At 61.4% G+C, this 57,210-nt stretch carries 48 protein-coding genes, 1 tRNA gene and 1 pseudogene (2 of these 50 cut by a window edge); 12 read left to right on the top strand and 38 right to left on the bottom strand.

Annotated features, from left to right (window positions below; genetic code table 11):
• Positions 1 to 126, bottom strand: the 5' portion of a protein-coding gene (gene tnpA / locus HMPREF0326_RS06545) for an IS200/IS605 family transposase (RefSeq protein ID WP_008686514.1). 330 nt of this gene lie to the left of the window's left edge; only the first 126 of its 456 coding nucleotides appear in the window; the start codon lies at positions 124 to 126; the stop codon falls past the left edge of the window.
• 1,738 nt (positions 127 to 1,864) lie between these two features.
• Between tnpA and HMPREF0326_RS06540 the strand changes: the two are divergent.
• Positions 1,865 to 2,995: pseudogene (locus HMPREF0326_RS06540) on the top strand (methyl-accepting chemotaxis protein); the annotation flags it as partial.
• Between the two features lie 84 nt (positions 2,996 to 3,079).
• On the opposite strand, the gene HMPREF0326_RS06535 reads toward HMPREF0326_RS06540, so the two are convergent.
• From HMPREF0326_RS06535 to HMPREF0326_RS06515, 5 genes are all read right to left on the bottom strand, one after another.
• Positions 3,080 to 3,790 (bottom strand): ABC transporter ATP-binding protein, encoded by a 711-nt coding sequence (locus HMPREF0326_RS06535; protein WP_008685241.1) that lies wholly within the window; start codon positions 3,788 to 3,790, stop codon positions 3,080 to 3,082.
• A 2-nt stretch (positions 3,791 to 3,792) separates the two neighbouring features.
• Positions 3,793 to 4,563: an ABC transporter ATP-binding protein gene (locus HMPREF0326_RS06530; protein ID WP_008685239.1), complete on the bottom strand. Its 771-nt coding sequence runs from the start codon at positions 4,561 to 4,563 to the stop codon at positions 3,793 to 3,795.
• Positions 4,560 to 5,591 carry a branched-chain amino acid ABC transporter permease gene (locus HMPREF0326_RS06525; protein ID WP_008685237.1) on the bottom strand — a complete coding sequence of 344 codons (1,032 nt, stop codon included), beginning with the start codon at positions 5,589 to 5,591 and terminating at the stop codon, positions 4,560 to 4,562. The genes HMPREF0326_RS06530 and HMPREF0326_RS06525 overlap by 4 nt, the downstream gene beginning before the upstream one ends.
• Entirely contained in the window at positions 5,588 to 6,493 is a 906-nt protein-coding gene (locus HMPREF0326_RS06520) for a branched-chain amino acid ABC transporter permease (RefSeq protein ID WP_008685235.1), read from the bottom strand. The genes HMPREF0326_RS06525 and HMPREF0326_RS06520 overlap by 4 nt, the downstream gene beginning before the upstream one ends.
• 205 nt (positions 6,494 to 6,698) lie before the next feature.
• Positions 6,699 to 7,820, bottom strand: a complete 1,122-nt coding sequence (locus HMPREF0326_RS06515; protein WP_008685232.1) for a branched-chain amino acid ABC transporter substrate-binding protein — start codon at positions 7,818 to 7,820, stop codon at positions 6,699 to 6,701.
• Between the two features lie 424 nt (positions 7,821 to 8,244).
• On the opposite strand from HMPREF0326_RS06515, the gene HMPREF0326_RS06510 reads away from it, so the two are divergent.
• From HMPREF0326_RS06510 to glgP, 4 genes are all read left to right on the top strand, one after another.
• Positions 8,245 to 10,365, top strand: a complete 2,121-nt coding sequence (locus HMPREF0326_RS06510; RefSeq protein WP_008685231.1) for an amylo-alpha-1,6-glucosidase — start codon at positions 8,245 to 8,247, stop codon at positions 10,363 to 10,365.
• Positions 10,366 to 10,550: 185 nt separating this feature from the next.
• Entirely contained in the window at positions 10,551 to 11,870 is a 1,320-nt protein-coding gene (locus HMPREF0326_RS06505) for a glycosyltransferase family 4 protein (protein ID WP_009303517.1), read from the top strand.
• On the top strand, positions 11,870 to 13,180 hold the full coding sequence (locus tag HMPREF0326_RS06500) for a glycoside hydrolase family 57 protein (RefSeq protein WP_008685227.1): 1,311 nt from the start codon (positions 11,870 to 11,872) through the stop codon (positions 13,178 to 13,180). Before HMPREF0326_RS06505 ends, HMPREF0326_RS06500 begins: the two co-directional genes overlap by 1 nt.
• Positions 13,181 to 13,290: 110 nt before the next feature.
• Positions 13,291 to 17,550: an alpha-glucan family phosphorylase gene (glgP, locus tag HMPREF0326_RS06495; protein WP_008685226.1), complete on the top strand. Its 4,260-nt coding sequence runs from the start codon at positions 13,291 to 13,293 to the stop codon at positions 17,548 to 17,550.
• A gap of 82 nt (positions 17,551 to 17,632) precedes the next feature.
• Here the strand turns inward: glgP and HMPREF0326_RS06490 are convergent, their stop codons facing one another.
• Positions 17,633 to 18,283 (bottom strand): hypothetical protein, encoded by a 651-nt coding sequence (locus HMPREF0326_RS06490; RefSeq protein WP_020990336.1) that lies wholly within the window; start codon positions 18,281 to 18,283, stop codon positions 17,633 to 17,635.
• Between the two features lie 216 nt (positions 18,284 to 18,499).
• Positions 18,500 to 19,297, bottom strand: coding sequence for an MBL fold metallo-hydrolase (locus HMPREF0326_RS06485; protein ID WP_008685223.1), 798 nt, complete (start codon positions 19,295 to 19,297; stop codon positions 18,500 to 18,502).
• 134 nt (positions 19,298 to 19,431) lie between these two features.
• Between HMPREF0326_RS06485 and HMPREF0326_RS06480 the strand changes: the two genes are divergently transcribed.
• The gene (locus HMPREF0326_RS06480; protein ID WP_020990335.1) at positions 19,432 to 19,836 is read left to right on the top strand and encodes a winged helix-turn-helix transcriptional regulator; all 405 of its coding nucleotides are present in this window, start codon (positions 19,432 to 19,434) and stop codon (positions 19,834 to 19,836) included.
• A 104-nt stretch (positions 19,837 to 19,940) separates the two neighbouring features.
• Here the strand turns inward: HMPREF0326_RS06480 and HMPREF0326_RS06475 are convergent, their stop codons facing one another.
• Genes HMPREF0326_RS06475 through rfaD form a run of 3 tightly spaced genes read right to left on the bottom strand, consistent with a single transcriptional unit; the run spans position 19,941 to position 23,418 of the window.
• Entirely contained in the window at positions 19,941 to 22,031 is a 2,091-nt protein-coding gene (locus HMPREF0326_RS06475) for a methyl-accepting chemotaxis protein (RefSeq protein WP_008685220.1), read from the bottom strand.
• Between the two features lie 50 nt (positions 22,032 to 22,081).
• Positions 22,082 to 22,420: a hypothetical protein gene (locus tag HMPREF0326_RS16695; protein WP_147568379.1), complete on the bottom strand. Its 339-nt coding sequence runs from the start codon at positions 22,418 to 22,420 to the stop codon at positions 22,082 to 22,084.
• Positions 22,421 to 22,446: 26 nt separating this feature from the next.
• A complete protein-coding gene (gene rfaD / locus HMPREF0326_RS06470; protein ID WP_008685216.1) occupies positions 22,447 to 23,418 on the bottom strand; it encodes an ADP-glyceromanno-heptose 6-epimerase in 972 nt (323 codons plus the stop codon).
• Positions 23,419 to 24,026: 608 nt separating this feature from the next.
• Between rfaD and HMPREF0326_RS06465 the strand changes: the two genes are divergently transcribed.
• The 5 genes from HMPREF0326_RS06465 (at position 24,027) to HMPREF0326_RS06445 (ending at position 27,808) form a co-directional block, all read left to right on the top strand.
• Entirely contained in the window at positions 24,027 to 24,353 is a 327-nt protein-coding gene (locus tag HMPREF0326_RS06465; RefSeq protein ID WP_008685213.1) for a hypothetical protein, read from the top strand.
• Positions 24,346 to 25,140, top strand: a complete 795-nt coding sequence (locus HMPREF0326_RS06460; protein ID WP_008685211.1) for an ABC transporter ATP-binding protein — start codon at positions 24,346 to 24,348, stop codon at positions 25,138 to 25,140. Before HMPREF0326_RS06465 ends, HMPREF0326_RS06460 begins: the two co-directional genes overlap by 8 nt.
• On the top strand, positions 25,137 to 26,300 hold the full coding sequence (locus HMPREF0326_RS06455) for a SufB/SufD family protein (RefSeq protein ID WP_008685208.1): 1,164 nt from the start codon (positions 25,137 to 25,139) through the stop codon (positions 26,298 to 26,300). The genes HMPREF0326_RS06460 and HMPREF0326_RS06455 overlap by 4 nt, the downstream gene beginning before the upstream one ends.
• A 79-nt stretch (positions 26,301 to 26,379) precedes the next feature.
• A tRNA-Ile gene (locus tag HMPREF0326_RS06450) sits at positions 26,380 to 26,455 on the top strand.
• A 162-nt stretch (positions 26,456 to 26,617) separates the two neighbouring features.
• On the top strand, positions 26,618 to 27,808 hold the full coding sequence (locus tag HMPREF0326_RS06445) for a tyrosine-type recombinase/integrase (protein ID WP_008685207.1): 1,191 nt from the start codon (positions 26,618 to 26,620) through the stop codon (positions 27,806 to 27,808).
• Positions 27,809 to 27,900: 92 nt separating this feature from the next.
• On the opposite strand, the gene HMPREF0326_RS16690 is transcribed toward HMPREF0326_RS06445, so the two are convergent.
• Positions 27,901 to 28,134 (bottom strand): hypothetical protein, encoded by a 234-nt coding sequence (locus HMPREF0326_RS16690; protein WP_020990334.1) that lies wholly within the window; start codon positions 28,132 to 28,134, stop codon positions 27,901 to 27,903.
• Between the two features lie 360 nt (positions 28,135 to 28,494).
• Between HMPREF0326_RS16690 and HMPREF0326_RS15520 the strand changes: the two genes are divergently transcribed.
• Positions 28,495 to 29,421: a Rha family transcriptional regulator gene (locus HMPREF0326_RS15520; protein WP_008685206.1), complete on the top strand. Its 927-nt coding sequence runs from the start codon at positions 28,495 to 28,497 to the stop codon at positions 29,419 to 29,421.
• A 525-nt stretch (positions 29,422 to 29,946) separates the two neighbouring features.
• Here the strand turns inward: HMPREF0326_RS15520 and HMPREF0326_RS06435 are convergent.
• From HMPREF0326_RS06435 to HMPREF0326_RS17580, 26 genes are all read right to left on the bottom strand, one after another.
• Complete coding sequence (locus HMPREF0326_RS06435) at positions 29,947 to 36,963, bottom strand: hypothetical protein (protein WP_020990333.1); 7,017 nt, start codon at positions 36,961 to 36,963, stop codon at positions 29,947 to 29,949.
• Positions 36,963 to 38,642 carry a hypothetical protein gene (locus HMPREF0326_RS06430; RefSeq protein ID WP_008685201.1) on the bottom strand — a complete coding sequence of 560 codons (1,680 nt, stop codon included), beginning with the start codon at positions 38,640 to 38,642 and terminating at the stop codon, positions 36,963 to 36,965. The genes HMPREF0326_RS06435 and HMPREF0326_RS06430 overlap by 1 nt, the downstream gene beginning before the upstream one ends.
• Before the next feature lie 9 nt (positions 38,643 to 38,651).
• Positions 38,652 to 39,233, bottom strand: a complete 582-nt coding sequence (locus tag HMPREF0326_RS06425; RefSeq protein WP_008685199.1) for a virion core protein, T7 gp14 family — start codon at positions 39,231 to 39,233, stop codon at positions 38,652 to 38,654.
• A gap of 1 nt (position 39,234) precedes the next feature.
• Positions 39,235 to 39,687 (bottom strand): GNAT family N-acetyltransferase, encoded by a 453-nt coding sequence (locus HMPREF0326_RS06420; RefSeq protein ID WP_008685196.1) that lies wholly within the window; start codon positions 39,685 to 39,687, stop codon positions 39,235 to 39,237.
• 11 nt (positions 39,688 to 39,698) lie between these two features.
• Positions 39,699 to 41,744: a hypothetical protein gene (locus HMPREF0326_RS06415; RefSeq protein ID WP_008685195.1), complete on the bottom strand. Its 2,046-nt coding sequence runs from the start codon at positions 41,742 to 41,744 to the stop codon at positions 39,699 to 39,701.
• A gap of 2 nt (positions 41,745 to 41,746) precedes the next feature.
• The gene (locus HMPREF0326_RS06410) at positions 41,747 to 42,010 is read right to left on the bottom strand and encodes a hypothetical protein (protein WP_009302155.1); all 264 of its coding nucleotides are present in this window, start codon (positions 42,008 to 42,010) and stop codon (positions 41,747 to 41,749) included.
• Positions 42,010 to 45,477, bottom strand: a complete 3,468-nt coding sequence (locus HMPREF0326_RS06405; protein WP_020990332.1) for a hypothetical protein — start codon at positions 45,475 to 45,477, stop codon at positions 42,010 to 42,012. Before HMPREF0326_RS06405 ends, HMPREF0326_RS06410 begins: the two co-directional genes overlap by 1 nt.
• Before the next feature lie 12 nt (positions 45,478 to 45,489).
• Positions 45,490 to 46,116 carry a hypothetical protein gene (locus HMPREF0326_RS06400; protein ID WP_020990331.1) on the bottom strand — a complete coding sequence of 209 codons (627 nt, stop codon included), beginning with the start codon at positions 46,114 to 46,116 and terminating at the stop codon, positions 45,490 to 45,492.
• Positions 46,117 to 46,165: 49 nt separating this feature from the next.
• Positions 46,166 to 46,369, bottom strand: a complete 204-nt coding sequence (locus HMPREF0326_RS06395) for a hypothetical protein (protein ID WP_008686230.1) — start codon at positions 46,367 to 46,369, stop codon at positions 46,166 to 46,168.
• Positions 46,370 to 46,372: 3 nt separating this feature from the next.
• A complete protein-coding gene (locus tag HMPREF0326_RS06390; RefSeq protein WP_008686231.1) occupies positions 46,373 to 46,801 on the bottom strand; it encodes a Bbp16 family capsid cement protein in 429 nt (142 codons plus the stop codon).
• 13 nt (positions 46,802 to 46,814) lie between these two features.
• Positions 46,815 to 47,801 carry a major capsid protein gene (locus HMPREF0326_RS06385; RefSeq protein WP_008686232.1) on the bottom strand — a complete coding sequence of 329 codons (987 nt, stop codon included), beginning with the start codon at positions 47,799 to 47,801 and terminating at the stop codon, positions 46,815 to 46,817.
• A gap of 18 nt (positions 47,802 to 47,819) precedes the next feature.
• Positions 47,820 to 48,476 (bottom strand): hypothetical protein, encoded by a 657-nt coding sequence (locus tag HMPREF0326_RS06380; RefSeq protein WP_008686233.1) that lies wholly within the window; start codon positions 48,474 to 48,476, stop codon positions 47,820 to 47,822.
• Complete coding sequence (locus tag HMPREF0326_RS06375) at positions 48,476 to 48,739, bottom strand: Bbp19 family protein (protein WP_008686234.1); 264 nt, start codon at positions 48,737 to 48,739, stop codon at positions 48,476 to 48,478. The genes HMPREF0326_RS06380 and HMPREF0326_RS06375 overlap by 1 nt, the downstream gene beginning before the upstream one ends.
• Before the next feature lies 1 nt (position 48,740).
• Positions 48,741 to 50,444: a portal protein gene (locus tag HMPREF0326_RS06370; protein ID WP_008686235.1), complete on the bottom strand. Its 1,704-nt coding sequence runs from the start codon at positions 50,442 to 50,444 to the stop codon at positions 48,741 to 48,743.
• Between the two features lie 9 nt (positions 50,445 to 50,453).
• Positions 50,454 to 51,194, bottom strand: coding sequence for a GNAT family N-acetyltransferase (locus tag HMPREF0326_RS06365; protein ID WP_008686236.1), 741 nt, complete (start codon positions 51,192 to 51,194; stop codon positions 50,454 to 50,456).
• Positions 51,194 to 52,678 (bottom strand): hypothetical protein, encoded by a 1,485-nt coding sequence (locus HMPREF0326_RS06360; RefSeq protein WP_020990330.1) that lies wholly within the window; start codon positions 52,676 to 52,678, stop codon positions 51,194 to 51,196. Before HMPREF0326_RS06360 ends, HMPREF0326_RS06365 begins: the two co-directional genes overlap by 1 nt.
• Complete coding sequence (locus HMPREF0326_RS06355; RefSeq protein ID WP_008686238.1) at positions 52,659 to 53,000, bottom strand: hypothetical protein; 342 nt, start codon at positions 52,998 to 53,000, stop codon at positions 52,659 to 52,661. The genes HMPREF0326_RS06360 and HMPREF0326_RS06355 overlap by 20 nt, the downstream gene beginning before the upstream one ends.
• Positions 53,000 to 53,299, bottom strand: coding sequence for a hypothetical protein (locus HMPREF0326_RS06350; protein ID WP_008686239.1), 300 nt, complete (start codon positions 53,297 to 53,299; stop codon positions 53,000 to 53,002). Before HMPREF0326_RS06350 ends, HMPREF0326_RS06355 begins: the two co-directional genes overlap by 1 nt.
• 1 nt (position 53,300) lies before the next feature.
• Positions 53,301 to 53,597, bottom strand: a complete 297-nt coding sequence (locus HMPREF0326_RS06345; protein WP_008686240.1) for a hypothetical protein — start codon at positions 53,595 to 53,597, stop codon at positions 53,301 to 53,303.
• A complete protein-coding gene (locus HMPREF0326_RS06340) occupies positions 53,597 to 54,211 on the bottom strand; it encodes a pesticin C-terminus-like muramidase (protein ID WP_020990329.1) in 615 nt (204 codons plus the stop codon). The genes HMPREF0326_RS06345 and HMPREF0326_RS06340 overlap by 1 nt, the downstream gene beginning before the upstream one ends.
• Before the next feature lie 270 nt (positions 54,212 to 54,481).
• Positions 54,482 to 54,628, bottom strand: coding sequence for a hypothetical protein (locus HMPREF0326_RS17365; protein ID WP_232224911.1), 147 nt, complete (start codon positions 54,626 to 54,628; stop codon positions 54,482 to 54,484).
• A gap of 128 nt (positions 54,629 to 54,756) precedes the next feature.
• Positions 54,757 to 55,773: a hypothetical protein gene (locus tag HMPREF0326_RS15515; protein WP_020990328.1), complete on the bottom strand. Its 1,017-nt coding sequence runs from the start codon at positions 55,771 to 55,773 to the stop codon at positions 54,757 to 54,759.
• Between the two features lie 74 nt (positions 55,774 to 55,847).
• On the bottom strand, positions 55,848 to 56,423 hold the full coding sequence (locus HMPREF0326_RS15510) for a hypothetical protein (protein ID WP_008686244.1): 576 nt from the start codon (positions 56,421 to 56,423) through the stop codon (positions 55,848 to 55,850).
• Entirely contained in the window at positions 56,423 to 56,626 is a 204-nt protein-coding gene (locus HMPREF0326_RS06320; protein ID WP_020990327.1) for a hypothetical protein, read from the bottom strand. Before HMPREF0326_RS06320 ends, HMPREF0326_RS15510 begins: the two co-directional genes overlap by 1 nt.
• 1 nt (position 56,627) lies before the next feature.
• Positions 56,628 to 56,858, bottom strand: a complete 231-nt coding sequence (locus tag HMPREF0326_RS06315; RefSeq protein WP_008686246.1) for a hypothetical protein — start codon at positions 56,856 to 56,858, stop codon at positions 56,628 to 56,630.
• A gap of 129 nt (positions 56,859 to 56,987) precedes the next feature.
• On the bottom strand, positions 56,988 to 57,210 hold the 3' portion of the coding sequence (locus HMPREF0326_RS17580) for a hypothetical protein (protein WP_008686247.1). It continues 20 nt past the right edge of the window; only the last 223 of its 243 coding nucleotides appear in the window; the start codon falls outside the window, past its right edge; its stop codon occupies positions 56,988 to 56,990.

The following is a 57,210-nucleotide window of genomic DNA, read 5'->3' as shown; positions in this document are numbered from 1 at the left end:
AAGAATTTCTCCGATACTTTCTCGAATGTTGGCAAATATTATTTTCCGCCTGTATTTTGGAGAAAAGACAATGTGATACTTGCACAACCATTTTGTGTGGGCTAAACTTTGAACTCGAGTTCCCATATAAAAACACCTTTCCCTTAAAAATTACGATGGGCTTGAACAACTCTATCGTATGGGAAAGGTGTTTTTTGTATAACAAATTATTTCCACCCGCATAGCGGGTGGATTTCTGTTTCGCTCGCAAACGCTCGCTCAACTGGCTAAAGCCCCTTACTAAAAAACCTCTTGAGGCTGGAGCCTCAAGAGGTTTTTCTGTTGCCGTTCCGGAGCTGTTTGGGGAGTGCCCGGGAACATGCCTGCCTGTGGGGAGGCATATAAACCGAATCATCCACAGATCGTAAGCACGATCGACGGAGACTTCGGGTGGAGAGAGGCAGCCATTCTTCCGAAAGACAGGTTGGAAAGTATGTTTTTGCATGAGCGGCGGGAGGGAAAAAGACATTTAAAAACCTAAAGCAAATTGAGTTCATGCCGATATGGGCGGTAACTGGCGTTAACCTGTCACTTTTGTTCCAGTGGATGACAGCAGTAAGCATACAAAAACTTACGGAAGGATGTATTGCAATAATATTCCGTAATAATAAAAATTAAATAAGCCTATATTTTATTTTATAAAGGTATTATTCTTCATATTTTACATTCTAAATTATGTTTTTATAACCAAATACACATATCATTATAAAAAGAGGGCAACTGCTTTTATAAATTCCTGAGGAGAAAAAAATGAAACACAACTTGTGAATATGGTATGTGCCTGTTTCAAACGGCACCGGGAGGCTTCAGGTCAAGGCCACAATCTTTTCTGGAACTCTTCCTCAATTTCATGTGAAACAAATGGCATCATGGAGAAGAATGTCAGAAACTACTGTCAAAGGTTGCTAGGTGAATTATGAAATTGCAGACAAAATTGATTCTTGGCTTTTCATTAGTTCTTTTTATGACTCTGGCGCTGGGAGGAGCCTCTTATTACCTGACGGATGAGATGAGCCGGTTTTCCGGCCAGGCAGCGCATATCGAGAACAGTAAAACAGCCCTGCTGAACACACAGGCCGCCTATCTGCGTTATATCGTTTATGGGAGCGACAGCTTTGCCCAGCGTGCCCGGGAACAACTGGCGGAAGCCAAAAAGCAGTTCGAATTGTGTCTCCCCATGGTTGCGAGCCCCGAAAACAGGCAGAAAATGTCGGGTTGCATCAAGCAATTGGAGGCCATTCTGCCGGTTTTACAGAAATGTATTGACGACCAGAAAAAAAGCATACGTCTGCTGGCTCAGGCCGATGAAGCCCGCGTGGGTCTGACAAAGGCCTTTGATGCCATGGAGGCCATGATTCGCGAGGTAATGCTCACTCAGGGCGTTGACGCGACCAGCATCGACAACCAGACAAAGGTGTTGGAACTGCGCATCGAATTCAACCGATTGCGGACCGAGCTGCGCAGCCTCTCCCTCAGGTCCACGCAAGAGGAGCTTAACTCCGTTTCGACCGCCCTGAAAAACATGCGGGATGCCATGGCCGAACAGGCGAACCGGTTTCGGACGCCCAGCAATAAGGCAGCGATGGCGGCCATCATAAGGGAGATGGACAAATACCTTCCCAGCGCGCAGGCCTCTATAGAGTTCACGCACCAGATGGGAGTGGACTTGCGCTCCCTGGCCGGGCTGTTCCGCAACGTTGACCAAAGCGCGACGGAGCTGTCCACCTTCGGCGTTTCACAGGTGCAGGAAAGCAATAGCGACGCCAATTTCGTCATCCTCGGCTTCTGCGGGGCGGCATTGCTCTGCGGCATCTTCATCACCGTCTTCCTCACCCGTAACGTGAACGCGCAACTGGGCAAAGACCCCGGCTAACTGAGCGTCATTGCCCACCGCGTGGTGGGCGGCGACTACAATGTGGACGACGGCGGCAAAAAGCAGGGCGTGTACGGGGCCATTGTGGAGATGGTGGGCGCTCTGGAAAGGAACATCAAGAAGGCCGAGCTTGAATCCCAAAACGCCCAGGAAGCCACGGTCAAAGCCGAGGAAGCCATGAAAAAGGCTGAAGCGGCCGGCCAGGAGGCCAAAGCCAAGGCTGAAGCCCTGCTGAACGTCGCGGGCAGGCTGGAAGAAGTGGGCAGTGTGGTTTCTTCGGCGTCCACGCAGCTTTCCGCCCAGATCGAACAGTCCGACCGGGGCGCGGGCGAAGCGGCCCAGCGTCTTTCCGAGGCCGCCACGGCCATGAACGAAATGAACGCTACCGTGCAGGAAGTGGCCAGAAACGCCTCAGCCGCTTCAGCCGCTTCCGCCGACACCAAGGACAAAGCCACCGCCGGCGCGCAGGTGGTGGAACGCTCCTTGCGACGCATAGAGTCCGTGCATCAGGTTTCGCTGGAACTCAAGGACGACATGACCCAGCTCAATGAGCACGCCCGTTCCATTGACCAGATCATGGGGGTGATCTCGGACATCGCGGACCAGACCAACCTGCTGGCCCTGAACGCCGCCATTGAGGCCGCCCGCGCGGGCGAGGCCGGACGCGGCTTTGCCGTGGTGGCCGACGAAGTGCGCAAACTGGCCGAAAAGACCATGGCCTCCACCAACGACGTGGGCAATGCCATCAAGGCCATTCAGGAAAGCACGGCCAAGAGCACGGCTTCGGTGGACAATGCCGTGGCCCAGATCGAGGAAGCCACGGACCTGGCCAATGAATCAGGCCGCGCGCTGGAAGAAATCGTGACCACAGCGGAAACCACGGCCGATCAGGTCAACGCCATTGCCACGGCCAGCGAGGAACAATCCGCCGCCAGCGAGGAGATCAACCACTCCATTCTCCTGTGCAACGACATGAGCAGACAGATCGCCGACGCCATGGCCGAGGCTGCCAAGGCCGTGTCCGGTCTGGCCCGGGAGGCTCAGGAGCTTTCGGAACTGATTCATGAAATGAAAGAGGGGTAACCCAACAAGATTGTTACAGCGCTGTTACAGCCGGATCTGGTCATCATCCCTCTGTGCCCATCCGGTTGTGACAGATGCGTCCCGCTATCCGCCCAGATACGCCTCGCGCACGCTGGCGTCGGCCAGCAGGTTTTCCGCGCGGTCTTCCATGACCACTTTGCCCACTTCCAGCACGTAGCCGCGCGCGGCCAGCTTCAGGGCGGCGCGGGCGTTCTGCTCTACCAGCAGCACGGTGACGCCGCGCTCGTTGATGGTCCGCACGGTTTCGAAAATGGAGCGTACCAGCAGCGGAGCCAGCCCCAGAGACGGCTCGTCCAGCAGAAGCAGGCGCGGTTCGGCCATCAGGGCCCGGCCGATGGCCAGCATCTGCTGCTCGCCGCCGGAAAGCGTGCCCGCCAGTTGCTCCTTGCGCTCCAGCAGGCGCGGGAAAAGATCAAAAATCCATTCCAGGGTGCGTTCGCTACGGGCCTTGTCCCGGATGCAGAATGCGCCCAGGCGCAGATTTTCCAGCACGCTCATGGCCCCGAAGACCCGGCGGCCCTCCGGGGACTGGGCTATGCCCAAGCCCACCACCTCATGACTGGGCAGGCGCAGCAGGGGCTTGCCCTCAAAGAGAATCTCGCCTTCACAGGGACGCACCAGACCGCTGATGGACAGCAGGGTGGTGCTTTTGCCCGCGCCGTTGGCCCCGAGGATGGTGACGATCTCGCCCTCCTCCACGCGCAGATTGATGCCGTGCAGCACTTCCACGCTGCCGTAGCGCACCCGGATGTCTGAAAGGGTCAGCAGAGACATATTCACCACTTCTCGTCGTCGGCGCCCAGATAGGCTTCAATCACCGCCGGATGGCGGCGCATGGCCTCGGGCGCGCCCTCGGCGATCAAGGTGCCGTGCTCCAGCACCACCAGTTTTTCGCAGATCCGCATGACCAGGCGCATGTCGTGCTCAATAAGCAGCACGGTGATCCCCCGCTCCCGGATGGCGCCGATGATGTCCACCAGAGCCGCGGTTTCCTGGTCGTTCATGCCCCCGGCGGGTTCGTCCAGGACCAGCAGGCGCGGGTCCGAAGCCAGAGCGCGCGCGATTTCCAGCAGCCGTTGATTGCCGTAGGACAGGCCTCCGGCGGCTTCCGCGCGGCGGTCGGCCAGGCCCACGAAGCGCAATTCCTCCATGCAGCGGGCCACGGCGGCCTTTTCCTCGCGGCGCTGGCCCGGCGTGTGCAGCATGCAGGCAAACAGACCGGCCCTCATCCGGCAATGCCGTCCGGCCAGCACGTTTTCCAGCACGGGCAGCTTTCCGAACAGGCGGATGCTCTGAAAGGTACGCGCAATGCCCAGTTCCACCACCCGGTGGGGCTTCAGGCCGGTAATGGGCTCGCCGTCAAAAAAGATCCGGCCCCGCTCCGGCGTGTAATTGCCGGTAATGCAGTTGAAAACCGTGGTCTTGCCCGCGCCGTTGGGCCCGATCAGGCCCACAATGCTGCCCGCATCCACCGAAAAGGAAAGATCGTTGACCGCAATGAGCCCGCCGAAAATCTTGGTCACTTCCTGCAGGGAAAGCAGCTTCATGCGGGCCTCCCCTGTGCCGGGGCGGGCTCAGGCCCGCGCGCGGCATCCTCCGGGAGGCGCGGCGGAAGGCCCGGCGGCACATCCGGCGGCAGGACTGGAATGTCCGGGGGCACGGCGTAGCGGCGCGGACCGGGCGGCAGCAGGCCCTGCGGCCGCCAGATCATCATCACCATCATGGCCAGACCGAAGATCAGCATGCGCGCGGCGGAAAACTCGCGCAGCACTTCCGGCAGGCCGATGAACAGAAAAGCGCTGACCAGCACGCCCAATTGGCTGCCGCCGGAAAGGATGACCACCGCGAAAATGATTACCGATTCCATGAAGTTGAAGGATTCCGGCGCGATGGTGACCATTTTCGCGGCGTAGACCGTGCCCGCCATGCCCGCCCAGAAGGCCCCCAGCACAAAGGCCAGCAGCTTGTAACGGGTGACGTTGACTCCGCAGCCCTCGGCCGCGACGTCGTCTTCCTTGATGTAATTCAGCGCCCGGCCGAAACGCGAGCGCCAGAGCCCGTAAAAGAGCAGCAGGCTCACGCCCACCATGCCCCAGACCAAATAATAGAACTGCACGCTTTTGACGATCTTGTAGCCGAAGAAACGCGGGCGGCTGATGCCGAAAATGCCGTTGGAGCCGCCGGTCAGGCCGAAGACGTCGTTGATCAGGGCGATGCGCACAATCTCCACAATGCCGATGGTCACGATCAGCAGATAGTCGCCGCGCAGATGGATGATGGGCCGGGCCACCAGCAGGGCGAAAAGAGCCGCGGCCGCGCCCGCCAGGGGCATGGTCCAGAAGATGGGCCAGTGGCAGAGGGTGTTCAGGATGGCCGTCACATACGCGCCCACGGCGTAAAAGGCCGCGTGCCCCATGTGAAAGATGCCCGCCTGGCCCAGAATCACGTTCAGCGAAAGGGCCAGCAGGGCGTAGAGGCCGATCATCACGCAGACGTCCAGCCAGTAGGGATTGCAGACCAGGGGCAGCCCGCAGAGCAACGCGCCCATCAGGATGTACAGGGGCACGCGCTTCATAGCTTGTCCGCCGTGCGTTCGCCCAAGATGCCCGTGGGCCGGATGATCAGAATCAGGATCAGCACCAGAAAGGCGATGGCGTCCTTCCAGGCGATGGCAATGTACCCGGCGGCCAGGGCCTCGATGACGCCCAGCAGCAGGCCGCCGATCATGGCGCCGGGAATGTTGCCGATGCCGCCCAGGATGGCGGCGGTAAAGGCCTTGAGCCCGTAGGACCAGCCCATGGTGAAGTCGATCTGGCCGTAGTAGATGCCGACCATCAGACCGGCCGCGCCGCCCAGGCCCGGCCCGATCAGAAAGACCAGGGAAATGATCCTGTCCACGTTGATGCCCATGAGCCGGGCCGCGCCCGGATCAATGGCCACGGCGCGGATGGCCGCGCCCGTGCGGGTGCGCTGGATGAAGGCCGAAAGCCCGAGCATCAGCAGCACGCTGGCCGCGATGACCAGCAGGCGCACGCCCGACACGGCGACGCCGAAGAGATGCACCGTGAAGTCCGGGCGCAGAAAATCAGGATAGACGTAAACGCGCGCGCCGTAGATCAGCATAACCGCGTTCTGGAAAAAGATGGACGCGCCCAAGGCCGAAACCACGGCCGAGAGACGACCGGCATTGCGCAGGGGGCGGTAGGCCGCGCGCTCCAGCAGAAAGCCGAGCAGCGCCACCAGCAGGCCCACCATGATGAAGACCGCCAGCACGGCCAGGGGCAGAGGCAGCATGCCGGAGAGATTACAGCTCACCAGAAGGGTCAGGCCCAGATAGGCGCCGATGGTGAACAGATCGCCGTGCGCGAAGTTGATGAGCTTGAGCACGCCGTAGACCATGGTGTAGCCCAAGGCCACCAGCGCGTAAATGCCGCCCACGGCAAGGCCGTTCAGAAGCTGTTGAAAAAATTGTTCCATATTTCCCGGCGCTCAGAGCAAATCAAGCCGCTGGCGGAGCATGCTGAAAACGCCCCGGAAACTTGCGGCTAAAAAGATGGATTTTGTTCCCTGGCAAGGAAAAAACCGGACGCGGGCCAGGGGTAGTACTCTTTACGTACAGCCCTGGGCCGCGTCCGATTTTTTGACGCGGCCCAGGGGGCAAAAGACGCTTTTTAGCCGCAACTTACTTGGATTGCAGAACAAAAGCCCCTTTCCCATCAACAACATAGGTGCGGTAGAACTCGCCCACGCGGTCGCCCTTGGCGTCAAAGCCCAGGGCCCCGGACAGGCCGGGCATGTCCTTGAGCTGCTTGAGCCAGGCGGCCATCTGCTCGGGTTCGGTCTTGCCCGCGGCCAGCGCGGCCTCAATGACCTTGAAGGCGTCCCCGGCCAGCACGGCCCAGACCGACACGGGCACGCTGTTGTACTTGGCCTTGTAGGCGGTCAGGAAATTGCGGGCTTCCGGCATGTCCATATCCTGGGGCAGGGGCGGGCTGATGAAGAAGTAGCCGGCCGCGGCCTCGGGACCGGCGATCTTGACCAGATCCTGATGGTTGGCAGCGTCGCCGCCCATCATGGGCACGTTCCAGCCCATTTCCTTTTTCTGGCGCAGCAGCATGCCGGTTTCAGGATAATACCCGGTGAAAAAGACCAGATCCGGACCGGCGGCCTTGAGTTTGGTCAGAATGGCGGTGTAGTCCCGCTCGCCGGGAGTCAGGGCGTCGTAGAAGAGCACCTTCACACCGGCTTTTTCCAGGGCGGTGCGGGTTTCCTCGGCCAGACCCTTGGCGTAGGAAGAATTGTCGTGCAGCAGGGCCACGGCCTTGTAGCCGCCCTTGACTATGGCCGCGGCGGCGGATTTGCCCTGGGCGTCGTCACGCGGGCAGGTGCGGAAAAAGAGAGGCAGGCCCTTTTCGGTCAGGCGCACGCTGGTGGAACCCGTGCCGATCTGCACCAGCCCGGCTTCGTCCAGAATATTCTGGCTGGCCTCGGTCACGGCCGAGCCGTAGGTGCCGATGACCGCCACAACTCCGGCCGAGGCCAGCTTCTGCGCGGCCAAGGCCGCCGTGCGGGGATCCCCGGCGTCGTCTTCCACCACCAGTTTGATTTTCTGACCGTTGACGCCGCCCTTGCTGTTGGCTTCATCCACCAGCAGGCTGACGATGTTTTTCATGTCCTGGCCTTCAGAAGCCCATTTCCCCGTGAGCGGGCACATCAGCCCCACCTTGAGGTCGGCGGCCAGGGCCGCCGCGGGCAGAAGCAGAGCAAGAGCCAGCGCGCCCAGCCAAAGATGCAGTCCTTTCATGAAATACCCCCATCCCGGTATGCGAAGTTTCAGCGAGCAAATAGCTTACTCCAAAATGCGAGAAAGCAAAAGCCCCCGCGCGAACCTTTGCGGCGCGGGGCCGGAAGCGGCCCGCCGGCCGGCGATGCGCGCCGCCCGAACAGGCGTTGTTTTGCAAAAGTCATACAATTCTTTCCACTGTAACACAGCCGTAAAACTCGACAGCTAAAAAAATTTCCTATAGAATGTAATATATAAAGCCAGCGGAACAAGAAAGGGGGCAACAGGTTTTCTGCAAACGCGTTTTTCCCGCTTTTGTTCCGCCGCCGGCCGGATCTGTCCGAACCGAATCCACGGGTCTCGCGCTGCCTTTCGCACCTAACCTCTCTGATCTCCAGCAGCACCGCCCGGCCATCATTCTAACCCTATACGCCAAGGAGGCCGTATGAGGTTCAGTTTTGACAAGGCCGCCTGCCAGAACACCCGCAGAGCATTGCGCAAGGAATGGCTGCTGACCAACGGGCTGGGCGACTATGCCGGCAGCAGCATCCTGTGTTGCAATACGCGCAAATACCACGGGTTGCTCACGGTCAACACGCCGCTGGGAAGGCATGTGCTGCTCTCCGCCCTGGAGGAATCGGTCATGGGCGGGGGCAAGGAGTTCTTTCTCTCCACCCGCCAGCATCCCAGGACCCTCTACCCGCACGGGCACGAATATCTGGAAAGTTTCCGCCTGGACCAGTGGCCCGAATTCACCTACCGGGTGGGCGACGTGCGCCTGCGCCGGGAAATGTTTCTGATCCACGGAACAAGCCGCCTGCTGCTGCGCTGGTCCATCCAGGGCCTTTCCAAGCTGCCCCCGCTGACCCTGCGGATCAAGCCCCTGCTGGCCTACAGGCACTTCCATGCCCTGACCAGAGCCAATTCCCATCTGCACGTGCGCACCCAAGACGTGCTGCGGGGCTTCAGCATCACGCCCTATGAAGGCCTGCCCACGCTGTATATGCAGGTGCGCGGCCCCTTCACCTTCCTGCCCTCGCCGGACTGGTTCCACAATGTGGAATACATGCAGGAACGCGAACGCGGCTTCCCCGACAGCGAGGACCTGTTCCAGCCCGGCATTCTGGATATTCCCCTGCCGCCCCTGCCCGAAGGGGGCAGCGTCTACATGGCTGTGGGCACCGAGCCGGTCGCGGAAGACGGGGAGGATCTGGAGGCAATCTGGGAAGCCGAAAGCCGGGCCAGGACCAAAGCCCACCACAACGGCGGCGGCCTCATCGGCCACCTGGCCCAGATGGGGCGGCAGTTCTGCATTGAAACGCCCTCAGGCCGTCCGGCGGTGCTGGCCGGGTACCACTGGTTCGACGCTTGGGGCCGCGACACCCTGATTTCCCTGCCCGGTCTGGCTTTTTACGGCGACCGCACGGAATTCGGCCTGCGCGTACTGAAGCAAGTGGCCGGCAGCCTGAAAAACGGCCTTACGCCCAACTGCTTTGCCGAGGACGGCAACCACGCCTACAACTCGGCGGACGCCTCCCTCTGGTACGCCTTTGCCGTGCAGTGCTACCTCCAGGAAAATCCCGAGGGCCTGAACTGGGTGCGCGAGCATGCCTGGCCCGCGCTCAAGGCCATTGTGAGCGGCTACCGCCAGGGTCCGGGCATGGATATCTTTGTGGACGAGAACGGCCTGCTGCACGCGGGCAACGCCCACACCCAGCTGACCTGGATGGACGCCCAGGCCGACGGCCGCCCGGTGACCCCGCGCCACGGCTGCCCGGTGGAGCTGAACGCCCTCTGGTACAACACCCTGGCCTTTGTGGATTATCTGGCGGGCGTCTTCCGCGAGCCCAAATGGGAGGACGCCAAGGGCCTGCGCGCATTGCGCACAAGCTTTTTCGAGCACTTCTGGGTCACGCGCGGCGGCGGCTATCTGGGCGACGTCTGGCGCGACGGCATGTTGGACCAGAGCGTGCGGCCCAACCAGATTTTGGCCGTCTCCCTGCCCTATCCCGTGCTGGAAGAGCAGCACCAGCCCCAGGTGGTGGAATGCGTGCGCAACAAACTGCTCACGCCCTTCGGCCTGCGCACCCTTTCGCCCGACGATCCGGGCTACCGGGGCCGGTACGAGGGCGGACCGGCCAGCCGCGACGCGGCCTACCATCAGGGCACGGTCTGGCCCTGGTTGCTGGGGCATTACACCGACGCCCTGCTGCGGGTGGCCTGGGATGTGGACGGCGCGGTCCAGGCCCTGCTGGACCGGGTGACCCCGTTGTTCTGCGACCACCTCACGGACGCAGGCCTGGCAAGCATTTCCGAAATTTTCGACGCCTCCCCGCCCTACCGGCCCAACGGCTGCATTGCCCAGGCCTGGAGCGTGGCGGAGTGCCTGCGCATGCTGATCCGGCTCAAGCGGGCCGCCCCCGGCGTATACAAGGCCTGGGAAAAACTGGCGGCCTACCGTCTGGCAAATCCCATTTCCGGGGATACGGCCGGCGTCTGCCGGGTAAGCATGACCCTTGCCGACGATGGCGAACCCATAAACAAAACGGAGTCCCGGCGGGGCTGAGCGGCCCCGCGCTCCTGGAAATATCGGAACGTGCTGATTTATGAAAACGTTTGCTCTCTGCCGGGGAAGCGAATTCCGGGCGAAACAGCGTGTATCAAGACATACATGAGTTTCGCACGGGGGAACCTGACGCAGGCAGAAAACAAAAAAAAACGTTAATCAGGGCTTCCAAAGAGGAATCACCAATGCGAGTGCTTATGTTCGGCTGGGAATTTCCGCCGCATATCAGCGGCGGCCTGGGCACGGCCTGCTACGGCATGACCCAGGCTCTGGCCAAAAAAGGCGCACAGATAATCTTTGTGTTGCCGCGTGTCGGCGCGGGCGGCCGGAACGGTTTCCTGCGGCTGGAGTCGGCCTCGGGCACGCCCATCAGCGAAGAGGCGGCGGAGCGCATGACCCGTGCCGGGCAGGACGTCTGGCAGGACAACATCCGTTTCATGGCCGTATCCAGCCCGCTTACCCCATATATCACCCCGCAGGGCTACGCCGAATCCCTGAACTGGCTGACCCGCACGCCCGGCGGCACGGATCTGCGCACCTGGTCCGGCGCGCCCTTCACCTTTCAGCTCAAGGGCGGCTACGGCCCGGACCTGATGAGCGAAGTACGCCGCTTCAGCCGTCTGGCCGCGACCATCGCCATGCGCGAAAGCTACGACGTGATCCACGTCCATGACTGGATGACCTATCCTGCGGGCATGCTGGCCCAAACCCTGACCGGCAAACCCCTGGTGGCCCACATTCACGCCACGGAATACGACCGCAGCGGCGAAAACATCAATGAGCAGGTGGCGGCCATCGAGCGCGCGGGCCTGCTGGCCGCCGACCTGGTGGTGGCCGTGAGCCGCCTGACCCGCAAGACCGTCATCGAACGCTACGGCGTGCCGCCGGAAAAGGTGGTGGTGGTCTACAACGCCGTGGCCCGGCATGAAGTGGAACGCCGCTACGAAATTCCGCCGCGCATCCGCCATGAAAAACGGGTGCTCTTCCTGGGTCGGGTCACGTTCCAGAAGGGGCCGGAATACTTCATGGAGGCGGCCCGCCTGGTGCTGCAAAAAATTCCCAACGCGCGCTTTTTCATGGCCGGCAGCGGCGACATGCTGCCCCAGCTCATCCGCCGCGCGGGACAGTTGCGCATCGGACACCGTTTCCACTTCGCCGGTTTTCTGCGCGGCGAACAAGTGGACCGCATGTTCGCCCTGAGCGATCTCTACGTCATGCCTTCGGTGTCCGAGCCCTTCGGCATCACGCCGCTGGAGGCCATGCTTTACGACGTGCCCGTGCTGCTCTCGCGCCAGTCCGGCGTGTCCGAGGTGCTGGAGCACGCGCTCAAGGCCGATTTCTGGGACACCCGCGACATGGCCGACAAAATCTGCGCGGTTCTGCGTTACCCCTGCCTGGCTGCGGAATTGGTAAAAAACTGCCGGGAAGAAATGAAATCCATCCGCTGGGAAAATGCCGCGGATCAACTGATGGCCGTTTACCGCAACGTATCCGGAGGTAACTGATGCCAGCGCTCTGCCTTTGCTATGAAGTTCACGAACCGTACCGGCTCTGCCGTTACACGGTTTTTGATATGGGACAAAACTCACTTTACGAGGACGACGACCACAACTGCGACGCCCTGCTGCTCACGGCCCGCACCTGCTATCTGCCCATGAACGACCTGCTGCTCAAGCTGATCCGCCGCCACGGCAAGGCCTTCAAGGTGGCTTTTTCCATCTCGGGCACGGCCCTGGACCAGTTCGAGCAGTACGCGCCCGAGGTGGTGGAGAGCTTCCAGGCCCTGGCCGATACCGGCAACGTGGAATTTGTGGCCGAAACAGCGCCTCACTCCCTGGCCTTTCTCTACTCCCGGGATGAATTCGACATCCAGGTCAGGGAACAGTGCGAGCGGATCAAGCGGCTTTTCGGCAAAAAACCCACGACCTTCCGCAATACGGAGTTCGTCTACAACAACGACCTGCCCGTGGCTCTGGAAAAGTTGGGCTTCAAGGCCGTGCTGGCCGAGGGCGCGGACCATGTACTGGGCTGGCGCAGTCCCAATTATGTCTACAGACCGATTTCCACGCCCCGGATGCGTCTTTTGCTGCGCAACTCGTCCCTGTCCACGGACATCGGCCTGCGCTTCAATGATCAAGGCTGGGACCAATGGCCGCTCACGGCGGAAAAGTACGCCTCCTGGTGCCACAGCTTTGCCGCTTCGTCCGAAATCATCAACATCTTCAACGATTACCATTCCTTCGGCCTGCGCAATCCCCGGGAGTCGGGCATTTTCGACTTTATGGAAGCCCTGCCCGCCGCCCTGCTGGCCCACAAGGATTTCCACTTCGTGACGCCCGCCGAAGCGGCCAGGAAAATCGACGCCGTGGGCGAGGTGGACGTGCCCGAATTCATGTCCTGGGACGACGAGGGGCGCGACCTCACAGCCTGGCTGGGCAACGACATGCAGAAGGACGCCATCCACACGCTCTATGCCCTGGCCCCGCGCGTGCGTAAGGTGGGGGCGCCGGATCTGGTGCGCGACTTTGAGCGCTTGCAAACGTCGGATCATTTCCATTATATCTCAACAAAATGGTTCGCCGACTTCCTGTCCGACCGGCCCAATCCCTTCGACAGTCCGTATGACGCCTACATTACCTATATGAATGTGCTGGCCGACTTTGAGATGCGCCTGACCGCGGCGGAAGAAGCGGCGGCCGAAGCCGGAAAAACAACAAGAAAAACACCCCGGACAACGGCAACGGGAACCGCCGGAAAAAAGAGGGCCGCTCCCGCCGACAAGGCCGGAGGCGCAAAGAAAAAAACATCCGCCTGAAAAGGTTGCCCCTTCCGGGAACTGTCGCCCTCCGCCGTTTTTGAGACGGACGGAGGGCAATGGCCCGTGACGCGGCGCTTTATATGCGGGCGGGCCCACAAGGAGTCTCTATGGATTTCAATAACGCCCCTGTCACGCTGTTTGAAGTAAGCTGGGAAGTTTGCAACAAGGTGGGGGGCATTTATTCCGTGGTCAGCAGCAAGGCGCTGCAGGCCGTGGAAACTTTCGGCGAGGATTACTTCCTGCTGGGCCCTTCCCTGCAACAGAACGCCGGTTTTGAAGAAACAGACGAACATATCTGGGATTCGCTGCGCTTGGCCTTGAGCACCAGAGATCTCAAGTGTCGCCTGGGCCGCTGGAACATACCGGGACGGCCCAAGGCCATTCTGGTGGATTTTTCCCAGCGTTACTCCAGCAACCAGCTGTTGTACGAAATGTGGAAAAATTACGGCGTGGATTCCCTTTCCGGCGGCTGGGACTACATTGAGCCGGTCATGTTCGCCACGGCCTGCGGCGAGGTGATCGCGGCCATCCATGAGAGCTTGGTGCAGCCCCTGGGCGGGCGTTCCGTGGCCCTCTTCCACGAGTGGATGTGCGGCGCGGGCCTGCTGACCCTGAAAAAACTGGCTCCGGCCGTGGGCACGGTCTTCACCACCCACGCCACCATGCTGGGCCGCGCTCTGGCCGGAACCGGCCGCGACATTTACAGCAATCTGCGCAGCATCAATCCCGCCACCGAGGCCGCCGCGCAGAACATCACGGCCAAATGGTCCCTGGAAAGCGCCTCAGCGCGCGAGGCCGACGCCTTCACCACGGTCAGCCCGATTACCGGCGAGGAATCCACGGTCTTTCTGGGCCGCCAGCCCGACGTCATCACGGTCAACGGCCTGGATCTGCGGGTGATCCCCGACTTTTCGGAAGAGCGCGAAAAACCGCTGGCCACCCGGGCCAGAATCCTGGAGGCCGCCGACCGTTTCCTGCGCTGCAAGCTGCCGGAAAATACCCGCATCTTCGCCATTTCCGGCCGCTACGAGATGCACAACAAGGGCATCGACATTTTTCTGGAGGCCCTGGCCCGCGCGGATCAGAACCTGGCGGGCACGGACGCCTCGATCCTGGTTCTCTGCCTGGTCATGGGCGGCCACACGGGCATCAACCCGGCGGCCGTCTCCGGCGATCCCAACGCCACGGACAACGGCCAGCCCTTCATCTGCACCCACTACGCCTGGAACGCCCCGCAGGACCCCATCATCAACGCCTGCCGCCGCCTGGGCCTGAACAATGCCTGCGACAAACGCGTCAAGGTCATCTTTGTGCCCGCCATGCTGGACGGCAACGACGGCTTCTTCAACATGCCCTACGAGGACGTCATTTCGGCCTGCGACGTGGGCTTTTTCCCCTCCTGGTACGAGCCCTGGGGCTACACTCCGCAGGAATGCGCGGCCTGGGCCGTGCCCACCCTGACCACGGACCTCTCCGGTTTCGGCATGTGGGCGCGCCAGTTCGCCCAGAAGGAAGCCGAAGCGCGCCCCGGCGTGCACGTGATGCCCCGGCGCGGCACCAACTTTGAACAGGGCGCGGCGGCCCTGCACGAGCGTGTGCTCCAGGCCGCGGCCGCGCCCCAGGAAAATCTGGCCGTCTGGCGCAAAAACGCCCGCGCCCTGGCCGAGCAGACTTCCTGGCGCTATTTCTTCACCCATTATATCGAGGCCTTCCAGCTGGCGCTGGAAAAGGCCGACACGCGCATCTGCCACTCCGGCAACGGGCGGGAAAGCCTGAACCGCATTCTCACGGCCTCGTCTTCGGCCACCCCCTTTCTGCGGCCCATCATGGCCGTGGCCGAAGTGCCCAAGGCCCTGGCGCGCCTGCGCGACCTTTCCACCAATCTCTGGTGGTGCTGGCACGACAAAGCCAAAGCCCTGTTCATGGCCATCAATCCCCAGCTCTGGAGCGAATGCCGCAACCCCATCCGGGTGCTGGAAGAGGCCGATCCGGAACGCCTCAACTACCTCATTTACAATGAGGAATACATGCGCCTCTACGACGAGGTGCTGGCCGAATTCGACGCTTACATGGCCGAGCCCCTGCGCGTGCTCAGCGAGCATGTGACGCCAGAACACCCTGTCGCCTATTTTTCCACGGAATACGGCATCAATGAGTCCGTGCCCATTTATTCCGGGGGCCTGGGCGTGCTGTCCGGCGACCATCTCAAATCCGCCTCGGACATGGCCGTGCCCCTTTTCGGCATCGGCCTGCTCTACAAAAACGGCTACTTCAAACAGGAAATCGACGCCGACGGCCGCCAGGTAGCCCAGTATCCCATGAACAACTTCGCGCAGCTGCCGGTCAAACTGGTCTACGACGACAGCGGGGAACCCGTCTTTGTGCAGCTGGAGCTGCCCGGGCGGATTCTCTTCGCCCGGGTCTGGAAAATGCAGGTGGGACGCGTGGCCCTCTATCTCATGGACACGGACACCCGCCGCAACACCGAGGAAGACCGCAAGATCACGGACCGCCTTTACGAGGCCAACCGCGAGATCCGCCTGCTTCAGGAAATGCTCCTGGGCATCGGCGGCATGCGCTTGATCCGCACTCTGGGCCTTGCTCCCCACGTTTATCACATGAACGAGGGACACTCGGCCTTCATGGTCATCGAACGCCTGCAGGAATGCATGATCATGGGCATGAGCTATGCGGAGGCCACGGTGCGGGTGCGCTCCAATACCGTGTTCACCACGCACACGCCGGTGGCCGCGGGCAACGAGGCCTTTTCCCTGGACCTTATGGGCCGCTATTTCGGCGGCGTCGCCTCCAAGCTCGGCCTTTCCTGGCAGCAGTTCGCCCAGCTCGGCCAGATGGAGGGCGGCAACAGCCAGTCCTTTGAAATGACCGTGCTGGCCCTGCGCCTTTCCTCCAAGGCCAACGGCGTGAGCCGCCTGCACGGCGAAGTTTCGCGCCATATGTGGAACAAGCTCTGGAAAAGCCTGCCCCTGGCCGAAACCCCCATCGACTACGTGACCAACGGCGTGCACACGCCCTCCTATGTGGGCATGCACATGCACGAGATCCTCAACCAGTATCTGGGGCCGGACTGGCTCCAGGCCGGGCCGGATTCCCCGATCTGGAACAAGGTGGACGAGATTCCGGACGACGCCTACTGGTCGGCCCGCATGACCCAGAAGGAAGACCTGCTGGACGCCCTGCGCGCGGGCATTCCGGCCTTTGCGCAGAAGTTCAAGCTCGACCGGGGCCAGCGCAAGAGCATGGAAAACCTGCTCAAGCCGCATACCTTGCTCATCGGCTTCGCCCGGCGCTTCGCGCCCTACAAACGGGCCACCCTGCTCTTTGCCGACCCGGACCGGCTGGCGCGCATCCTGAACAATCCCGAACGGCCCGTGTGCCTGGTCTTCGCGGGCAAGGCCCATCCGGCGGACGAGGCAGGCATAAACCTGATTCAGGAAGTGCTGCGCATGAGCCGCGATGAGCGCTTTTTGGGCAAGATCTTCTTTATGGAGGATTACAGCCTGGCGGTTTCCCGCCTGCTGGCCCAGGGCTGCGACATCTGGCTGAACACGCCGCGCCGTCCGCACGAGGCCTCGGGCACCAGCGGCATGAAGCTGCCGGTCAACGGCGGCATCAACCTGAGCATTTCCGACGGCTGGTGGTGCGAGGGCTACAACCGCCAGAACGGCTGGACCATCGGGCCGGTGGTCACCACCGAACTGCCCAGCGACGAACAGAACGACTATGCCGACGCCGACGCCCTGTACACCCTGTTGGAAAACGCCGTGCTGCCGCTCTATTTCGACGTGAACAACGCCGGTCTGCCCGCCAACTGGATCGCCATGTCCAAGCGCTCGCTGAAAAGCCTTACGGCCATGTACAGCAGCAACCGCATGCTCAACGACTATATCCGGCTGGCCTATATGCCGGGCGCCAAACGCCGCGACATGCTGGCCGAGGACGACTGGGCGCTCTGCCGCGATCTGGCGGTCTGGCAGCAGGACCTGCCCGCGCGCTTCGGCACGGTGAAGATGGAGGAAATCATCATCAGCGGCGCGGACGGCAACACCATGACCTGCGGCGAGCCAGTCAGCGTGCGCCTGCACATGCATCTGGGCCAGATGAAGCCCGAGGAAATACTGGTGCAACTGGTCATCGGCCGCGCCTACGCCAACGGCAACTTCCGCAACAAGCCCGAGGTGCTGCGCCTTGAGCCCCGCGCCGCGGACCACGGCGAGGACGACATGAACTATTCCGCCACCTACATTCCCACCCACAACGGGCATTACCGCTACGGCATCCGGGTCATGCCCGTGCACAAGGGTCTGGCTTCGCCCCTGGAAACCGGGCTGGTGCTCTGGGGCTGAGACCGAAATACCTCCAAAAAGCAAGGGGGCACGCCGTGCGGCGTGCCCCCTTTTCCTTTGCTTCGCCGCGCGCGGCGCGTTGTCAGAAATCCACCCGGTCCGGAACGCCGTCCGTAATGCGCACGCACAGCGCATCGCATTGAAAATGCTCCTCGCCGGGACGGACTATTTCACGGCTTGCCCATGTCATGAAAAAAATGGAACGCAGATTCCCGTCCTCATCGACCCTAAACGCCGCGAATACCTCCACGGGGCGCCAGAGTCTGCGGAAATCCCCACGCGCGGGCAACGCCACGCTCCCGCGTCCCTTGCGGACGGCCTCGGCGTTGGCCTTGTCCGCCAACGGTCTGAGCACACTGTCGTAATCCTGGTCCAGCAGTTTCAGCAATGCCCGCTCCGCCCCCCGCAACGCTTCATTCATGGCCGGGACATGGGCGGGAACCCTGCGCCCCGATTCCAGGTCCAGCTCGCACTGAAAAGGCAATGTCGCACCCATGAAACGGATCTGCCGTACCCTGCTTTGCAGCCACTCAGGCGGATCATCGCCGCTACGGCTTCCTGCGCACAGGCGCAGGGGGGAACTCAGCCCGTCCAGCGCCAATACAGGCCCCGTGCAGTCCGTGTCCGGTTCCCGCAGCATGGTCTCTTCATCCAAGGAAAGAGGCGCACTCAAGGCCGGAACCGGGATCATGACCCACCCCCACAGCAAGGCAAAAAGCAGACATCTGAGCATTGCCGGTCTCCGCCGGATGAAGGACAGGCCGCAAGGCACACACATATTGTCAATTTTTTTCAAGGATAGCCCATGCGGGTGGCACTGTCATCTCAGGCACGCCGTGCCGGAACAACTCGCGGGGATTTACACAGGGAGGGCACTTTCAATGGAACTCCACTGAAGTAAAAAGCGCGTACGGCTTTAACAGTAAAAGAACCAATTGGGAAACAGCCCCTACAACGGACGCTCGTCAAAAGTACAGACCTCCCCGTCCTCGGGAATGCGCACCCGCTCCGAGAGCCCCCTGGCTTTCACAAATTCCCGCAGTCCGGCGCGGCCCAACCGGGCATGGTTGACCGCATCCAGATGGCCGGCGATGATCGTAGCCTGGGGTGCGGCCATGGCCACTTCATACAGGCCGTCCGCGCCCATGAGGATGGGCGTCTCGTCATGAAAACGGTCATCGGCGGCGTTGAGCACGACAACATCGGGCCGATAGCGGTCCAGAGCGGCTCGCACGCCCGCATACCAGACGGTATCCCCGGCCGCGTACAGGGTTTTCTCGCCCGGAGCGGCAAAAACCACGCCGCAGGTCTCGGCTGGAATACCCCGCTCCCGGTAATTGCGCGCTGCGGCCTCGCCCTGGCCGTGCAGGGCATCCGTTCTGTGCAGCGTGATCCCCCCAAAGCCGACGCCCGTTTCCGTAAGAGCCGCGACAGCGGTGAAGCCCAGAGCCCGCATGTCCGAGGCCTCTTTTTCGTTCTGGACAAACACGGGCATGTCCCTGGCAACGGCCTTGCGGGCCGCTTCGTCAAAATGGTCGAAGTGGTGCATATGGGTGACCACGACCGCGTCCACAGCCACGATGGCCTCAATGGGCAGCGGCAGGGGCACAAGGGGATTAGGACTTTCATTGTGGGGCGACGGCACGGGTGGAAGCGCGCCCCGGTCCGCCAGAAAGGGGTCCAGCAGAAACTTCTTTCCGGCAAAGGTAATAATGCTTGTAGCGTTACGGATCTGTTGAAAAATCATGCTCTCATCCTCGCTTTTTCATGGCTCATGAACACAATTGCCTTCCGTTTGATTGCGGATAGTTTTAGAACTATACATATATTTAGAGCAAGAACGCACTTTTTGGGTATATAGTACCTGAAAGGATACTGAAGATGGCGCAAGGCGACGCGGACAGCCACGGTAGCGGGAAAAAACCGGGAACGCCGGTTCCGGTGGAACGGCACTGCCCGGTGGAAGCCACCGTGAATATCATCGGCGGGAAGTATAAATCCCTGATTCTCTACAAGCTCATTACCGGGACGTTGCGCTTTTCACAGTTGCGCAGGGCAATACCGTGCGCAACGCCCAAAATGCTGACCCAGCAACTGCGCGAACTGGAAAGGGACGGTCTGGTGCGACGGGAGGTCTTTCCCGTCGTCCCGCCCAAAGTGGAATATTCGCTGACGGATTTCGGCAGGAGCATGGAACCGGTTCTGAAGGCCATGTCCGCCTGGGGCAAGGGCTACCTGCTGAAGCAGGAGGCGGAAGGCAAAAGCCCACAGGAAAAGAGCGTCTGAGATCGGCCGCGACAAGCGGCGTCAGGCAATGCGAAAGGGGGGAGCGCCAACGGCGCTCCCCCCTTGTCATCCGGCTGAAAAATCGGACGGAACGGTCCGACCGCTCAGCTCTTCTTCATGTTTTCAATCAATCCGCTCAGGGCCCGCGTCTGTTCCGCCAGGTCCGTCACAGCGCCGGCGGCCGCTTGCATGGCTTGGGCGGTGTCGCCTGCGATGGCGTTGACATGGCTGATGGAGCGGCTGATTTCCTCACTGGAGGCGGACTGCTGCTCCGAGGCCGTGGCAATGGTCCGCACCTGGTCGGCCGTGGAATCGGCCATCTCCACGATCTGCTGCAGGGCTTCGCCGGACTTGCCCGCGAACTCCGTGGCCTCGTCGATGATCCGCACGGCAATATCCACCTGTTCCGCGCTCTGACCGGCGCTCTGCTGGATGGCCTTGATGGCGTTGCCCACATCCGTGGTGGAGGCCATGGTCTTTTCGGCCAGCTTGCGTACCTCGTCCGCCACCACGGCGAAGCCGCGCCCGGCATCGCCCGCGCGGGCCGCTTCAATGGCCGCGTTCAGGGCCAGCAGATTGGTCTGGTCCGCAATATCTGAAATCACGCCCATGATCCGGTCAATGGACCGGGCCTGTTCCGCAAGGGCGCGCATGTCGTCCTTGAGCTTCAGGGACTGTTCCCCCACCCGGTGGATGCTGTCCACGGCCCGCGAAACCACTTCCGCCCCTGCCTCGGCCTTCTGCCGGGTGGCCGCGGAGACCTCTGAGGCGGTGCCCGCGTTCCGGGCCACTTCGGTCACGGTAGCGTTCATTTCCTCCATGGCGGTGACGGTTTCCGTCACCCGGGTGGCCTGTTCCGCCGCGCCGCGCTCGGATCGTTCAATCTGGGCGGAGAGCCCGGCGACCACCGAGCCGACCACGCCCACCACGCCTTCCAGCTGCCCGGCGGCGGCCAGCATGCCTTCACGCCGCGCATTTTCGGCCTTATGGCGGGCCTCTTCCGCCATTTGCACGGCTTCCTGGGCCCTGGCGGTCTCCGTTTTGGCCAGATCCGACTGTTCGCGGGCCTCGGCGATGCGCTGCTTGAGCGTCGCCACCATGTCGCTCAGAACCTCCTGCAATTGGAACAACTCGCCGTAATAGTCTTTGGGGTCAAGCCGCGCGTCCAGATTGCCAGCCGAAATCTCCCTGGAGGTCTCGACGATGCGCGCCAGGGGCCTGCTGACCGAACGGGCGACCCAGACCGCCCCGGCCAGGGCCAGCAGGGCCAGGGTCAGGGTAATCAGGGCCACAGCCCGCACAGTGGCGTTGCTGCGGGCGTAGATGGCCGCATCGCTCTGCACGGAGACCAGCTTCCAGCCGAAAGAGTTGGTGATGACGTTGGCTTGGATGGCCTCGCCGTCCACGGTCAGGCGCACCACGCCCTTGTCGGTGCCAAAGACCCGCAGCATGCCCGCGTCATTGACGTCCTTGCCCAGCACCTTGCCCACCAAAGCCGGATGCGCGGGTTCGCACAGGATCTTGCCGGTGTTTTCGATAAGCACGAAATATCCGTTGTTGCCCTTGCTCAGTTCCGCAAACTTGTCCGCAAGCAGCTTCAAGGTCACATCTATGCCCAGCACGCCCGCCAGCCTGCCCTGCGCGTCCTTTATCTTGTGTGTAATGGCGAAAACCGTTTCCCCGGACATGGAGGTATAGGCTCCGGCCAGCCCCACATCCTCGGCGGCTCCGGCGCGCGTTACATACCAGGGGCGCTTGCTCATATCGAAATGGGCGGGAAACTTCAGGCCGTCCAGGGTCGTGACCAGACTGCCGTCGGCAAAACCGGCGTACACTTCCACATAGCTGTCGTAATCCTTGTCAAGGCGCGACAGCGGTTCCATCAGGTGCCGCGCCTCCGGGCTCAGATCCGCCACGCGAAAAACGGTTTCAACATCCTTTTCCACGTAACGGGGAAAAATGCCCCCGGCCCCGGCAAATTCGGTATCTTTGGCGGCTATGGCCGCATTATTGATGGCCGTCTTCAGAAATTCCTCAATATAATCGTTCATCAGGCGCAATTCCACGCTGGAGGAGGAAATGTAATAACTTTCCGCGTCGTCGCGCATCTGTACGGCCACATAGCTGATAACCCCGCCGGCAATGAGCAGGATGGTCCCAATAAAAGCCAGCAAAAATCGTGTTCTGATTGTCATACGACTCCCCCGTGTGTGATTTTTGATACTCCAACTTCCCACGGGATAGTCTATTCCCTCCTCATTTTCTCGATCAACCCGAACAGGGCCCGCGTCTGCCCGGCCGGTTCCGTTACGGCGTCCGTGGCCGCTTTGGCCAGTTGCGCGGCGGCGTCGATGTCGGCGTCCAGAGGGGCTCCAAAAGGCGCATGGCCGTCAGAAGGACGGCCGTACAGAACAGGGCCATGGCCACAACCACAAGCGTGATGATTTTCCCCGCAATAAGCAAACACATGCATCTCCATCACTTCTGAAAATCTCGGACTATGGCGGCGCGCCCAATCCGGCGCATAGGGCGCGTTTTTCCGGCACGCGACCGGCTGGCCGCATGTTTCGGATATTTTCTTCATAATATCGGCAGATTTCCCCGATTGGCTTAGAGGTAGGAGCCCTCTTTCTCAAGATAATTGCAGACGTAATCGGCCACGCCCTCTTCCAGGGAGGTAAAGCCCAGGGGACAGTCCACGCGGGACAGCCAGTCCATTACGGCACGGGTGTAATTCTGGTACTTGCCGCGCAGAGTTTCGGGCATATCCACGTAGTCGATGCGGCACTCCCGCCCCAGCGCGGCAAATACCGCCCGGCCCAGGTCATTGAAGCTGCGGGCCGCGCCCGTGCCCACATTATGGATGCCGCTGACGTCCTTGCGCTCCAGCAGCCAGGCCAGCAGGGCCGTGCAGTCCTTGACGTAGACGAAGTCACGCTTCTGCTCGCCGTCGGCCAGGCCCGGCACGTCGGATTTGAACAGGGACAGCCGCCCGTGCTCCCGGATCTGGCGGTGGGCCTTGACCACCACGCTTTGCATGGAGCCCTTGTGATATTCGTTGGGGCCGTAAACATTGAAGAATTTCAGGCTGACCACCTCGCCGCGCAATTTCTCGCGCAACAGCCAGAGGTCGAAGAGCTGCTTGGAGTAGCCGTACATGTTCAGGGGCGCGAGGCGGGGGATCAGGGCCGGATCGTCGCTGAAGCCCAGACTGCCGTCGCCGTAGGTGGCCGCGGAGCTGGCGTTGATGAAGCGCGCGCCCTTGTCCAGGGCGTAGCGGCAGAGATCGCGGCTGTAGTGAAAATTGTTCTCCATCAGAAAGTCCGCGTCGCGCTCGGTGGTAGAGGAACAGGCCCCCAGGTGGACCACGGCCGTGATCTTCCAGGGCAGGGCGTCGCGCCGCATCAGCTCGTAAAAGCGGTCGCGGTGCAGATAGTCCACATAGCGGCGCTTGACCAGATTGCGCCATTTCTCGCTGCTGGCCAGGTTGTCCACCACCACGATTTCGTCCAGATCCATGCGGTTCAACTGCCAGAGCAGAGCGCTGCCGATAAAGCCCGCGCCGCCGGTGATCACATACATAAGAGCCTCCGTGCGACATGCTAGCCCAAAGCCCGCACGAGCCGCAAGCGGCCCGCCGCGCAGGGCAGACACATCTAATTCCAGGCTTTGCAGGCTTTTTATTTGCCGTGATGACCCGTCAAAACCAGCCTTTTGTGTACCGGCTGCGTCATCCGGCGCTTTTTTGCTGCTCATGTACTTGAGTACGCTCTGCTCTCGATGCCCGTAAGGCTCGCCCGGCTCGCTAACAGGCACGGCCCTTTGGTCTGCCTTTCGGTCGGTTTCCGCGCAAAAAGTGCCATGTTCCTTGCCGGTACGCAAAAATCTTGCTTCAGCCGTTGCGACGCAGGAGCTTTAGCCGTAGGCGAACTTGTGAGCCGTACGGATCAAGCAAGCCGCTGACGCGCCAACGGCCGGCGCATTTTCCAGGATTCTCCCGGCACCAGCCATCCGCCTGCGCTTCGCTCCGGCGGAGCAAAGGTGGCTTCGCCTCTTTTTTGTTCTGTCCCCGATCTATCGGGGAATAAAGACTTTTTAGATGCGTCTGCCCTGTGCCCGCCGCGCGCCGGACTGGACACGGCGGCCCAAGTTTGCCATCATATATGGATTGCCATTATAAGGGGTAGCGTATGGAAGTGTGCATCGCCAATATGCACGGCAAAGCGGTCATGCTGGAGCTGCGGGAAGGCGTGGTCTTTCTCGACAATGAGCCCCAGCCCATCAAGAACGTCACCGAAGAGGAACTGGCGGCCTTCAGCGAGGCCGTCCGGGCCATTCCCTACAGCACGGATCCGGGCTACGAGGCCCTGGTCAACGCCAAGCGCGCGGCTTTCATCGTCAACCTGCTGGGCAGGGCCGTGGGCGACGAGTGCATCTCCCAACTGACCCATATTCTGGACCATGTGCATTACGACGTACTGGAATACCTTGGGGAAAACGGGGACAGCGATGCTTGAAATCCATAATCTGCACGTTTCGATCAAGGGCACGCCCGTGCTCAAGGGCATCGACCTGAGCATCGAGCCCGGCGAAACCTTTATTCTTTTCGGGCCCAACGGTTCGGGCAAGACCACCCTGCTGATGACCCTGATGGGCGTTTCCGGCTACGAGGTCACCGAGGGCCGGATCATCTTCAAGGGACAGGACATTACCCACGCGCCCATGTACGAACGGGCCCGCCTGGGCATCGGCATGTCCTTCCAGCGCCCGCCCACCATCCACGGTCTGCCCACGGGCAAGCTGGTGGAGCTCTGCGGCCGGGGACGCGAGATGGACATCCCGGCCATGGCCCGCAAGGTGCACTTCGACCAGTTTCTGGACCGCGACGTCAACGCGGGCTTTTCCGGCGGCGAGATCAAGCGCTCGGAACTTTTGCAGCTCATGGCCCAGCGGCCGGATCTGCTGCTCTTCGACGAGCCGGAATCCGGCGTGGACCTGGAAAACATGGCCCTGGTGGGCAACACCGTGCGCCATCTGCTGGACGGCAGGCCCGACGCCTGCAGCGCCACCCTGCGCGAGCGGGAGCGCAGGCGCTCCACCAGCGGGCTGATCATCACCCACACCGGCCACATTCTGGAATACGTCAACGCGCACCGGGGCCAGGTCATGTACCACGGCAAGCTCTGCTGCGAGGCCCGGCCGCGCGAAATTCTCGACCACATCGCCAACCACGGCTATCAGGAATGCCTGCGATGTCTGGCAGGCGACATGTACGGCAAAATCGCGGAGGCGCCCCTCGTATGAGTACCGTGGATCTCTCCCGCTTTTCCTTCAGCGGCGGTGAAAACGCCGCTCCCATCGACGATCTGACCCGTCTGCCGGCCGAGGACCGCGAACGTCTGGTGCTGGCGGGCATCGACGTCAACGACCGCCAGGTCAGCGGCGCGTTCATGCAGCTCAACCACGCGGGCGTGCACTGTGAGACGCGCCGGGACGGCCTGGAGCTCATGGACATCCGCGCGGCCCTCAAGAAGTTCGACGGGTTGCCGCGCTATTACTGGCAGCTGCTCGACCCGGACAAGGACGACTTCACCCGCATGGCCCGCGAGCACCTGAACGGCGGCTATTTCGTGCGGGCGCGCAAGGGCGCCAAAATCAGCGAGCCCGTGCAGTCCTGCATGTTCATCAAGGGACACGGCGCGGGCCAGAGCATCCACAACATCGTGGTGGTGGAGGAAGGCGCGGAACTGCACATTCTGGGCGGCTGCGCCACGGCCCACGAGGCGCGCGACGCCGCCCACCTGGGCATTACGGAATATTATGTGGAAAAAGGCGGCAAGCTGACCTTCACCATGATCCACAACTGGGGCGACAGCACCACGGTGCGTCCCCGCTCCGCCGGGCGGGTGGAAGCCGGAGGCGAGTTTCAGAACAATTACATCCTGCTCAAGCCCGTGGGCGATCTGCAGATGTACCCGCTGATGGAACTGACCGGAAACAATGCGGTGGCCCGCTTCAATTCGGTCATCGTGGCCCCGGCCGGCTCGTACGTGGACTGCGGCAACCGCATTGAACTCAACGCCCCGGACACGCGCGGCGAGGTCATCTCGCGTGTGCTGACCACGGGCGGCACGGTGATCAACCGGGGCTACATCGGCGCGGCGGCGGCCCCGGCCAAGGGGCATTTGGAATGCAAGGGCCTGATCATGGGCGGCGGACGCATCCATGCCATCCCGGAGTTGAACAGCAACCAGGACGGCGTGGAATTGTCGCACGAGGCCGCCGTGGGCAAGATCGCCCAGGAGGAAATCGAATACCTCATGGCGCGCGGCCTGGACGAGGATGAGGCGGCCTCCACCATTGTGCGCGGTTTCCTCAATGTGGAAATCATGGGCCTGCCCGCGCCGCTGAAAAAAGCCATGGACGAACAGATCGCCCTGCTGGAAACCGGCCACGCCATGTAGCGGACGACGCGGGGGCGAGCGGCCTCGCGCCCGATCCGTCTTGACCGGCGCGGTTGCTTCCGGCTATACGAAAGCTCTCGGGCCTATAGCTCAGTTGGTAGAGCCTCCGGCTCATAACCGGCAGGTCCCAGGTTCAAGTCCTGGTGGGCCCACCAATGCACATTCCGCCAAAGCCCGCCGAGGTTCGCAAAACCACGGCGGGCTTTGCTTTTGGGAGTTTCCATACTCCGCACACATCCGCTAGAGTTCGTTGACTTCCGATTATTTTGGGGGCAAGTTTGGGGGCAACTACATACCCCTTCGGAGGTGTTGCCCCCATGCCTCTTACAGATACCGCAATCCGCGCCCTAAAACCGGCAGAGAAGTCTACCAAATATTTTGACGGTGGCGGCCTTTATCTTGAAGTTGCCCCCGGTGGTGGCAAGTGGTGGCGGCTTAAATACCGCTTTCAGGGCAAGGAGAAACGCATCTCTTTTGGCGTATATCCCACTATTGGCCTTAAGGAGGCCAGAGAACGCCGAGAGGAGGCAAAAAGACTCATTGCCCAAGGAGTCGACCCCAGCGCCCAGCGGCAAGCCATCAAGGCCAGCTTCACAAGCGCGGAGGCCGATTCCTTTGAAGTCGTGACGCGGGAATGGTTTGACAAGCATGTGGTAAATCTCGCGCCCAGCTATGCCAAAAAAGTACGATCTCTCTTTGATCGCCAGATTTTCCCCGCGGTAGGGGCAAAGCCCATTGCGGAGGTTGAACCTACGGACATCTTGAATGCTGCCCGGCGGGTTGAGCAGACCGGAGCTATTGAGACGGCCCACCGCCTGATTCAGATTTGCGGTCAGGTGTTTCGCTACGCCATTGCTACAGGGCGGACCAAGTACGATGTTTCAACCGGACTTCACGCCGCCCTGCCCAAGGTCAATGTCAAGCACATGGCCGCCCTCACGGACAAAAAGCGCATCGGCCAACTTCTGCGAGCCATAGACACCTATGGAGGCTTCTTTCCTATGCGCTGCGCCCTCCGCCTTGCCCCTCTGCTCTTTGTGCGCCCTGGCGAGTTACAGAAAGCCGAATGGGCTGAATTCGACCTCACGGCAAAGGAATGGAGGCTCCCGGCCAGCAAGATGAAGATGCGCCAGCGCCATATTGTCCCCCTCTCGCGGCAAACCCTAAGCATATTAGCGGAGTTACAGCCCTATACCGGCAACGGGCGCTTTCTCTTTCCTTCCATCCGCACCGAAGCAAAACCCATCTCCATTGAATCCATGCTGGTGGCGATCCGCAGTATGGGCTTTACCAAGGACGAAATGACCATGCACGGCTTCCGGGGCATGGCGTCTACCCTGCTCAATGAGATGGGATATAACCGGGACTGGATCGAGCGCCAGCTTGCCCACGGTGAGCGCGACCATGTGCGGGCCGCCTACAACTATGCGGAGCATTTGCCGGAGCGCCGCCGCATGATGCAGAACTGGGCGGATTATCTGGATAGTTTGAAAGCGGCGAAGGACTGACCCGTGCCGTCGAGCCTGCCTGCGAGGATATTTTGATGATCGTGACCATGGCCTGCCGTGCAACGAAGACGAATTTACGCCGGACATGATTTTTACTTACATAAATAGTAGATTAAAAGAATTAAAAGAAATGGTCCCATCGTTTCAAGACAGCCGTTATTTGTGCAATTTTTACTTTCTTCATCGTCACGACTTAAAAAATAATCGCATACATTAGTATCTTCGGTTTCGCAATGATGCTCTTCGCAATACCCATATTTGCAATGCTCACAAAGTCCGCACAGGTGAAACATATCTCTTGCTTTATAAATATCATTTTTAGACATATGCTCTCCTTACCAGCAAATCCTAATTTTATCTCTACCCTCCTCACTTTCTAGACTCAACAAAAATCTTGACTCCCCCTCAATTTTATGGCGTTGTGTCTTCACGGTGCTTGAAAACACCTCTAGGCGGACAACGCCGCCCGACAGATTGGCGCTTTTTTTGTGCCCTTTTCTCAAAGTCAAGATTTTTCTTGGCGATGTTTTGGGCTAGAATCGCAACCATTGTTGCCGGGTGTCCCCGATATGTCCAAGCCGCAAGGCCAAAGGCGGGGAGCAGTTCCTAGAGCTGTTTTCAACACCCGGCATTTTCTATTGGAGAAGATGCCTTCAGGAACTTGAAAATTCCTCTAGGAGCTTCCTATGTCTCAAGCCCAACTTCTCCCCACCGAACACTTTTCCCCGTCCGTTTCCTTAATCGAAGGCCGCCCGGCCACTACTTCACTTGCCATAGCTGAACACTTCGGCAAACGGCATGATTCTGTTCTTCGGGATATTCGCCGTATTTCTTCGGAAGCCCCCGAAAATTTTAGCCTCCACAATTTTGTGGAGACCCCTTACACCGATCTTCAAAACGGGCAAAGCTATCCATCCTTCATCGTCTACTTCGACGGCTTCATCTTGCTCGTCATGGGCTACACCGGAAAGCGCGCTCTGCAAATCAAGCTGCTGTATATCGCCGCGTTCAATGCCATGCGGGATGAGCTTGCCGCCCAGCGTGAAGTCGCCCTCCCCGAAGTGCCCCACATCCAGATCACGCCCTCGACCCCGACCAGCCGCAAGCCTCTCCGTTCTCTGGTCAACGCCTGGGCATGGATCAGCGGCCAGCATCACGAATCCCTCTGGCCGCAGGTCAAAGCGCACTTCCAGCTTGAGAGGATCGACGACCTACCGGAGGAGTGGATACCCGACGCGCTGGAATGGGTGCAGGGGAAGATCGACGAACAGGAGAAGGTAAAAGCGCTCCCCGCGCCGGAGACTTTCCCGGCACCGTCCACGGCCCTGACTTTCCGCGCGGACTTCCCCGACGACATGGGCAGTGACCGCAAGGAGGCCATGCAGCGCATGGAGCGCATAGCGCGTGAGATGCACGCCAGCTTCGGCGTCGTGCGCAATATCGTCCGCCTTGGCTGCCATCCGGGGACCCAAACAATGCGCATGCGCCCGGATGAGCGGGAGGCGTATGGAATCCTGGAAAACCTCTATGTGGCGGCAGATGAAAGCCTGTGCGCCGCCTACAATGCGCTTGAGGCCGGGTACAAGCTGGGCCGCCTGTATGGGCGTGGATAACGAAACAGGACAAAGGCCGGGCTTGTGAGGGTCCGGCCCTTTCCTCGGCTTGTCAAAAACCTCAAGCCTCCATACAGTCGGAATATGAAACGACGATTTTATTCAATCCTCTGCATGCTGGCGGCAACAATCGTCTATGCGCTGGTGGTGTTACAGCCGTGGTCATACGGATACTCATTTTATAACATATATGGAGGGTGGAAGTGTTATCGTGAAACATCGTTTTTAGGCCTCTATATAGGGGAATACGATAGGAACTACTGTGGATTTCTTAGAATATTAAGTATAATGAAATTTTCTGAGAAACATATTCGACGCGACCGCATGTTCCCTCCAGATTACGTCCTTACCACCCGCCTAAAAAAAATGTGCTCGAGTAACGACCTTGATAAAACAAAGCACCTTCCCCGCACCAACCTTTCTCGCGGGGACGTGCAAGAGATGGGCAGAATTAAGGGCTACGAGGACACCGTAGGCAATCTGCTTCAATAATCACTTCGTTGACAGTCCCTCGCCGTCATAGCGTCAATAGCTGTTCGGCCTCGGCATGAGCGGCGACAGCGGCGTACCTTTCCCCTTCTGCCACTGTTCATAACCACGCACGGCGTTCCTGCCGAGGCGGCTGACAGGGACCTTCAATTCAAAGCTGATGATGTCGGCCAGCGACAGCGCGAGGCCGCTGCCGTTGCCTTTGTGCAGGGCGGCGCTGGTGCGCTTTGCCATCTGCCAGGGCTGGTCGTAGACCATCGAAATGCCGCGCCATGTTTCGCCGGTGATCAGCGCCGTGACAGGGCTGCCGAATACCGGCACGCGCATGGCCGCGGCGTCCAGCCAGGCCCCGGCCATATTCTTTCCCCACTTCTTCGGGTCGTCCTCGCCGTAGGCCAGGGACAGAATGACGCCCATGGCCACGCCCTGAAGCGCGAAGTCGTACATTTCGTATCGGGCATACCGCAAAGCCGCCCGCATTTTGCCTCCGGCGTTCGGCGCTTTTCCCCACGCCTGGCGCAGGGCCCCCGCGTTGTAGGCCCGGCGTTGCGCGAACAGCACCACGGCGGAGGAAAAGATATTCAGAAAGCGCGCCATGCCGCGGCTGCGCAGGAACTGACTGCGGCTGGACGGGTTGAAGTCGGGGTTGACGGCCTTCACGGCCATGTCCGCAGCGCGCACCGCCGCCGTGTGGTGGTCGCTGGACGGGTCGATGCCGGGTTTGCCCGCCGGGCTGTTCATCAGGGCCGCCATTTCCTTGTTGTACGCCGCCATCCAGATTGCCGAGCTGGTAGCCATGTCCACGCTGATGAGCGGCAGCATCCCGGCCTCGACAACATCATTCCATGTCAGTTCATTGCCCAGCAGCTTCACGGCCTTCTGCCGCGTCCGGGCGTCAATGCCCCGCATGCTCTTGCGCAAATCCTGGTCGATATTCGCAGCGCGACTTTTCATGTAGGGCGATATTCCCCAGATTTCCTTTATGAGGGCATAGCCCCCCTTGGCCACGGCGGAAATGCCGCGCATCGTGTTTGACGCGCCAAGGTCGTTCATGGCCGGGAAAATGGCCGTAGACTGCAAAAGGGCCGTCTTGAGGTTGAAGGCCAGCCCCCAGGGCACAAGGCGTTCCCGCAGCCAGTCGGCGGACTTGCTGATGGCGTCCGTCGGCGGGCGTTCTTCCAATACAAGCCCCTTCAGGTTCGGCCTGATGGATTCATAGTCCTCACGGCCGAAGGCGCGTATGTATGCCTGCGCCCACTCCGGCGCGCGCGTCACACGGTCGGCGAAGCGCGCGATTTCCGCCATTTCGATGAAGCGGCATACGTCGTTCAGGTGCGACATGACGACGCCGGTTTCCAGCAACAGGGGCGCGCCGCCTCCACTGTTCGCTCTGGCCTTGGTGAAGCCGCGCTTTGCCGCGGGGGCTGCGCATACCGCCTCGGTGCGGACAATGGCGTCCTGTTGCTCCTGGCGCTTCTTCACTTCTGACGATAATCCGGCGTCATAGACGGCGGGATAATACCACCCCGCCAGATTCACGGACAGCCCGTCCACGCGAATGGTCAGGGGCCGGGCGTCCACCCCGCGCGGCGCAAAGCCGAACATCTTCTTATGGGTCGCCTGAATATCCGCCCACTGGCCATGCAAAACGTTTCCGATCTCCTGCACGTCCTGCCAATCCTGCGCCGACAACAGGCCGTCATTGCCGCGCCCCTGCCAATCCGGAAAGATCAGGCGCGTGGCGTCGTCGCCGATGAGATGCGACAGTACCTCCGGCGACATGTCGGGGTAGCCCCCGCGCAGACGTGTGACGTTTCCCTCATTGCCCAGGTTCAGGACCAGGGCGAGCACCCGGTCTGAAGTCCAGTTAAGCTTGCCGCCGCGGCGCATGATTTCCGGCACGGGCAGCGGCTTGCCGTCCACGGCGAACGTCTTGCCCAACTTCGCTTCCCAGGACTTCGCGCTTTCGACCAGGCGCTTGAAAATCGGGTCAAGGCGCTCTTTCAGTCCGGACATGCGCACCTGATAGCGCGCTTCCCCGTCCACGATGCCGCCCCAGAGACGATCTTCATTGATGCCGCGCCTGCCGTCGGGGCCGAGGTTTGAAAAACCGTCGGCCTGCCGGAACTTCCATTGAAGAGAGGAAATCATGTTGCCGAAGAATGACCGCATCCACCCCTGCCACCGATGCCAGGCCGTGCCCTCGCGCGCCACGGAAAGTTCCTTCAGGCCGGACATGGCTTTCGCGCTCTCTTCCGCCACCTCCCGAATCTTGGCGGCCTCGTTTTCCCGGTTGGCGGCAAGTCCTTGGCGGCCCATGTGTTCCAGCATGGACAGAACATCCTTCACGTCCTGAAGCTGTTCCGCCGACAAATCCAGATAATGCGTTGCGGCATTGTCAGCCAGCAACCATTCGGCAATGGCGGGCAGGCCGTTGATTTCGGCCGTGTCTTCACACAAGGAGGCCACGGCATCGGAAAGCGTGACGGACTCCCCTTCCACCCTCTTGCGCGCAGGCGCGAGGCGGAACCGTTCAAGCATGTCCTGAATGGCCGTCCACGCCTCCGGCAACACCACGCTTCGCTTCAGGGCGGCCAGCCGCGCGGCATTCTTCTCGAACGCCTGCCGTTCCTTCACAATGCGGTTCGCCTCGATCCAGCTTTCCAGGGCGACGCGCGCCCGGTCCACGGCGGCCAGCGCGTCTTGCGCATTCCCGGCGGCCAGCGCGGCATTGCGCTCCTGCAGGGCCTTACGGACCTCGCCGACAAACTGATTGGGCTGAATGTCGCGCAGCTTTTTCCCGCGCAGGACGGCCTTCACCCGCCGCCGCACCTCGGCCAGCGGGGTGCGGTGTTCCTCCACCCAGCGGGCTTGCTGCTCCTTTGTGCGCCAGCCGGAATCCTGCCGCGCGGCCAGGCGCAGCACCGTGGCTTCCACTTCCTCCAGATATTTGCCGTATGCCTCTCCCGGCTCGTCGCCCGCAGCTTCGGCCCGGGCGTCATCGTCGGCCATACGCTGATCGGCATAGGCGCGGGCATCGTTCACCATATTGCGGCGCCGCACAACCACGTTGTCGTAAAGGTAGTTGTACAGCCCGTCCGCATCGGTCAGGCCCAGCGCGTCGGCGCGCTCGATGCCGCCCACGATGTCGCCGATGCCCACGGCATCCAGGGCCACGCCGCCGTCCTTGCTGATCAGCCGCCTCCCCTGCGCCGTCTTCAGGAAATCAGCCACAGCCGCCTTGCCGTACTGGCGTTCCAGCCAGTCCCGGCTGATGCCGGAATAAGGGTTGCCTTCCTCCACCGACAGAGCCGCCATAATCTCATAGAACACGTCGCCGCGGGCAATCTCCTTGCCTTCGTCGAAATACGCTTTCCAACGCTTGTTGCGGTCCTGCAGCGTGGCCTTGTCCATGCGGGCGGTCACTTCGGCCTCGGCGCGGTCGTAGAGCTCCTGGAGGCGTTCGTACTCGCTGTCCTGGTTCAGCGCGGCCTTGTAGTTGATTCTGTCCGTCAGGGTCCACTCGCCGGACTCGTCCGGAGCAAGCCCGGTTTCAGCCTCTTGCACGGCGGAAAGGAATGCGCCCTCATCGGCCAGCGCGGCCCCGGCCTGACTTTTGCGGAGAGCTTCATCCGTGGCAAGCATGCGGTCGAACACGCGGCGCACTTCCGGCGAAGGCTTTACGCCGTGGACGGTCGCCAGGCGATAGATGGATGCAAGCCATTGCCGCATCTTGTGAAACACGACCGCCAGCTTTGAGGACGGGGCCTTGCCCTCGCGCATGTATGCCTCAAAACCGGCCGCATTGACCTCCTGAAGCGTCCGGACCTGTTCTTGGGTAAGCTGCCCTTGCAAGGCCTCTTCCAGCGTCACAGAGGGCAAATCCACGCCGATGGCCTTGCTGTGCGCCTCGCGTTGGGCATTGGCGTTCTCCACCAGCGCGGCCAGATCTTCGCGCGCCTGCCACAGCCCCGTCTTGTGCTTGTTCCACCGCCGGCGAAGGGCGCGCTGGCGGCGCTGGCGCAGGGAATCGTCAATGGACGTGTCTTTGTTGACGACCGTTATCTCACGGGCATAAAGCTGTTCGGCCATTCGGCCGCCGTCCATGACCACGCGGATCAGATCATTGATGAAGACGTGCGCGCCTTCGTGGATGGGCGTTGAAAGATCTGAGGCGTCTTTGAAAATGGAGGTGACGGATCTGCCGTCGGGGCCAAAGGAGATGGCCCCGCGTTGCCGCTGAAAGAAACGATTCCCCCCGCTGTCGTTGACATCCTCAAGGAGCGACCGTAAAGTATATTCATGAATGCCTGCTGAGGGCCGATTGACACCGGATTTCCGGAGGGTATCGGAGTTACCAGCAGGCATCTCTTTTTCAAGCCTGTGGTGATAAAGCTTAATAGGGTTGTCGTCTGCGAAGTGTAGAGTCCCGTCCTTGAACTCTTTTACTGTCATCTTGACGGAATAATCTTTCTCCCCAATGCGCAAGGCAGCCTGAAAACGGTGCATCTGTTTCAGGTTGCCATCTTTACTCTTCTTGTCCTCATAGCTCTCGACCAATTTGGCTTCGCGCATGAGTTCAGGCAAAGCGGCAACGGCCTCAAGTTGTTGCACACCATCAACTGCGTCGGCATCACCAAACTTCATGTGTTCATGAAAATCCTTGGCAGTCATGCCGACCGTCAGCCCTGTGTCCTCATTGACCACACCGGCCTTGAATTCATCCAGAACGGCAGCCCTGACCTCCTTGGGGAAGCGCTTGCGCAAGACTTTGGCATTCTGCCCCCCAAAGCGCGGCCGCACCGTCACCACAGTTACAGGGGCGTCCAGGTCAGTGCCGGGGTTCATGGGGTGATACAGCGCATTGTCGCCGATGTTGTCCGGCTCGCCCCGCACAACGCTCCGTTCCTTTAACATCATGACCGGGTCCATGCCGTAACGGTCGGCAAAGGTCCGCGCCTGCTCCGCGTGCAGAGTGGCGTAATATTCAGCTACGTGAGGCGCATAACCCGCCTGCACAAATTCATTTTTCAGGCGCGTGCGCTCCCTGGCGACTTCCGCCGTGGCCCTGCCGGCGGCGCGGATACGTTCGGCCGCGGCTTCGGCACGCTTCTGCGGGTCGAACTCCTGTGCTTCGGTCAACGTCATGCCGCCGGGCTTCATGCGGGCATTCTGCAACAGAAAGGCCCGGTCTTCTCCATTGAAACGCGACACCAGCCGCGCCGTGGAAACCTTCACGGCTCCGGCCTGGACCTGAAGCGCCTCCGCCACCTCCCGCGCCGTCAGCCCCAGAGCTTCCAGCCTCGCGCCGTCCGCCTCTATGAATTCCTGCACCATGTCCACATCCAGCCACAGGGAGCGAGCGCCTTCAGAAATGAGCTTGTCCGCCTCCCGCTCGAAGATTGCCGGATCGGCGGCGCGCATGGTGGAACCGTCGGCGGCTTCGGCCAACTGCGCCAGAGATTGCGCGAAGGACATGCGCTGTTGCGCCTCTGTGGCTTCCTGCGCCACGGCTTGCACTTCCGCGCGGGCCGCTACGACCTCTTCAGATGCGGCTGCCTTGGTGACACTCTCCAGGAGGCGTTGGCGGGCGCGTTCGCCGCCCACCTCTCTACGCGCATGCACTCCTCCGATGCCGCCGCCCATGAGTCCGCCGAGGATAAAATCTTCAAGCTGCTTTGCGGCTTCGCCAATATCCGAGAGGATGCCGCCGAAGTCTTTGCCCTTGGCGGCTCCTTCCACGCCCGCTTTGACAAGATTTTGCAGCCATTCCGTGCCGCCCTCGAATAAATAGGCTTGCCCGGCCCGCTTGCCCACATAGGAGGCGGTGGCCTTGATGCCGCCCTTTGCCGCCTGCAGGATTGCTTCCTTCGCGGCTTTCTTTACCGCGACTTTGCCGCCGAAAATGCCCGACAGGCCAACCACGTCCAATGTGCTCATGGCTGCGCCGCCCAGCAGGGAATAGAGACGTGTTCTGGAATTGTCTTCCATCCCGGCGTCCAGCAGATCCGTGTAGACCTCATTCCCGTTCATGACGAGGCCCGTCAGCCCGGCGGCGGCAGCGCCGCCCTTGGCATACGCGCCGAGAATGGGAAGCATGGACGCCGCAACGCCCGGCGTGTTCTCCATCCACCAGCGGGAATCAAGCAAGACGTCGGGATTGTCCCAGACAGTCATACCCGCCAGAGGCGATTCCGCGTTGATCTCTTTCCGTCGCTCGCTCAATTGCCGCACCCAGTCGCGCATGGTGTCCGATGTTTCCAGCAGGAACGCCGACACGGGCTTGTTCGCCAAATCCGCAGGCTGGTAATTTTCATCCACCCCACGCGTCAGAGAACCGAAGCCTTCCAGAGCCAGCCGTCCCAGATTGATCCCCTGCTGCAGAAGCATGATTCCCGCGCCGCCCAGGCCCCTGCCAAAGGCATTCATGCGGGATTCCGGGTCAGATATGGTTTCAAAGGCGTTGTTGACGGCATTGGCCGTGGCAAGATCGTGCCGCCAGAGTATGGCGGAATCGTAGTCGTACTGCACCAACCGCAGGAAGCCGGGGGCAAATTCCTTCACTTTGGCCGGGGTGTATTCCCCAAGCATGTCCCTGGCCTTGTCCAGATTGTCCAGCGTCATGCCGAGGGGCATGCCCAGGGCGGCCGAGGCGGTTGCGGCCGTAAAAGCGTCATCCTGGCTGTACTGCGAGGCGGCGTTGAGCGCAAAAGATGCGCGCAGCAGAGCGCCCGTGCCGTCATCAGTTTTGCCTTCCGGCAAAAGTTTATGGCGCAACAATTCGCGCTCGACCATCTGCCCCCGCAGCGTGCCCGTGGAAAATTCCGGCGCGGGCTTTTCTTCCGGCGGCGTGTACCATGCGGCGGTGGGATTGCTCCAGGGAAACTCCTTCGGCTCCTGCTCCGGCGCGGGCGTCAGCGTTTCGCGCGCCCGCTGCTCCATCATGCCGGGCCTGGCGTCCAGGGCGGCAGTGATGCCGCCGGAGGTGTTCACGGCATCGGCGGGAGCATCCACTGAAAGCGGAGTCACATTGTGTTTGGGCAGACTGGTCATCAAAGTTCCCCTCGCTCCGCAAGTGTTTTATTGTATTCCCGCTGGATATCTTCTTCTGTCGTGGGTTCGCCTTTTTCTATCAGGGAACGCTTCATCTCTTCCCGCATGAAATCCGGCACGGGAAGGTAAACGTCATTACGGCCAGCGGCTTCGCGCGGGCTGTACTCATTTTCCCCAAAAATCCAGCCGGGGCCGCGTAGTCTGGCCAACTTCCCATATATCCAGTTGCGCTGTTCCTTTTCGCTTTTGAACTCGCCATTGATGCACTTTTCTTCCAACTCAGCCCTGATTCCGGCGAGGTACGTCTTGTCGTCTTCGTCTTTGGGATCAAGGCCGGACCTTGCCGCCATTTCATCGAAGTAGGCCGTGCGCCGCCGGTTGGCTTTCTTTTGTTCCTCATCGACGGCAAAAGAGCGCAGCGCCTCAATATCCTTGGCGTTGATCAACGTGGCGTACTTTGTCGAAACTTCGTCCATGCTCATTCCCCCGGACACTTCTTCCTTCGCCTTCGACAAGGCGACGGGATCAGTCATCATTCCGGTGGAAAGAAGTTTGACGGCGTTGTTCATGGCTTCCTGCGAAGCTCCGCTCTTCAGGAAATACTCGGAACGCTCCAGGGGAGACATATCTTTCACCTTCTCCGCGAGCGCGCGCCCGGCGGCGGCATTCTGGGCGTCAAGCCGTCTAGCCTGAAATGCCAGTTCACCCATGGCCACAGACGCCATTCTCTGTCGCCGTTTGATGTCAGGTTCTTGGGCAATAGCATCCATAACTGCCGATTCCCGCTTGTCCTGCGGCATTCCCGCTGTGTCTTGCAGCAGGCTTGCGACACTACCCAGCGCTCTTTGTGTCTCGGCCCGTTCCCGTTCCGCCCTGGCCTCGGCCTCCAGGCGTCTGCCTTCGCGCTGGATGGCGGCTTGCAGCTTCAGGGCATTGGCGGCGCCGATTTTGTCCTTGTAGTGCAACAGGGCCGTGCGCGCCGTGCTCAACTTGCCCGCGTCGATCTGGGCGGCGATGGCCGGGGTGATGGATTCCGACAGCGCATCCTTGATGAACTGCGCCCTGGCCGCTTCGCCCAGACCTTTGCGGTTGGCGATGCTTTCTGCGTTTTTGCAGATGCTGTCTATCGCGGGTTCGGCGATGGACGGATTGGTCAGGTTTGCCACCAGGACTTCCCCACTGGCCTTGATGCCCGCCACGTCTTCGGCGTTCCGGAAAACAAGGCCCTGCTCGCTGCCGTAGTCCGCGGCCCACTGCCGGAAGCCCGCCGCCTTCACCTCAGCCAGGGCATTGAACCGTCCGCGCTGGAAATCGTTCATGCCCTTGGTGAGTTCGGCCACCTGTTTTTTCTGCCATTGCTCATATTGCGCCCCGGCGTCCATCCCGGCTTCGCCCTTGTTCTTGGCCATCTCGGATTGCCAGGCGAGGAAGTTCTTCTGAAGCCCGCTGACGGCCTGCTGCGCCTTGGTGGTGTTGTAGTCATCGTAAATGACGGCGGCGGTGTCGGCGGCTTTGGTCAGGGCCGCGCCAGCCTGCTGCCACTGCTGACCGGCGATCCGGCCGGATGCGCCGATGGCCCCGGCCGTTCCGCCGTAGTCGCCGGGATTCAGGCGGCCGCCGAGATTTCCGGCGCGCCCGGCATAGCGGTATTGCTCATTGTATTCGGGTATTCTGGGCATGTTTTTCCCCTATGGCTTGACCTCTTTGAGGGCATTGTCGGGCTTTATTCCTTTGGTCATGTTGTAGTAATTGCCGCCCACGTTGGCCAAACCGCCCACCAGGGTGGAACCCGCGCTCATCCAGGGGTTGATGCCCCCGGCCATGCTGGAATACTGTTTGGCGGCACTGGACTGCGCAGCGCCCTGCTCCCGGTAGTTCCAGGCCTCAAGCCGCTTCTGGTAGTCAGCGTCCAGGCCCTGCTGTTCCAGCTTCAGGGCGTCGATCTCGCCGCTTTCCGCCGTGTCCAGATTCAGGTCAAGATTGCCGCCCACGTCCACCACAGCGCCGGAAGCGCCCTGCGCCGCGCGTTGCGCCCCGATGACTCCGGCCACTTCCTGCCGTTTTTTCAGCTTGTCTTCGTAGCCTTCCTTCTTGGCCTGCCGTCCCTGTTCCTCGGCGAGTTGGGCGTTCTGTTCCGCGATCCGGGCGTTGCGGGCGGCTATTTGGCTTTGATAGTTGGCCTGCTGCTGTTGGGCCTGGGAACTCTGATAGGAGCCGTAGGCGCTGCCCAGCGCGCCAATAATGCCGACGACAGCCGTAGTTACAGCCATGTCACACCGCCTTCATGTAAAGGTATTCCGTGAGCCGGTAACCCATACGCCGGAAAAGCGCCCCGCAATCATGCGAGGCTTTCACCTTCTGAACGATGACGTTGACGCCACGTTCCCGCATGACAGACTCGGCGGCCCGCAGCAGATGCAGGCCAAGCAAACCTTTGCGACATTCCGGAAGGAGAAAAAAGACATCCGCATCGGCTATGAGTTTCCGCCGATAATGGTGGTTGCGATAAATCAGATATGCCGCGTAACCCACCAGAACGCCCTCGTCCCGCGCGGTGGTGATATGCAGCAGATCAGCCTTGTCCATGCTGAGGTACAGGGCTTCATCCACATCAAGGGAGCCAGTGATATCTTTTGCCGCTACTTCATCCCAGTGCCGCGCCAGCAAGGGCTGCACTTCTCCCCAGATATCCGCGAAACGCTCTGTCTGAAATGTCACCGACATGCCGCTCCTCCTTATCCCTGCTGGCCGAAATCCACGCTGACCACAATGGCCGCCACCTGCATGGGCAACGGCCTGTCCTGCACAATATAGAAGCTGGTGTCCGGGTCCTGGCCGCCCCCGGCCGAGCACTGCACGTCGCCGCTGAACGGCTCACAGGGTTCGCCCCAGCGGGCCGGGACAAAGGGAAAATCATAGAGCGTCTTCCTGTCCGTGCCGAATTTGCCGCCCACGGAGCGGAACAGGCGCACCGCGCACTGGCCGTAGCCGCGCTTCATGCCCAGGGTCGAACCGGTCTGGGTGTCGGCTTCCACGCATTGCGGGCAGAGCGTGGAGGTATACGGCAGGCCGATGGAAACCGTGCGCGCCGCGTAGGGCAGCACCACCGCCCCGTCCCTCACTTCCAGGCCCTCCACGGGCGAGCCGTCCAGCAGCGCGTGCACGGTCCGGCCCTCCAGATGGGACAGGCCGCCGACGCTTTCCACACCGTCTTCAAAAACGCCGGTCAGGCCGCAATCCACAAAGAAGGCGTCCCTGATATCGTCATTTTGCTCCCAGCGCGGCATGAGGCGCTCAAGATAATATTTCCGCGCGCCGTCCACGCTCCGCTCCACCACCAGAAGCAGCTCGTCGGCGTTCTCTCCGGAAAGCGCGGCCACGGAGCGCACGCGGCCGTCCGTGATCTGGCGCGACCAGCCCCAGATGTCCTGTTCTTTCATATAGGTGAGCGCCAGCAGCACACCGTCGTCGCGCACCAGCCAGAGGACACTGCCGGGCGTCTGCTGGAACGCCCATTGCCGTATGGTGTGCCCGTCAAAGAGATGCGGAGCCAGCACGGATAGGTCGTTGCCCGCATAGCCGTCCTTCTCCAGGGAATAGTAGAGGTCGCGCACGCGGCTGCCGTGGCGCTGGCAGTGCATCACGCTGTTGCCGATGATGATGGGCGCGATCTTTGCGGAACCCCAATAACTCTGCGCCGTGATGGTGCAGTTTTTGGCCGTGATGGCTCCGTTGTCGCCCGTGGCCTTGTATTCCGCGCTGGCGGTGCCCAGGAGCAGATCGCCGAAGCTGGCGGCCCAGACGATGCCGTCCACCGTGCCGGAGGCCAATTGGTATTCCACGGGGTCGTCGTCCTGCAGGGGGCGGGACTTGCGGAAATTCTCAAAGTCGCCGGTGCGGGACATGTAAAAGGACTGCGGGCTGTTCCTGGTCCCAGCCAGGACCATGCGCTGCTGGTGAAAGGTCACCGTGCCGGGATTGTTACCGTCGGCAAAGGGGTCCCAGTCCTCCTTGGGCGTGTCCGCGATATCGGCCTCGTAATTCTGGTCGTCAAAGCTCGTCCCCTGGGCGATGCCGATGAAGCCGTAATACCCGGCGCTTTCGCGGTAGATATTGTACTCGGCGGCTCCTTCCACGGCCTGCCAGCTGAGAACGCAGTGATTGCCCTCGGTCCAGTCCGTGGGATATTTCCCCGACGCGGTGGAACCCACGGCGGACGGCAGGCTCTCCTTGCCGTCGGCGTCCACGGCGGACACCTTGTAGCGCAGGGTGTAGGAGCCGCCGCCTCCCTGCCAGGCCGCCGTGGGCGCGGCGGGCGCGGCAAGGGAGGTATTCAGCGCCACTGTGCCGATGGACCATGCATAGGCCGGGGCCGAACCGGTGCGCACCACCTTGTGCAAGGCGTAGTCCTTGTGCGCCAGATAAACCACATCGCCCACCTGCGCGTAGGAAATTTCCGGCACGTCCGCCAAGGCATAGGGGCTTTCCATGGCCTCAGCCACGACATAGCCGTTCACGTTGACGATGCGCAGGCTCTTTTCGCCAAAGGCGAGCGCGAAATTCTGCCCGGCCTCGGCATTGAAGCTGAAGGGCAGGAGCACGCAGCCCTCGCCAAGGTTCTCCAAAAAATAGGTGCCCGGCCTGCGGTAGGCGTCGCCGTGCAGATTCGGGAGAAAATTCTCCATGATCTTCAGTGAATTGGCGTAACGCCCCAGGTCATAACGGGCGGACAGCGTGGGCGTCACCTCGCCGCCGGTGAAGTTTTTATAGGATACGCGCATGGCTACAGCCCCAAAGCCTTGAGAATGATGCCCGCCATGCCCTCGCCCTGGGCTTCGGCCCAGGCCCACAGCCGTTCGGCTTCGCCCAGGCTGATGTCTTGCGGCCCGGGCGCTTCGTAAACCCGTTCCCACTGCCCGTTTTCCCGGTTGTAGCGGCCCTGCGGCATGTCCGCCGGTCTGTCGGCGATGGCCGTGTCGCGGCCCGCGCGCGGCGTTGCGGCGCAATACATTTCATCCTCGGGCGTCAGCCAGGTAAGAATTTGCATCACACGCCCCTCCGTTGCAGGCTGAGATAGTAGTTGGCCTTGTTGCTTTGCGTATTCACGGACGGCGAGTTCCAGTAGTTGCCGTTGTATTGGCTGACGGCATGGTTTCCCGTGACCAGCACCACGGCGTCGCTTTTGCGGTACACGATTTCACCGGTGACGTAATACCCGCTGTTGTACCAGCCGGACATCTCACCCAGCCTGCGCTTTCTGACCTGGTAGTCGTGCTCTTCCTCCACAGAGCCGTCCACGGAAAAGGGCAGGTTGCCGAAGGGAACCGGGATTTCAGCCTCCGTGTTCACGCCCAGCGGGACGGGGCCGATGGTCCACGCCCCGCCCGTGGCGTAGCTGGAAATGCCCAGTAGCTCGGGCCGGGCGTCACGGAAGGTGAAGGTAAGCAGGACCGACGTGTAGTTGTAATCTTTGAAAAACGGCACTTCATTCTTGGGCAGAATGTACAGCTGGTACTGCCAATATGGCGTGGGATCACTGATGGCGAATGACTTGTAGCCGCCGAAATAGGGGGATGTGCCGTTGGGCGCTACGTATACGCCCGCCCCGAGCAAGGCTCCGTCATCAATAAAAGTGCTGCGGTCGATCAGCACATTCCATGCTTCCTCATCAGCGTTGCGGCCTGACAATCTGAATTTGCACAATGAGGAGTTCCAATTGCCGCGCGTGTTTACAAAGTCAAGCATGCTTTCAAAGGCCAGGGGCTTTTCAAGCATAAATTCCACGGCATGCGTCGCATCATTTGTTCCCCCTGACAAAAAGGCATGTGCGCCGCCGTAGCCGAGATTGAACAGGCTGCTTGCCCCCGCATTGCCGTCATAACTGCTGTCGGTTTTAAAATCCGTCACCCATTTGGTGGGTTGAAGATGATAGGTGCCCCTGGGCTGGTCGGTCATGAGGTGCTCTTTTCGCCCGGTATCCACATGCCCCACGGGCAGCATGGGCGTTTTCAGCCACACGCCCGCCTCCGCTTGCCATTCCTTGACCACCCCTTCGGCGGCGTCGTACCACAGGGTTTTGTCGGGAATCGGGCCACGGTTGAAAGCCGGGGACACGGCGTAATCCCGCCCCTGGTACAGGGCCGTGCCCAGGGTGACGCGCAGATTATTGAGATGCCCGTACCATTGGTGGCTGCCCGAGTGTATCCAGCGGCCCAGAAACCAATAGCGGTAATTGGGATTGCAGAGCGACACATAATTGAACGCGCCGAGGCAAACGCCGTCCACATGGATGAACAGGCTGGAATCGCGCTGGCTCACGGAAACCGTATGCCATGTGCCGTCAGAGGCATTGAACGGCGCGTGGTAGCACCAGTTGCTGATGCTCTTGCTGCCCCAATGCAGGGCCAGGCATTTTTTACGGTTGTGATAGGCCAGCGCCCAGCCCCGGCTTGTATAGTAGCCGTTGTCAAAGAGGATAAAATAATCGTCGGTTGCTTCCGGGGCCGGTCCGTTCCACTTGAAATCCAGCTCCACGGTGTATTCGTTGCTGTAGGGATGGGCGTTTTTGCCGAGCAGGGCCGCCGTCAGGTCGGCATTGGGGCCGATCCAGTTGTCGACGCCCGTGAACCTGTAGCTGGAGGCCGCGCCCCGTGGCTTTTCCGTGGGGTCCACCCGCACGTTCTGGAAGTACAGCGGATGGTTCCAGGCCCCCTGGTTCATCTCGAACATGCCGTTGGGCACCGGATCGTAGGCCACGGTGTGCCGGGATTGCAGCAGGGCGAAACACTCTTTTTCAATGTCGCCGCGCGTGCCGTAGTGCAGTTTGCGGGTGTCCGCGTACAGAAAGGCCGCATTGCCGGGCAGGGGCACGGCCCTGTCCGCGTCCAGATTGTCCGGAAGTCGGCCGGTGCTTTCATCGGCCGGGACGACGTAGATGTAATTGCGGCTCATTTCCGCCAGCTTGCGCCCGTCAAAAACGACGTGCTCCGTGACTTTCACGGGCCGGTCCAGGGTGCGGGCCGTGCCGTCCGCGCTCAGGCCGCAGGCCACGGAGGCCGCAAAGGGCGTTTCGGGCGTGGCGTACAGGGCCGGGTCATATTTGTGCAGGCCGGGAATGACCGCCTCGTACAGGCGGATGACGGCAAGCTGCGAGTACGCGCCGCCGTGGTTGCTTTCGATGTTGATGCGCACGCGCCGGTAGGCCGTGGCATTTTCCGTGAACCAGTACATCCGCCCGTTGTCCTTGAGATTGTCCGAACTGCCGCGCAGGGCCTGGTCATTGTCGCGGCGGTAGATGTCCTCCCAGAGGCCGCTGCTTTCATTCCAGCCCTGAAGCTGCCATTTCCGGGGAAAATACTGCGGCGAGTTGTCGAAATTCTGGAGATAGAGGCCCGTGAGCACGTGCGCCCGGTCGGCAAAGGCGTATTCCCACTGTCCGCTGGTAACGGTGCTGGGCGTCAGCCAGCCTGCGGACTGGTAGACAAGCTGATTGCGCAGGGGCCTGGTGGCCCGGTATGAGGTGCTGTATTCCCCGCTTGCGCTGACCGTGCCGCGCTTGCTGATGTACACGCCGTCCTCGTGCTGCATGTCAATGAATTCCTGGCCGACGAGGTAGGCCGGATAGCCGTCCTTTTCCCGGCCGGAAAGGATGACGTTGCGCAGGCGCTGGGGATTGGTGCCTTCCATGCCTTTCTGCCAGGCGCTGAGACCCAGCTTGTCCCGCGCGCCCTGGGCCGTGTCGGCCCCGGTGCCGCCGTGCGCCACGGCCAGGACGCCGTGCCGGATGCCGGAGGCGTTGACGCGCGGGGCGTTTTTTGCCGCGTCGATTTCCAGGCCGTCGCCCGTATTGAGGTCCAGGGTGCCGTCCTCCATGACGGACAGGCCGTGACGGGGTTTGACGCCGCCGATGTGCCCGGGCGTGGCCGGGCCGTTGTTGGAGGCGTCCTCGGCGCGCCCGGCCCAGTACTCGGCATCGGCGGCCGCGCCCGCCGACTGCCCGGCGCTGTTTGCCGCGTTTGCCGCGCTCCGGGCCGCCCGCGCGGCGCTGTCGCCCGCGGCCCCGGCGGAAGCCTCAGCCGCGTCCCGGGCGGCCTTGATGTCTGCCACCACCTCTTCCGGGCTCTGCTCGCCGGTGGGCGGCATGATCACCGCGCGGGAGAGCTGTTCCAGCAGTTGCTGGCGCTCGGCGGCGGCTTGGTCCAGCGCCGTCTCAATGACTTCAGGGTCAAAGCGCGTGCCGGAAATCAGTTCCACTTCCTGCACAAAGGGCATGTTGCGCACGATGGACAGCTTCCAGCCTTCGGGCAGGGGCGCGCTCTCGTGCAGATAGCTGACCGTGCCGCCGTTGTCGGTCAGCGTCGCCGTCCAGCCCGTGGCCCGGCTGGTTTTGCCCTGGGGCGAGGTCAGGCTGACCACCAGTTGGGATTCCTCCCAGACCTTGAAGGAAAAGGGAAATTGCGTGGCCGCGCCGTTGCCGAGGAACAGCGCGCGGGAATCGGAATTGGGCAGGGACATACGGCATACCTCTTAACGCGCCGCCAGCCACGAATCCACGGCCGGACGCTCTTTATGTTCGCTGGCATTGGCCTGACGGGCGTCAGGCAGGCTTGCCGAATACAGTTGCGCCAGTTCATTGACTTTGCCGGTATTGTTTTTGAGCAGAGGCACGGCGATCATGACCGCCAGCTTGCGGGCCAGCATGCCCGTGAAAAGATCATCAAATCTGGACGTGTCCGGCACGTCGGCGGTGTAGGAGATGAGCGCCGGGGCAACGTCGGTCAGCAGGAGTTCCGCGCCTTCGTCAGTGGCGGCGAGCAGGAACGGAGCGCGCCTCTCGTGCGCCGCGTCGGCGTGAATGAGCCTCCGCCACCCGGCATTAACGAGATGGTGCACCTTGAGCCAGCCGTCGGGCAGCGCGTAGGCGTGCGTCCATTCCACCGCGTAGACCTCCGGCAGCGCCGCTTCGGCTAGCCAGGCCCGGCGCCGGGCGAAGTTATAGGGATAGTCGCGCAGGGCCTGCCGCCGCGCGGCATCCCAGTACAGGGAGCACTGTACCGCCTCTTCGCAGCGCTCATCCTCGGCGGCCACAGTGCGCGTGCCCACATAGCCCAGGGCCATGTTCCAGATTCTGATCTTTCCAGCGTCCGTCGCCATAATTCACCTTGAAGGATGGGGGGAGGCCGTGTCCTCCCCCCATCCGGTTTTACTTTCCGGCAGCCTGCGTGGCGGCGGCGGATTTGGAATACGGAATGCCGCCGCGCGCCTTGCCGCCGCTCCCCGCCGCTTCAGAGTCGATTTTTTCGCACAGCGCCTGCGGCGGATCGCCCGGACCGAGCCAGGGGAAAACCTCACCGGCCTCGCGCAAGACATTCCCATGCACCATGATAATTTTTGCGCGCACCTGCATGGCCTAACCCTCGACCTTGCCGCTATTGATGTACTGACCGGCTTCGTAGGCTTCGCTGTCTTCGCGTACCAGGGCGGCAAAGATTTTCCCGGCGGTGAATGACCCCGTGACGGTCCAGGTCAGTTTGAGCCAGGGCTTGGTCACGCCGCGCGGCAGGTATTTAATGGGCGCACGCGCGCCCACGGCAAGTGCGGCTGCCGCCAGGGTGAACTCGGAGCCGTCCACGTCGGCATAGCTGCCGTCCTTCGTGGCGGACTGCTGGAGCTTGAAGGCCACGGACGTGCCGCCCGCAAAGGTTTCAGTGACCTTGAAGGCAAAGGGAACAGGTTCTCCCTTGCCAGGAATCAGAAGCGAGGTCAGGCCCACGGGGTCGCCCGTGCCGGTGGTCGTGACAGCCCCCTCTTTCAGAACAAGATTGGAATCGACAAGCATGTGGGTCCTCCTGCTAGATGACGGTTTCAGTGGAAAGGATCGCGTCGCACTGACGGATGGGCCTGCCGTGCAGGTTGGGCACGGCCTTGGAGGCGAAAAACTCGCCGTAGACCAGATGCACATTGCCCGCATCCGTGGATTGCAGCTCCAGGGCGGTAAGCAAATCGGCATTGCAGTACCAGATGGCCTTGTCGCGCATGGTCTGCGGCATTTTATTCTTGGCTATGATGGTCAGCTGTTGCAGGTCGATGAAGCCGGATTCGCCCTTGCGCTTGGTCAGATTTTCCACCGGAATATTGGCCAGGCGCACCACGGCCCGCCAGTCGCGCACGGTCAGGCCGCATTTCCAGGTGTGCTTGTCGCCCACCACCTCGAATTTGCGCCCGTCCGCGTCCTGGGCCATGTAGGCGCCGAGGTCCCTGTGGTCCAGGCCGCCGGTGCTGCCCTTGGGGTACAGGCCGTGGCAGGTGTTGGCGCCCCAGCAGACCAGATAGGCGGAGGTCATGCCGCCGCTCGTGCCCCCGGCGTCAATGACGTTGGGGCTGTCCTTGGCCGGGTAGCGCATGGCCAGGCCGTTGAATTCGTCCGGCTTGCTGTTGCTGTTGCCGTAGAAAAGCGTGGTCGCCACCTTCTGGCGCATGGCCTCGGCGAAGGCCAGGGCCTCGGAAAGACGGAACTGCTTGGCCTTGTCGCCGTACAGTTCCGTCTCGGCGATATCCAGCTCCATGAGAGCTTCCAGCATGCCGCAGCCTTCCTTGACCTGGCTCCACTGCGACTTGGAGGGCGGCGTACCCTGATAGAGCCTGCGCCAGTAAACCTCGGGCAGGCCCGTGCGGATGCGGGTCAAATGCCCGTCGCTCTGGTTGGATTCCATCCACTGCACGTCGTCCAGAATGTCATTGGTCTGATTCATCAGTTCAATGACATCACCGGCGGGCGTCCCCTTATAGAACTGCTCCAGTTCGGGGAGCGTGGCCACAAGTCCTTTTTCATATGCCATTTCGCATTCCTCGTATGGTTAATTTTTGAAATACCGTTCGGCCAAGGCCGTGTCGTCAGCCGTCACGCCCCTGCCGATAAGCTTGTCGTTGTTGAGCTGCCGCCCGATCCGGGCCACGGCCTTGACCACCCCCGGGTGCGAACCGTAGCCGGTTTCCTCCAGCAGCGTTTCGAGTTCGCCGCTCACATCCAGATGTTTGACACCGCGCAGGAAGTATTCGACATTCTCGGCGAACTTTTCGCCGCCGAACTCCTTGTCCTCCCTGAGCGCCTTGTTCCAGTCCTCAACCTGCTTGTTCCGGGCGGCACGCTGGGCCTCCAGCCCGGCGGACCGAGCCTGCGCCGACTTCTCAACAAGCTGCTGGGTCTGTTTTTCGGTCAGGCCCAGCTCCCTGGCCATGGCGACGAACTGTGTCTTTTCGGCCTCGCCGTAACCGCTGCCTTCCGGCATAGTCAGATTGAATTTTTCAGGATCAGGGGGCGCTACCTCTTGGGCGGCGGTTTCCCCGACCGCTCCGTCTGTTTGCTTTTGGCCGTCCCCTGCCCCCCGCTCTCCGCTCTCCTGCCCCTCGCCGCCGGACAGCAGCGTGGCCGCCTCCCGCCCGTGGCCTTCCGTCCCGGCCCGGCTTTCGGCCTGTGTTTCAGCCCCGGTTTCAGGTGTCGTCTCATCAGCCATTATTCATCCTCCATCAATGTGATGATGTTCCGCTTGTCCTGCTCGGCCAGCAGGGCAAACAGTTTCGCTCCCACGGCCCGGCGGCCCTCAAAGTGATTCAGGTCGTCAGCCGCCACGCCGGAGGTCACAATCATCAGGAATCTGCTTTCCGTCAGCAGCAGCCGCAGCAGGGATCGCCCCTCCCGCGTGGCCATGGCCTGACGCACGCCCTCAACTTGAGCCAGATGCAGGTCCCTGGCCTTGCGTGAACTGTCGTCAGCCATCTCAGTAGCCTCCTATGCCGCCGAGCAGCGCATCCAGCGCGTTGGGCTGTTCGCCGCCCATGGGCGTGTCGGCCAGGGTTTTCGCGGCCCGCGGCAACTGCTCCATGGCCGCCTGGGCCTGGGCCTGCTGTGCCGCCTGGGCCTGGGCTTGCGCCCGCCGCTCCCGGATGGCCTCGCGCTCTTCCTGAGGTCGGAGCACACCGGCGTCCACGCCCAGATATTCGTTGTACTTGTCCACAAGCCTGTCGCCGTTCAGCGCGTCCAGCACCGAGGGGTCCACTTGCGCCGCGCCGCCGATGAAGGCCAGCAACTGCTGGATGCCGCCGGTGCTGACCAGCTTTTGCGCCTGGGCCAGGGTGGAGATGAACTCCACCTTCAGGCCGCGCCCGGCCAGTTCCTCGGGCACGGGCGGCAGGGCGTTGAACTTGTCCATCAGCGCAAAGGTGCGGTCGATGAGCGGGATGAACAGCTCGTCGTGCAGGCGCTCCAGCACCGGCCCGATGAGGATCATCTTTTCGGCTTCCCTGGCGTCCACCTCGGTGGCCGTGATCTGGCGGCGATTCGTGCCCAACAGCATGCGGAACAGATCATTGTACAAACCTTCCTTGATCTGCTGCTGCACCTGCTGAATCATGGCCTGCGCCGCCGCCACATCCGGCTGCACCTTGAGCACCGGCGTCACCGCCGCGCCGTTGTTGCCCATCATGCTCACGTAATTGACGCCGCCGGGCGTCAGGTCCACGCCCACGCTCTGTAGTTCCGCCGCCACGTTGACCGGCGGATCGACCATCTTGTGCACGCCCTTGAGCGTGGTTTTGGCCATCTGCTGGAGCATGCGGCAGTCCGGCATGGTGTCCATGGCCGGGCTGGTGCCGTAGACGTCGCCGGACAGCACATTCCAGCGCACCCCGAAAAAAGGGAAGGAATCAAAGCCGGACTCGCGTAGCGGATGATACCCGCCCGCGCCGCTCATGCCCCGCATCCAGTAGACCGAGGCAAAGGGCCGCCGCGCGCCGTTGATGGTTTCCCGGCGCAGGCCCGGCTCCCGACGGGGATAGACCGCATGGAAGACGGCATGGCGCACATTGCCCATGCTCGCATTGTTCAGCGAGGTTTTGACCATATCCGGCAGCGCGTCTTCGCCGAACTCCTGCGCCATCTGGCGCGCGGTCAGCCATATTTTGCGCATGACCGTGTCCACACGGCCCCCGGCGTCCACGTCCAGAACAAAGGTCCCGGCCTGGCAGCAGTCAAAGGTGAAGCCGCTCATGTCGGCCCGCTCAAACACGCAGGCCGTTCCGAACGCGGCAAGCTGCGCATAGGCCTGGTAGATCACGCCGTAGAAATTGGACGTGTGCAGAATGGTGCGCATGCGCTCCACCACCTCGTCTATCCAGGCCCGCGCCGTGATCCCGCCATCACCGCTATCCCCGCCTTCCAGGCGCAGGCCGAACCAGGGCCGGGCCGGGCTGGTCATGCCGCCCTGCATCCCGGCGGCCAGGGTCCGCAGGGCATAGATTCCCGTGGAATCCACCACCTCGGGATTCAGGAGGTTTTTCCCGCCACGGGCATTGCCGTCGTCGGCGTCACGGTAGCCTGTGGGCAGGTAGAGCGCCGCCAGGTCCTTCCAGGTGGAAATCCAGGGCCGGCGCTTTTCCACCAGCATTTCCCAACGCTGATGCAGCTTTTTCAGGTCAACGGCCATGCCTTGCCCTCACTGCCCCAACAACGTCTTGCCGGCGCCGGACGCACTATTACCGGAAGAAAGCAGCGCATCGCTGAGAATGGTATTCTTCAGCCCGGCGGCCTTGGCCGCCTTGTCCTTCTGACTTTGCCGCGCTTCCGTGCTGGCCGCCGTCACATCCTTGGTCGTTTCCGCCTTGGGCACGGGCGTGGATTCGGGAATGCTCGGGCTGCCGCCTCCTCCAAATCCCATGATGCTCTCCTTGTTTTGCATGACCGTGTTCAAATCCTCTCTGGTGCAGAGCACCAGCACGCCGTCCACATAGTTGCCCTTGCGGGCGTAAAAGCAGGCTCTGGGCAGGCGCGCCAGAACGCGGAAGCCGCAGGCCTCGGCCAGCCGCCAGGCATGGCGGTTCGGCAGCGGGCAAACGCCCATGATGGACGTGCAGTCCAGATGCTCGAAGGCCCACTGGAAACCGCCGCGCGCCTGTTCCGTCGCCGCGGCGAATCCGGCTCGGAAGGCCGTGAAATCGAACTGCCAGACGCGGTAGGGCTGGCGCGTGAACAGGCCGCAGCCCAGGATTTGCCCGGCCTCGTCCTCACAGCGCAGCAGCACCACGCCGTCGCGCCGGGCGGTCAGGGACAGCCAGTCCTTGAGCGAGGGCTTTGCCCAGGCGCTCATGGCGCAGGGCAGCAGGCCTTCCCCTTTCATAAGCTGAAAGAGGGCGGTGCGTATGGATCTGCCCACGCATTGACGATAGAACAGTCTCATCAGTGCCCCTCTCCGAAAAGGTCATACTCGGTGCGGGCCTTGCGCTGGGCAGCGCCGTGCAGAGTCACGGGCACGGGCGCGTAAAAGGTCAGGGCCAGGGCATCGGCACAGTCAGGCGAGGTCAGACCGCGCGCCTTCATGTCATCCTTGCTCTCCAGTTTGAGCTTGCCCGAAACCGTAACCGCGTATTCCAGCCCGCAAAGCTGCTCGGCCAGCTCCGCGTCATCGGGCACGGCCCCGCCCTCCGCCAGCCATTTGCGCATGGCCGTCCACATTTCGGCCCGCCGGTTCAAAAAACGCTCGGGTTGCAGGGCCGTTGCCCCGGCCACGGCGTCCACCACCAGATGCCCGAGGCCGTAGACCTGTCGCAGGGCGTCCACCACGCCCGCGCCCACGCCTATGCCGTCCACAAAGATCTTGTCCGCGCCCCACTCCCGGCATTCCTCGGCCACAATGCCCGCCAGAGTCACGGTATCCAGACCGCGAAACTTCCGTTGTTCCAGGCAGGCCAGACCCTGCCGCCGGGTGATGACGCTCTGGTCCGAGCCGCTGCGGGCCACGTCCACGCCCAGAATCCTGGGCGCGAAACTATACTGATCCGGCTTGAGCGAACGCCCGCGCGCCTCGTGCACAATGTCCGAGGAGATGAACTGCCGGTCACCGGCGCGCGGAAACTCGCCGCGCACACGCACGCGCACAAAGTCGCTGTCCTCGCCGTAGTCCTCCACCCATTGGGCAAGCTGGTTCTTGTCGGTCATGGCCGCAGTGCGGCTGTCCACCCGGCGTGTGTTCCAGCGGTGGGCGTAGCGACCGAAGCATTCCCGGAACCGCCCCGTGTTGCGTGTGGGATTGCCGAAGCAGCACCAGATGATTTCGGTGTCCGCGTCGGTCAGCGCGCCCTCGGAGACTTCCCAGATCGCGTCTGGAATGGCCGAAGCCTCGTCAAAGATCAGCAGCACACGGCGGCCCTTGTTGTGCAGTCCCGCGAAAGCCTCGGTATTGCGCTCACTCCATGCCACCATGTCCACGCGCCAAGTCTTTTCGTGCCCGGCCTGTGTGCTGATGAGCGCCGTGGCCGTGCAGTCGAACCAGTAGCCGCAGAGACAGAGCCGGTGCCACTTAGCAAGCTCTGCCCAGGTTTTGCCCTTGAGCTGGTTCTCGGTGTTGGCAGTGACAACCCCGCGCGTATCGGAGAAGGTGGACATGGCCCAGAGGATGATCCACGCCACCAGCGCGGACTTGCCCACCCCGTGCCCTGAGGACACGGCCTCACGGATAACGGAGGCGGCGGAGGCACCGGTACTGAGCTGCTCACCCATGCCGCGCAATATCTCGCGCTGCCATACGTCCGGGCCGTCGGGATAATCGGCAAGCGCACCGCCGCCCCAGGGGAACGCGAAAAGCACGAAACCCAGGGGATCGGCAGCATAGCCCGCTATCTCTGCGGCAAGCCGTGCGTCTGCTTCAGCGAAGCCTTGCAACACGTTTGCGTCCCTCCTCAATGACGGCGGCAATACTCAGGTCGCCGCCCATCTCCAGCTTGTTTGTGGGCTTCTCGCCCACTGTGTCGCGCAGCTCCGCAAAAGCACGCACGTCGCCCTTGAGAGCCTGGTCATAGAGGGCCACGGCCAATGCCTCGCGTCCTGTCTTTCCGTCTTCTCCCTTGCGCTCAAGAAGTACTTCCAGGGCAGCACGCAACGTCGCCTTCTCGCGTCTGGCCTGTCCGGATGCGATACCGCCCTTGCGGCCCTTGCTCCTCGCTTCGCCCTCGGTTCGGACTGGCTTGAGATTATCTTTGCCCGCCATCACAGCAGCCTGCCGATAAAGGCCCCGGCAGCCCCGGCGCAGGCGGAGAGCACGCCCAACAGGGCGGCGAGCACGGCCCTGCTCCCGGCTTTTTTGCCTTCCTCGCGCGCCCGGTCTTCCCGCAGTTCACGGACATGGTCTTCAACCAAGGCCATACGCTTCCCGAGGCTGCGCATCTGTGACACCACAACCTCGTCAAGCCGGAGGTTGAACGCGCCGAACTGTTCGGCCATGATCTGTTTCACAGCGGCAATGTCAGCCTCGATGCGCGCCAAACGCTCTTCTGCCGTGGCGCTCACGTCAGAACCCCATGCCGAACATGGCGGAGGCCGCCGCCATAAGTTCTTTGAGCATGGACGGTGGTAATGTCGCCGCAGGCCAGTAGGTGACGATGAACGGCCTGACCATCAGTTCCCAGGCGAGGCCCAGCGCAAAAACATACATGAGCAGCTTGCGCGGAGTCATGCGCCCGCCGCTGGCCCGCTCCGTTTCCGCGTTGATCTCCAGGTTCTTTTCCTGGAGCTTGGCCCGGTCGGGAAAAATTTTATCTAACGCTTTTCCGCCGATGCCGAACAAGGACTTGAGCAGGTCGAACATCAGGCAATCCCCTCAAGCAGTTCGCCTTCCTGACGGCGGCGGTAGATGTATTTTTTGAATCCCGTTTTCAGCTCCAGGGCGGCGGCCTGCCAGTAGCCGCGGCAGAGGTATCCGTAAAGCACGGGGTAGCCGGTGTGACTTTTGGAGGGGAACGGGCTGCCGAGCTGGTAGAACAGGGAAACGATAACGGCCTGGGCCTCTTGCGGGAGCTCCGCGAAGGGCAGGCCCCCGGTGTTCCGGTCATAGAGGTCGGCGCCCCGGCGGATGTAGTCGGTATGCACGGCGCGGTTCACGGCGTCGCACTGTGATTCGGTGATGGTCAGGGGGGACTTGCCCAGGGCGGCCACGGCGCCGTGCCGCTTTTTGCCGAGATAGGGGCGGAACAGGTTGATGAGTTCCATCTCCAACCCCATACGGCGCAAATCGGCTTCTCCCTGCTGCCCCAGGTCCAGGCCCGCGCCGATGGTCACGCCGGACTGGCCGACGGGTTCGCCGCAGTCACCGGCATTGCCGTGGCCGTCGAAATTACGCCGCTTACACGGGATGTAGGCGACGCAATGCCGCTCTTCCATGCGGGTCAGAAAGGCGCTGATGAAATCGGTGAAGATGGGCATGGGCTACGCTCCTGCTTTTGGCAAAAGCGTAGCATGGCACTCCGGGCTATAGGCAAGAGGCGGAGGTATTTTCTGGACTGTTTATTTCACGGACGCGGACCCAATGGCCATGCTCGCCTGCTTGAATCCATCGGTTATGAGCACCGCAGATAGAGCATACACACCACCTGTTGATGACATGTCCCTGGAGCCGCGTACCTGTGAGGGATAGCGTATCTTCGCCGCACTCCGGGCAGCATGGAAACAGCTTTGGCCTGCCGCGCTTTTTGGTCATCGTGTCAGCCCTACGGCCCTGAGTGCATCGTCCACACTCTGAACCACCGCCGCATGACCGCGCCATTTTGTATGCCAGTCTTTTTGATCCGGTGTCAGCCCCCGGTCGCTGGGGGCCTTCTTGCCGTCCTTGATTTCCAACATGTACGTCACTCCCCGCAGGCCTACGGCGATATCAGGGCATCCCCTGCCGACTCCGGAAAGGATGAGCACAGAGCACCCCGCCCGGCGCAAGGCCGCCACAATGTCGCGTTGGTTGTCATCGGTTCTTGCTACTGTGCGCATATTTCAATTCCTCTTCCCGCCAAAGCTTTTTCTTCCTTTTGCCGCCGACTTGCCTCAAGCCTTCGCCGTGCCTCCGTGGCCTTTTCCCACTCTTCCGGGGTGAGTTCCTCCGGAATGGGGTCTGCCCTGGCCCTGGCTGTCGGCGGCGACTCATCCGGCACATAGTCTTCCCATCGCCTGGCTGTAAGCCAGCCTTGCGCCCACTTAGGCGTCCCGCCGCGCGCCTCGACCTGCGGGCGATTTGCGGCCTCCTGCCGTGCAGCGTCGCAAATACGGGCCACAAGCGAATCCGTGAGCTGTGGGATTCCCAGCCATGCATCCGCGGCTTCGGCCTTGCCGCGCTTATAGGCAAAGGCCTCCCAAAAGCCATTGAACGCCAAAAGGCGCTTGTCAGTCAGGCGAAACCCTTTGCGAGTCAGGATGTACTGCCCATCTGGTTCATGTTTGGCATTTTCTTTTTGCCGTGACCGTGAAGCCGTTGAAGGCGTGTGCTCCGCGCCGCCGTCAGGCGGTGCGGGCTGAGGTTGCTGCGGTGCGGATGCGGTATATATATTATTATTCTTAAATTCTTTAATTCTTGTATCTAAGCTGACCGGCGGAGTCTGCTGGTCGCCTGCTGGTCGGGTGCTGGTCGCCTGCTGGTCTATCGGCTGGTCATTCTGTTGGTCGCCTGCTGGTCGCTCTCTGTTGTATCTATGCCAATTTACAAGAGAAACGATGGTGCATTTGTTGGTCGCCCTGCTGGTCAAAATTTCGAGCTTTTCGAGCAGTAAAAATGCGGTACGAATTTGGCGCTCACTGAGGTCCAGTTTTGCGGCGGCTTTCGCGCGGCTGAAGGCAACCTGTCCCGGTTGTAGGTCGAAGACTACACCGCCTACAATCTTGCGATGTGGTCTGTGCGCCGCATTGAGCAGGAGATAGCCGAAGAGCTGCCAAGCCGGGCCGTTTTCAAGCAACCCGCTGTCCAGCGTCTTTCGCCATAATTTGACATATCCGCGTTCCACAGCTATTTCCCACCCGTTATTTTGATTTTACCGGCATGTGCCGGAGCCCGGCTTCCCCACCGGGCTTTTTACGTTCACGGATTCACCTCAAAAAATGCCCGGGCGAATTGGGGAGGCGTCTTGCTTCGCAAGTTCTTGGTGTTTTTCCCTCGGCCAGAAAGCGACTGCATCCAAGACCCCTGAGAATTTACCCGTATGGGCTTGACGCGCCTGTCTTCACCGAGGAGCAACGGCATGGGCGGCGTGAATGTACCCCACAGGCATGTGCGCTTGGTGTATGGATCACCGTAGTCGCAGGGGTTGAAATACATTTTGGGCCTGCCCAGATACCGCGCCAGCTTTCCCACCGGGTTTTCCAGTGCCCACCAGCGGAGGGTCGCCCGGTGTACCCAGGTCAGACGGATACAGGCATCAACCACTGATAGCGCCTCAACCATGTCCGCATCTGTCCGTGTCCACCGTGCACCGGACGAAGCAAAGCAGGTACAGGGAGGTGCGGCCAGGATGCCATGCACATTGTTCATTCGTTCCAGCAGGCGCACGTCACTGCCGTCTGTCTGAATATCGATGCGGATCACTTCGTACCCTGCATCGGCATATGGTTGGCTCCATACACCGGAATAATCACACAGCGACAGTATGCGACGCATCAATTTTTCCCCAGAGCCTTTTTTAACAACTCTTCCCAAATTTCTTGCTCATAAGCCCGCACAAACACCTGCACCGCCTCCAGCCCCTGAAAGCACGGCGGGGCCTCCACTTTCACCCATCCGGCGGGATGTGAAGGCGTCTCCGGCATGGCTGTGAGTTTGATTTGAGGGTAGCAGTAGGCCATCACTTCAGGGGGGCGCATTCTAGATTCCATCTAGTATTACTACTATCTTACCGACCTTACTCATGACTTCGGCTATTCTTTTGTCATCAAAGCTAATCAGCGTCGGGCATTCCCGCAGCAATGGAGCCGCGACTCGAATGCACTGGCGCACAAAATCAGAGCGGTTAAGATCATGGTGGCCCATCTCCTGGAGAATATACCGATTGAGGTCGTCATCGGCCTTGAAGGTCAACGGCACAAGGTCCGGCATCAGTCATCCCCTTTCAGCCACCAGAAGACGAGGAGCAGGGAGAAGACGCCCAAAGCCCAGAGCATGGCAGTCACAGCTTCCTTTTCCATGTGCCTACCCAACCGTCGCAACCTGGCGAATGATAATAGTCTATCCATGCGAGGCCTCTTCCGACGTGGAAGACCCTGATGGCGTGGTGGGGGGGGCTGGGACAGCCATAAGTTCATACCCGGCAGCCGAAAGCAGTTTTTCAACGCTGTCTATCCGAGGATTCTGTTTCCCCTTCAGCGTCTTATAAAGCGCGGCGCGCGAAACCCCCGCGCGACATGCAAAGGCATTCCAAGATTCGCCAGATTCTCTCAGGTAGGAACAG

It is taken from the genome of Desulfovibrio sp. 3_1_syn3 (assembly GCF_000145315.2).
GTDB classification, from domain to species: Bacteria; Desulfobacterota; Desulfovibrionia; order Desulfovibrionales; family Desulfovibrionaceae; genus Desulfovibrio; species Desulfovibrio fairfieldensis.
Note: the sequence above shows the minus strand (reverse complement) of the source record. Positions and strands in the feature narration are given on the sequence as shown.

What these genes read in the sequence shown, in the direction of transcription:
- HMPREF0326_RS06535 (WP_008685241.1), bottom strand. Translation starts at nt 3,790, where the DNA reads ATGTCTCTGCTGACCCTTTCAGACATCCGGGTGCGCTACGGCAGCGTG.
- HMPREF0326_RS06530 (WP_008685239.1), bottom strand. Translation starts at nt 4,563, where the DNA reads ATGAAGCTGCTTTCCCTGCAGGAAGTGACCAAGATTTTCGGCGGGCTC.
- HMPREF0326_RS06525 (WP_008685237.1), bottom strand. Translation starts at nt 5,591, where the DNA reads ATGAAGCGCGTGCCCCTGTACATCCTGATGGGCGCGTTGCTCTGCGGG.
- HMPREF0326_RS06520 (WP_008685235.1), bottom strand. Translation starts at nt 6,493, where the DNA reads ATGGAACAATTTTTTCAACAGCTTCTGAACGGCCTTGCCGTGGGCGGC.
- HMPREF0326_RS06515 (WP_008685232.1), bottom strand. Translation starts at nt 7,820, where the DNA reads ATGAAAGGACTGCATCTTTGGCTGGGCGCGCTGGCTCTTGCTCTGCTT.
- HMPREF0326_RS06510 (WP_008685231.1), top strand. Translation starts at nt 8,245, where the DNA reads ATGAGGTTCAGTTTTGACAAGGCCGCCTGCCAGAACACCCGCAGAGCA.
- HMPREF0326_RS06505 (WP_009303517.1), top strand. Translation starts at nt 10,551, where the DNA reads ATGCGAGTGCTTATGTTCGGCTGGGAATTTCCGCCGCATATCAGCGGC.
- HMPREF0326_RS06500 (WP_008685227.1), top strand. Translation starts at nt 11,870, where the DNA reads ATGCCAGCGCTCTGCCTTTGCTATGAAGTTCACGAACCGTACCGGCTC.
- glgP (WP_008685226.1), top strand. Translation starts at nt 13,291, where the DNA reads ATGGATTTCAATAACGCCCCTGTCACGCTGTTTGAAGTAAGCTGGGAA.
- HMPREF0326_RS06490 (WP_020990336.1), bottom strand. Translation starts at nt 18,283, where the DNA reads ATGCTCAGATGTCTGCTTTTTGCCTTGCTGTGGGGGTGGGTCATGATC.
- HMPREF0326_RS06485 (WP_008685223.1), bottom strand. Translation starts at nt 19,297, where the DNA reads ATGATTTTTCAACAGATCCGTAACGCTACAAGCATTATTACCTTTGCC.
- HMPREF0326_RS06480 (WP_020990335.1), top strand. Translation starts at nt 19,432, where the DNA reads ATGGCGCAAGGCGACGCGGACAGCCACGGTAGCGGGAAAAAACCGGGA.
- HMPREF0326_RS06475 (WP_008685220.1), bottom strand. Translation starts at nt 22,031, where the DNA reads ATGACAATCAGAACACGATTTTTGCTGGCTTTTATTGGGACCATCCTG.
- HMPREF0326_RS16695 (WP_147568379.1), bottom strand. Translation starts at nt 22,420, where the DNA reads ATGAAGAAAATATCCGAAACATGCGGCCAGCCGGTCGCGTGCCGGAAA.
- rfaD (WP_008685216.1), bottom strand. Translation starts at nt 23,418, where the DNA reads ATGTATGTGATCACCGGCGGCGCGGGCTTTATCGGCAGCGCTCTGCTC.
- HMPREF0326_RS06465 (WP_008685213.1), top strand. Translation starts at nt 24,027, where the DNA reads ATGGAAGTGTGCATCGCCAATATGCACGGCAAAGCGGTCATGCTGGAG.
- HMPREF0326_RS06460 (WP_008685211.1), top strand. Translation starts at nt 24,346, where the DNA reads ATGCTTGAAATCCATAATCTGCACGTTTCGATCAAGGGCACGCCCGTG.
- HMPREF0326_RS06455 (WP_008685208.1), top strand. Translation starts at nt 25,137, where the DNA reads ATGAGTACCGTGGATCTCTCCCGCTTTTCCTTCAGCGGCGGTGAAAAC.
- HMPREF0326_RS06445 (WP_008685207.1), top strand. Translation starts at nt 26,618, where the DNA reads ATGCCTCTTACAGATACCGCAATCCGCGCCCTAAAACCGGCAGAGAAG.
- HMPREF0326_RS16690 (WP_020990334.1), bottom strand. Translation starts at nt 28,134, where the DNA reads ATGTCTAAAAATGATATTTATAAAGCAAGAGATATGTTTCACCTGTGC.
- HMPREF0326_RS15520 (WP_008685206.1), top strand. Translation starts at nt 28,495, where the DNA reads ATGTCTCAAGCCCAACTTCTCCCCACCGAACACTTTTCCCCGTCCGTT.
- HMPREF0326_RS06435 (WP_020990333.1), bottom strand. Translation starts at nt 36,963, where the DNA reads ATGACCAGTCTGCCCAAACACAATGTGACTCCGCTTTCAGTGGATGCT.
- HMPREF0326_RS06430 (WP_008685201.1), bottom strand. Translation starts at nt 38,642, where the DNA reads ATGCCCAGAATACCCGAATACAATGAGCAATACCGCTATGCCGGGCGC.
- HMPREF0326_RS06425 (WP_008685199.1), bottom strand. Translation starts at nt 39,233, where the DNA reads ATGGCTGTAACTACGGCTGTCGTCGGCATTATTGGCGCGCTGGGCAGC.
- HMPREF0326_RS06420 (WP_008685196.1), bottom strand. Translation starts at nt 39,687, where the DNA reads ATGTCGGTGACATTTCAGACAGAGCGTTTCGCGGATATCTGGGGAGAA.
- HMPREF0326_RS06415 (WP_008685195.1), bottom strand. Translation starts at nt 41,744, where the DNA reads ATGCGCGTATCCTATAAAAACTTCACCGGCGGCGAGGTGACGCCCACG.
- HMPREF0326_RS06410 (WP_009302155.1), bottom strand. Translation starts at nt 42,010, where the DNA reads ATGCAAATTCTTACCTGGCTGACGCCCGAGGATGAAATGTATTGCGCC.
- HMPREF0326_RS06405 (WP_020990332.1), bottom strand. Translation starts at nt 45,477, where the DNA reads ATGTCCCTGCCCAATTCCGATTCCCGCGCGCTGTTCCTCGGCAACGGC.
- HMPREF0326_RS06400 (WP_020990331.1), bottom strand. Translation starts at nt 46,116, where the DNA reads ATGGCGACGGACGCTGGAAAGATCAGAATCTGGAACATGGCCCTGGGC.
- HMPREF0326_RS06395 (WP_008686230.1), bottom strand. Translation starts at nt 46,369, where the DNA reads ATGCAGGTGCGCGCAAAAATTATCATGGTGCATGGGAATGTCTTGCGC.
- HMPREF0326_RS06390 (WP_008686231.1), bottom strand. Translation starts at nt 46,801, where the DNA reads ATGCTTGTCGATTCCAATCTTGTTCTGAAAGAGGGGGCTGTCACGACC.
- HMPREF0326_RS06385 (WP_008686232.1), bottom strand. Translation starts at nt 47,801, where the DNA reads ATGGCATATGAAAAAGGACTTGTGGCCACGCTCCCCGAACTGGAGCAG.
- HMPREF0326_RS06380 (WP_008686233.1), bottom strand. Translation starts at nt 48,476, where the DNA reads ATGGCTGATGAGACGACACCTGAAACCGGGGCTGAAACACAGGCCGAA.
- HMPREF0326_RS06375 (WP_008686234.1), bottom strand. Translation starts at nt 48,739, where the DNA reads ATGGCTGACGACAGTTCACGCAAGGCCAGGGACCTGCATCTGGCTCAA.
- HMPREF0326_RS06370 (WP_008686235.1), bottom strand. Translation starts at nt 50,444, where the DNA reads ATGGCCGTTGACCTGAAAAAGCTGCATCAGCGTTGGGAAATGCTGGTG.
- HMPREF0326_RS06365 (WP_008686236.1), bottom strand. Translation starts at nt 51,194, where the DNA reads ATGAGACTGTTCTATCGTCAATGCGTGGGCAGATCCATACGCACCGCC.
- HMPREF0326_RS06355 (WP_008686238.1), bottom strand. Translation starts at nt 53,000, where the DNA reads ATGGCGGGCAAAGATAATCTCAAGCCAGTCCGAACCGAGGGCGAAGCG.
- HMPREF0326_RS06345 (WP_008686240.1), bottom strand. Translation starts at nt 53,597, where the DNA reads ATGTTCGACCTGCTCAAGTCCTTGTTCGGCATCGGCGGAAAAGCGTTA.
- HMPREF0326_RS06340 (WP_020990329.1), bottom strand. Translation starts at nt 54,211, where the DNA reads ATGCCCATCTTCACCGATTTCATCAGCGCCTTTCTGACCCGCATGGAA.
- HMPREF0326_RS17365 (WP_232224911.1), bottom strand. Translation starts at nt 54,628, where the DNA reads ATGTTGGAAATCAAGGACGGCAAGAAGGCCCCCAGCGACCGGGGGCTG.
- HMPREF0326_RS15510 (WP_008686244.1), bottom strand. Translation starts at nt 56,423, where the DNA reads ATGCGTCGCATACTGTCGCTGTGTGATTATTCCGGTGTATGGAGCCAA.
- HMPREF0326_RS06320 (WP_020990327.1), bottom strand. Translation starts at nt 56,626, where the DNA reads ATGCGCCCCCCTGAAGTGATGGCCTACTGCTACCCTCAAATCAAACTC.
- HMPREF0326_RS06315 (WP_008686246.1), bottom strand. Translation starts at nt 56,858, where the DNA reads ATGCCGGACCTTGTGCCGTTGACCTTCAAGGCCGATGACGACCTCAAT.